Here is a 57,671-nt window from a genome sequence, read left to right on the forward strand (position 1 = left end):
TTGCCCCTTCTGCTTCCATTCACGGAGTTCGTCGCCATAGAAAAAATCGCTATTCGTCTGGCGCATTCCAAAGAACAGATGGATCAGGCGATGCCGCGTATTGGCACGGATGAAACCCGCCAAAGGTGCGATTCCGGTTCCCGCGCCGATCAAAATCAGGGGCATGTGTGTCCGATTGTCCGCATGGAAACCGGGATTGCGGCGCGGGAAAGCGCTGATCGTGTCTCCGGGCTCCAGTTCCAGGAGCTGGCAGGAGCATAGCCCACCCGGATGTTTTCTCACGACGATCTCGACAAAGCCATCCTTGCGTCCAGAAGCCAGTGAGTAGAACCGGGGAACAGTTGATCCCGGAGGAACGATGGCGAGGAGATCGCCGGCCACAAAGCGCCCCAGTCCGCGGCCACGCACTTGCTGCCAGAAGGAAAGCATCGGCAAGGCAAAGCGCAGTATTGCTGCGGGCGCTTGCACTTCGGCACCATAATCACGGCGCGACACAAGCGTAAGCGTTACGGCGGCGGGTTGAACGGCCTGGTGCGTGAGTTCCAGGTCTATGTCCAACGCAGCACCGAGTGTCCGTCCCCATCGGGCAAAAGCCTGCGGCGACTGACGGTCCACCGTGTCAAAGGGTATGAGCATTCTCCATCCGACGGCATGCGCCGTCTCCGTCACCGCTCGCGCGAATCCACAATAGGCTGGAAAGCTACTATCGCCAAAACCGAGCACAACCAGCGGAATTGCCGAATCCGCTTCCTGAGATAACAGTCCTTCGAGAAACCCCTTGGCCGAAGCGGGTGCATCGCCGTCGCCATAAGTCGCGGCCAGGATGAGGATGCGCCGCGCCTGCCCGTAACGGGCCGGGTCGAAAGCCGACATTGGCGCGGCATGGACGGCCTGACCGGCGTCGGACAGCGCCGCATGCAGCGTAGCGGCAAAGCCCCATGTGCTACCGCCTTCACTGCCGACGAGAATGATCGTCTCCGCCTTTCCTGCGGAAACATTGCCGCGAATACGTGGCCGTCCGCGACGCCCGTCGAACCAGAGAACAACGCCCGTGCCCGCCATGACTGGTACACCAAGAGCCGCCAGGCCAAGGATCAGCGCCAGAACAGAAGCCCCCCGTCCCGTATGGAGCATATAAATGGTTTCCGACAGACGTTGCCATCCGGTCAGGCCGCTCCAGCCGAGAAGCGCGCCCGTGCCCTGATCGATATAGCCGGTGCCCCGGTCGGTCTTAAGGGTGAGAATGTCCATCGGGTTGGATGGATCGGCGAATGACAGGCTGCGCATTTCCGCAACCGGTATCTGCCGCAGCGGTTCCATCGTCGCCGGAAGCGCTCCAGTCTGGCCGCTTGCCTCAGTCTGCATGACCGGCGAAACCGCACTATCAGGCAACAGATCGAAGGTGGAGGCCGTCATCCACAAAGCCGTGGCCGAGGAAAGCAGCAGGCCTGCGACGGCCAGTCGGGCGACCTCGACATGCAGACGCCCGGAGAGCGGGCCACGCAGGCGCGAGAACCAGTGCTGCCAACCCCCGGCCCGACGTGCGACAAGCGCCACCCCGGACAGGCTCAGCACCATCATGGCGGCAGCGCCCGCAGCCATGACCATGCGACCGCTATCATCAAGAAAGAGCGAACGATGCAGACCTGTCAGCCAGCGTTCGACTGGATTCGGATCGGCAGAAGCGATAGCCTGACCGGTGGCGGGATCGATGACCGCCGCCTGAGGCGCACCATTATCGAACCAATAGGCCGTCATCCGGCCAGACGGCGCCCGCCGGATTTGCTCCACCTGCGGATAGACCGCTTGAACACGCCCCGCCAGATCGGCGATCGTACGTGTCACATCTGCCTGTGGAGACGAAATACTTTCGACAGCGGGAAAAATCGACAGTGCTGCACCGCTGATACTGAGCACAATCAGGAACAACGCGGCAAGAAGTCCCGGCCAACGATGGATAACGCGGAACATAGCAATCACCGTTTATAGTGAATAATCGGCTGTTGCGATGTAACGGCGTCCTTTGACTGGAGCTTTCACACCGCCGGATGTCAGCGGTATAACCACCTCATTGGGGCTGTCGCGCATGTCTTCCACCGCAGCGTCGACGTGCAATGTGTAGCCCGCATCAAAAAACGCATCGGCCAGATCAACTGTGATTTTAAGCGTCTTGCCCGTCCCGACGCTCGCGCCCGTGATACCATTGATTTCGCTCGTGTTGCCACCCGTTGCGCGATACCACCCAGACAGGTGTTCGTAATACTTGGATTTGCTACCAGCCATCCAAAGACTACCAGCATATTTGCCCTGAGCATCGGTGACGTAATAGGCAAGATAAGCGCCGTCCCCGCCATAGCTGTTCAGCGTCGTGGTCAGAGTTACGGGTCGCGCCATGGCGATACCCGGAAGCGTAAGTGCCGTGGTCATTGCCAATACTGCGAGAAGTACTTTCATGTCAGACTACCTCTTTCAAAGAAACGGGCGCACGGACCTGAACCGGATCCGTGTTCATGCCAGCCACTCTCGCAAGATGAGCTGAACGCCGCCTGACACTGATGTAATTTCTGCTTCAGCGCTTTGTCAGGAAAGACATAACGAAAACGCTGGACCTGCCAGCAGGTCCACCGTTTTAAGAACCGACGATGCGGGCTGTTATCAATGCAGCGACATGCGCTTGAGCGTGCCATCGCGCAAAACGAACTGGTGCCATATCGCCATCAGTGCATGAAGACCGGCCAGATAAAGAATGATGGTGCCGGCATTCTCGTGGAAGTCGGCGATCAATCCGGGGGAGCCTTGCACTGGGGCCGTAATGGCTGGAACGGAAAGGCCGAAGAATGATATGGGAACGCCAATCCGCGAGGCGGCATACCAGCCGCTGAACGGCAAGGCGAGCAGAAAAAGATAGAGGATTGCATGACCTGCCTTGGCCGCAAGCGCTAGCATCCCTTGCGTCTGAGATGCTGACGGCGCAGCGCCAGAAAGACGCAAGAGAATGCGTGGGAAAACAAGCACGAGCACGGCAAGCCCTAGAGAAAAATGCAACAAAGGCGGATTTTCCGCCATACGGCGTCCACCCACCGACGTCAACCATGCTCCGAGGATCAACGCTGCGGTGAACCAGTGAATCACAACCATGCTTTTTGAATAACGATCAGGACTGCGAGGCATGACAAGTCTTTCCTTGACTAAACGCGCTCTATTAGCGGAGCGCCGGGTGCTTATTTGGCAGGGAGTTTTGTCGAGCAAGCGGCTGGAAAGCATGCCGACGCAGCGCTTGACACCTATCCCTAGTTATCTCTTGATTTGCGACGGCGATCATCGTCGTGGTCGGATTCGCCGACCTTGTGTTTTATCTTGACTATAGCAAGCGTCGCCGGATCAACTTTGGCCCTGAAAGCAATTCCGGTTTTGTCGGAGCCGCGGACTTCATAACAGCCGTCGTCGATTTTGATCCGCGCTACGGTCCAGCCGCGAGAAGTAGCCATAGCCTGAACCGCGTCCCTGGATTGCCACTTGTCCATCGACACATGGCAGTCATCATCGGCTCGCGCCACGCCGCTTCCTGCTGAAATCAATAAAAGGGAGATTGCAGCAAGGTAATTTACCATCATATCATTGTTCCTGATCAATGCGCTTTGAAGAGAATAATGCCAGCCATTTCTGACGAACAGCTGAAGCTGGCAAGGGTATGACGTCAGAGGAATGACAGGTTACAGCTTCAGTTAGAATATGTTCACATCTGACTGAATCGGGTCGACACGGGGCCGCTTCTTATCGAATAAAGGGTGCTGTTGTATGCGGGTTCTGTTGATCGAAGACGATACAATCCTGGGCAAGGCCGTTCGCGACCATATCGCCGTCAACCATTCCGTGGATTGGGTGACCCGGCTCGACGACGCAACAGAGCATGTCAACTCTGCAGTCTACGACCTAATGCTGTTGGACCTGATGCTTCCCGACGGGCTGGGTGTCAATTTTTTACGCAATCTTCGCGCCAAAGGCAGTGTCACGCCTGTCATTATCCTCACGGCACTGGACCAGATTTCCGACCGGATCGAAGGACTCGATGCCGGGGCAGACGATTACATGATCAAACCGTTCGATCTGGCGGAACTGTCGTCACGACTGAATGCCGTTGCGCGACGTTACAGCGGCAATCCCAACCCATTGATCAAAATAGGCGACCTCCAGATCGATCTGGCCGCCAAGACCGTGAGGCAGGACGGGCGCCCCGTTGAACTGACCGGTCGCGAATGGGCACTGCTAGAAAACTTCCTGCAGCGACCTGGTATTGCATTGACCAAGTCGCAACTCGAGGATCGGCTCTATGCCTTTGGCTCAGAAGTCGAGAGCAATACAATTGAGGTCCATGTCAGCCGTCTCCGCAAAAAGCTTGGACATGCGATCATCGAGACGGTTCGCGGCATCGGATACCGGCTTGGAAACGCAAAATGATCCAACCGAAGAGCCTGCAATGGAGACTTTCGCTCTGGCTCGGGCTCGGCGCGGCCCTGTTGTGGGTTGTTACAACGATTGTGACAGCACAGCTTCTGCGCCAGGAACTGAATAAGGCCTTTGACAGCGCCCTCGAAGAAACGGCGCAACGCATTCTGCCAGTCGCAGCGCTTGAGATATTGGGACGCGATGCCGACGACACCGAACAGCGGGTTGCCACCCTGCGCCAGCACGACGAATATTTCACCTATGTGGTGCGTGACGCGGCCGGAACCGTGCAGATGCGTTCGCATAGTGCGGATGTAACCAATTTTCCGCCCTATTCAAAAATGGGCTTCAGCAGCACACTGACCCATCGGCTCTACTCCGACGCCGCCATGCAGGGCAGCCTCACGATTACTGTCGCTGAACCCCTCTCCCACCGGCGCGAAACGGCGAAGCACATATTATACACGCTTGCCGTACCTCTCGCCCTAGCCGTCCTCCTTGGCCTGACCGGTGTCTGGCTCATCGTGCGGCTCTCCATGGCGCCGGTGCGCAGTTTTCGCGATCAGATTGAGGCGCGTGGCAGCGGAGATCTTGATCCAGTCGCCGTAAATGGGCTTCCCTCCGAAATTGACACTGTTGCCATAGCGGTAAATCGGCTGTTGGACCGTTTGAAACTGACCCTGGAAGCCGAACGCAGTCTTGCAGCCAAATCAGCCCACGAATTGCGCACCCCGGTGGCAGCGGCGCTCGCACAGTCGCAAAGACTGATCGTCGAGGCGCCCGATGCTACCACGCGCGAACGTGCGCAGGACATGGAAACGGCGCTGCGCCGCCTCGCCCGCTTGACAGAAAAACTGATGCAGTTGGCAAGAGCCGAGGGCGGACGGCTCCTTGCCGAAAAGCCAGTAAATATTGCTGCAATCCTTCGATTAGTTGTAGGCGAGTTCAACGGATCTACCGATGCTGTCGGTCGCATTGAGTTGACTCTCCCTGATTGCCCCGTGCTTAAGAGCATTGATGCGGATGCGTTTGCCATACTAGCGCGCAACTTGATCGAAAACGCACTCAAACACGGTGCACAGGACATGCCTGTTCTCGTAAGTCTTAAATGCGACGGGGAACTGCGTGTTGTTAATGGCGGCCCAGTCGTGCCGCCCGAAACGCTTGCTCGGCTGAGTGAGCCGTTCGAGCGCGGTCAGGCTCTTGTGCGCGGTGCAGGACTTGGTCTTGCCATTGCCAAAACAATTGCTACTGGAGCAGGCGGTCGGTTAGAGTTTTTCTCTCCGGCATCAACCAAGAAAGACGGCTTCGAAGCGAGGTTTTCTTCCATTGCATGCACGCCGAACCGGTGCACCACTGACCATTGAGAAGCGCCTCACTGCTTTGATTGCCAGTCAGAATCTTGCTCGCTAGTGCACGTCGCAAAGCATGTCCGACATTACTTACGACAAAGCCTTGTTCACTTGATTATATCGACCCTGGCACGGTTCGTACAATGAGGCTTGCAATCAGGCCATGCCCGTCCTCGCGCCCGTCAAGCGTAAGTCTCGCTCCCTGTCTTTCGGCTGCAGCCTTTGCGATTGCTAGCCCCAGGCCACTTCCCTCGCTGTCCTGAGGTTTTGCCCTGAAGAACCTTTCAAAGACGTGTGTCAATTCTTCTTCCGTTAAGCCGGGACCAGTGTCACGGACCTCTACGCACGCTTCTTGCCCAATGACTGCCACCGCGACGTCTACGGTTCCGCCCGATGGGGTATACCGTATGGCATTATCTACCAGATTTCCGAAGATGATCTCGAAATCGATCAGCGAGCCGACCACGGTAGCGCTATCTTTACGCGTGATGCCTAAGTCAATCTGGCGGCTCTCCGCGAGTGGTGATAGACGGGCGACCGTATCGAATGCGAGCTGGACAAGATCAATCGGCTGCGGTGATGGTGCAGGCTCTTCGGCGTCGTATCTCGTCAGGCGCAATAGCTTGGTTACAAGGCCGGTACCCCTGCTGATTCCGGCTTCAAGTTCAGTCAAACGCTGAGTAAATCGGTTATCCCGGTCATCGTGGCGAAGGTTGTCGATTTGAATCTGCAGCGCCGACAGCGGTGTGCGCAATTCGTGAGCTGCATCTGAGATAAACCGTCGCTGGCGCTCCAATAGTGCGCGAAGCTGCGCGAGCAACAGGTTGATCGAGGTTACAAAAGGAGCAACTTCGCGAGGCACGTCGTCTATTGGAACTGGGTCGTCCGCCCCGACGTCTCGGGAAGCAACCGCCATGGCCAGGCGATTAAGCCGCGCCATAATCCGATCGATGATCCAGCTCAGTGTCAGCAATGATAATGGTATCAGCACAACGATCGGCAACGCCGCCTGGAGCGCTGCATTGGTCGCCAGTTCCTGTCGGACCCTCGTATCCTGGGAAATCTGAACTGTTCGGCCCGGCGCTGCCAGTGTATAGACGCGCCAACTGTCATCGCCGATTGAAATGTCGGCAAACCCGCTCCCTGATTGGCGGGGAATATCAATGGCTGGATGTGAAAGTCGCAACGGCTTGCCGGCAATATTCCAGACCTGGATGACGAAGTCATCCTCGGGGTCATGCGGCACATCGCCAATCCGCCCGGTTGGTACAGCGGGCGCGTCCCCGATATAGAGTGCGATCTGCCGCAGCTGATTGTCGAGGAGGTCGTCTGCCTCACTCCTGACGAGGAAGAATGATGTTATGGCCGCGCAGACGCCGATGGCCGCCATTAATCCGGCGAGCCATATGAAAGCCGTGCGTCGGATCGAAATCGCGCCTTTCACTTGGGAACCATCCAGCCGGCTCCCCGGATGTTGCGTATGATGTCCTTGTCGAACTTTCTCCGGACATAGTGGATGAGGACGTCGATTGCGTTGCTTTCTACCTCTTCGCCCCATCCATAGAGTTTTTCCTCAAGCTGGTTACGGGATAGAATTGTGCCGGGACGCTCCAGCAGTGCCTGAAGCAGCGCGAATTCTCTTGCGGGCAACACTTCGCTACACCCACGATGGTGCTAATTAGCATCGTCGGTACGTTGATTACAGATAACCTGGTCGACAATTTCCATGTGCCGCTGCTGGACACGACGATCGCGTTCTCTGGCGCCCTGGCCCTGACATTCTTCCTGTGGTTCCGAGCCGAAGGGACACTTTCGATCCACTCCATCTACACCGGGCGGCGCGAAGCATTTTATTGGCTGGCCATATTGTTCACCTTTGCGCTCGGCACGGCGGCGGGCGACCTTGTGGCCGAACAATTCGCGCTTGGCTATCTGGCGACCGGTGTCCTGTTCGGAATGATCATCTTCTCGCTCAGCGTCGGCTATTTCTTCCTTAGCCTGGACCCGATACTCGGCTTCTGGCTGGTCTACATTCTAACCAGACCTCTTGGCGCCTCATTAGGCGACTTCATGTCTCAGCCTATTCAATATGGCGGGCTGGGTCTCGGCGTCATCATTACCAGCGTGATCTTTCTCGCAGCAATCGTCATAATAGTCGTATTCATGAGCCTGCGAGACCAGGTTGAAGAACTGGTTGAAATCGATGATGATAACGAGCTGACAAAGACCAACTCCAGCCAGAGATTAACAGCTGTCAAAGACGAATTCTAATATCACTGCTCAAACGAACTAAGCCATAGAATCGAACCGATTTTAAATTTTCTCCAAACAGCTTGCCATGCATGCCCGCAAACGCTGCAGATATCGTCATACGGCTTGAAGAGACCACCAAATCTAAAGCGTTTTCCGAATATGATGTGGGTAACGATAAAAGTTAGAGCAACTACAATGTTTCAATTGTCACGGAAGTCGCTCTAGTCCTCGTAATTAATTTGCAGCAGCTGAAGCAGGTAAAGGGATGAACAGCAGATATTTCCGGTCTTCGGCTATCGGTTTCATCGTATTACCAAAATGGCTGGCAAAGGCGTCATACTCGTTTTTGGCTACCAGAACCCCATCACCAGGCTTGAGCCAGGCTGCCAGCCCTGTCGGTGTTTCCAATCGTGTTATTTTGCCGTGAGTATAAAACTCAGCTGAAAAGCTTCGTGCATCTAAAATAGCCAGACGGCCCGGACCCGGGTAGTCTGCTATCAGGCGCGCTTCCGTCGGCAAGTACGAACGGTCCAGACCAATAAACGAGGCGACAGTTATGCAGGTGAAGATCACCAGGACTTCGGCTACTCCGAGTTTGAGCCAGCCAGCTCCGTTGGGGCCTGTTTGGGTCCACAAAATAACGGAGAGCAGAGCTGCTGCCGGCACGCCCGGCAACACATAGGCTAGCAGGATATTGGCAGCAAGCGTAAAGAAGACCAACGGCGTTAGTGCAAAAAGGACTAGGTAGAGTTGGAGGCCGCGGTCATTCGGTAAGCCGTTCTTTCTCAGTCGCCATATCAAAATGGGTAACAAAGGGCTCCATGGTAGTGTAGCCACGATCCAGAACAACCAGATGGATCCTCTGGCATGTTCGCGGCCTGCACCATAGAGATCGCCCCTCCAACCAGGTTGCAGGAAGCGCTGAATGTGTTCGCCGATCAAGAAGTAGCGGAGAAATCCGGGCGTCGCTATTTCTGCTGCAATGTACCAGGGAATGACCAGTACGGCACATAATACAATACCTCCGACCCACGGTAGACGAGCAAGATCCTTCCAATTGCCGCGCCATAGCATCCAGACGGCAATCGGGGTGATAGACAGAACCACAGCAACGGGCCCTTTGGCGAGGAGACCGATGGCGAGCCCCAGAAAGAACAGCCAGGCCCAGCGGCGGCTTCCTGCCAATCCGTTATAAAAGCCAGCCATGCTGGCGGTCACACCAAGCGTCAGCACCATATCGGTCTGGACAAATGCAGCAGAGACAAAAAACAAGCCTGAACTTGCGGCAACCAAGACAGCAACAGCCGCAGTGCGGCGGTCAGTAATTGTGCAGGCCCACCGCCATAAAATGATCAATGTTGCAAAGGTTGCGAGCAAAATCCCGAGCCTTGCAGCAAAGGGAGTGACGCCAAACACGGCAATCCCTGCAGCCGACAACCATGTATGCAATGGCGGCTTGGCCCAGAAAGGCACGCCGTAATCGAATTGCGGTGTGATCCAATTGCCCGTTTCAACCATCTTACGAGCGATTTCAGCGTAACGCGCTTCGGTTGGATCTGTCAGAGGAAACCAATCCATCGCGAGAAGCCGCACAAAAAGCAGCAAAACCAGGCCCCAAAGGATAGAACGGCTCTTTGTCATTTTGTTAGACTTTCACTGAGAATTTGGGCTTCGATCGCGCGGCTGGCAGGTCCATGTCCGGCGCACTGCATCGGGTCAGCGTCGTCACCGGGATGGAGCATCATCAGGCACTCTGGTGCCATCTCGGACAAGAGGCGCGGCAGCCACCGCCGAACACTGGAAGGCTCGTCGAGACGAAGAAAACCCGAGAAATCGCGGTTTATTTGCAGCTCTGCCTTGACGAATATGGTGCGTGCTCTCGCTGCTAGCGCCATAATGATCAGGACCTTGGCTCCGCCTGCACGAAAATTAAGCCATCGACCCGCCCAGGTGGCAGGTAAGGGCACGCGTACCCATGCATTGTCCCTATAGGGCAGACGTGTCACCAACGGTGTGATCGCCGGAAAACAATGACAGTGCTGATGACCGTCGTAATAATCGGGCAGGCTTCCGAAGAGCGTGACAAATACATCTATTTGCCAGATTAGTGACGCTTTGATCTGATCTAAGAATTGTGTACCCGATATCGGCTTTAGTAATTGCGACAATCGCCAGACTGGTCCACCACCCGGGACAGTTTCAGTAAGGTTCAGATGTAATCCGACTTTTACCCCACCGACGCGCAACTCCCGTAAGCGATAGATATCTTCAGGCTCCATGGCATCACCGATTATGACTGACGTACCGTCAAGCCGTCCAGATTCGAGCAGTGACAGGATTATCCGGTCATGTCCTCGCCCCAGCCCAAAATCATCGGCGATCCGCATCGTTCAGTTCCTCGTGGCGGATGTCTTCAGCCAAAATGTAAATTGGACGTCTCTTGGCTTCCAAAACGGATTTACCGATATACTCCCCAATGAGTCCCAGAAACATCAACTGAACGCCCCCAAAAAAAGCAACCAATATCAGGACTGAGGTGACGCCAACTGAAACGGCTGGGAACAAAAAGTGCTGAACGACGATATAGATGCCGTATACGAGACTGATCATGGCGGTGACCGTACCAGCCAATGCCATAAGACGCAGTGGGGTGGTCGAAAAACTCGTTATAGCGCCAAGCGACATTAGCAGCAGCCGGAGCGAGGTATATTTGCTCGTGCCCTGGAGGCGAGGCGGCGGATCAAGTGGTATCCCGATCTGGCGAAAGCCAACCCAGCCATAAAGCCCTTTCATGAAACGGTCGTTTTCGGGCAAACTGCGTAGTGCATTCATAAATGGCTTGGTGATCAGCCGAAAATCTCCGGCACCGGGCTGTATCTGATATCGTTGGTCGCGATTAATAACCCAGAAGAATATCTGCGACAGCACAGCCTTCATTGGTCCTTCCGAATTACGGCGATCGACCTTATAGCCATAGACGCTGTCGACGTGCTCGGTTTGCCAGATACGGACAAATTCAAAGATCATTTCGGGAGGATGCTGCAGGTCTGCATCCATCAAAACGGCAGCATCAACATTGTGAGCAACATCAATCCCAGCGGACAGTGCCGCTTCCTTGCCAAAATTGCGCGAGAAACGCAGCAGGCGGATCGGACGTAGCCCAAAATCGTGCTTTTTCAACAGGGCAAAACTGTCGTCGCTGCTACCATCATCGATAAAGATAAATTCAATGGTGAGCGCAAACTCGGCAGCGATGCTTTCGGCGATCGAATCCAACCGGTCAAGCAGAGCCGGCAAACCTGCTGCTTCATTGTAAACAGGAATTATAATGCAGAGGCTTTTTGCGCTCATGACGGGGTCTTTGCAAAAATGACAACAGACGAGATGGTAAAGTTTACGATTGACACAAGTCCAATCGCTATGACGAGAGCAATGGCCAGTCGCAAGCCAAGATGCAGACATGCCTGAAGAAGCAGGGCCCGCAACAAAAAGATCAGGCAGGTCCAGCTCATAAACAGAATGTAGCGACGAAGGAATTTTTCCGTCGAGTACTTAAATGTGACTCGGACGTGGAAAAAAAATACAACAGATCCGCTGATGATCATCGCAAGAGCCAACGCTATAGCCGGTTGTAGATGCAAGAAATCACTTGCAGTCAGCGTCACGACATAATCGATGACGGCACCCATTGCAGAACCACTAACAAATAGCGGAAAGCGTTTCAAAATCACACTGACCACCTTGTCCCAGGGCTAAGTCAAAAGCCAAAATAAACGATTTCGGCTCGTTAGAATACAGACAGAAGGTCATCAGATCGAACGCGATCTCTACCTCTTTTGAAAGCTGTATAATCTCGCTCATTCGTTGTGATCATGGTTGGAGAAGTAGAAACGGAAGTATCTTCCATTTTCTATCTGTTCATTTCGAGTACCGGCTAAGCTCGTGACTAATGATTGAAATTGCCAGATCATAAATTTCTCCGAATTCTTTGTTGCTCTGCCGGTCCCTGTCGAGATCACGAATAGAATTAATGTATAGTGACCGCTCTTCATCCGCAGTCAGGATAGCCTTCTGCTGCAGGATATCAATGAGTTGCACAAAACACGCGCTGTGTGCGAGCAGTGAAGCTGCCAAATCTTCAGTGTCCCGAGCATTGGTGCACGAATTCATTACCCGCTCTCCATTGGTATGCAGTTATTTACATCACAAGCAGCTTTTCTCCATCTGGATGAGATAACCAGTTGTCTTGTGTGCCTTAGTCCCTTGCAGTTACAGGAACAAACCTGACAGCAACCTGAACTGAATCAATAATCCACATAAGCTCCGGGGTTAGGAACGGACTAACCGTTCAGTTCCCTGTCAGGAACGCAGTCCATAAGCGCGAGAATTATAGCTGAGAGCTTTGAACGCGTCGAAGGGTCTGTATTTATGAAAGCTTTGAAACTGCAATTGTGGCGTCCGCGAATGGATAGCGTGACATTAAGTTTCATCGCCGCTGGATATTTGACAGCAGCAAATAATGAGACATTCTGGTCCCGCTCCCTCGAACTTCTTTCAACATCAGCACTGTTCACCCTGGTAGCGGGTGTATTCTGTCTGCTCCTCGCTTTGTGCATCACAGTTTCAGCGAAATACATCGTAAAGCCAATATTTATCGCGCTTATCCTGATTTCAGCTTCCGCATCTTGGTTTGTCGATCAATTTGGCACCATAATTGATGTGGAAATGCTTCAAAGCGTCGTAGACACCACGAATGCTGAGGCGGGACATCTCATCAATTTCCCCTTTTTGATTCATATTGCTATATTTGGCATCATTCCTGTCTGTCTGATCGCGTGGATAAAGTTAGATCATCGGCCAATCCTTTCAAAAATCAGACAGAATTCTGCGTTCATCTTTCCAGCACTATTAATTGCCATCGCCCTATTCATCTCTCAGGCAAGCACCTTTACCTCGCTTGGGCGTGAACATCGTGAGTGGATTTCGACACTCAACCCCTTAATGCCGATCGGCAACGCAGTGAAACTGGCGCTTCGGTCAAGTCGATCAAAAAACGTTGTCGTTCGACCGATTGGGCTGGATGCGACGGTCTATGACGGCTACGAAAGCGGGCGTAAACCCCGCGTGCTGATCATTGTTGCAGGCGAAACTGCTCGTGCAGAATCGTTTTCACTGGGCGGCTATCAAAAAGAGACGAACCCTGAGCTTAAGCGTGAAGATATTACATATTTCTCGAACACGACGAGTTGCGGCACGATTACAGCTGTTTCACTCCCGTGCATGTTCTCGAAGTATACTCAGTCTGAATATTCGCATCAGAAGGGAATTGAAACCGAGAACCTTCTCGACGTTCTTAAACACGCAGGGGTAAATGTCGAATGGTGGGATAACAACACCGGACATAAGGGAATAGCTGAACGTGTCGATAACCAACAATTCTCAAGCTCCGGAGATCCGGAATATTGTCGGAATGGCGAATGCCGTGATGAAATATTTCTGGAAAAAACAGATAAATGGTTAGAAGGCGTGAAACAGGACAGCGTTCTGGTTTTGCATCAGCTAGGAAGTCACGGGCCTGCTTACTATCTACGCTATCCGGATGAATTCCGGCGTTTTACCCCCGACTGTCAGACCTCTGACTTCTCCAAGTGCACCAAGGAGGAGATCACCAACTCCTACGACAACACGATCGCCTATACAGATCATGTTCTCGCGGCGCTTATTCGAAAGTTGCGCCAACATGAGGATACCCTGGACACTTCATTTATTTACGTGTCTGATCACGGCGAATCCATCGGTGAGTTTGGTCTCTATCTGCACGGAGCACCCTACTTTATTGCACCTTCTCAACAGACCCATGTTCCTTATTTGATATGGTTGGGACCGGAAGCAAAAAGCGCAGTTGACGATTCCTGCCTTGCCCGTGAAGCATCCTCTAAGCAGACACACGATAACTTATTTCACACGGTCCTGGGACTAATGAATGTAAACACATCTGTCTATTCCCGGGATCTGGACACTCTTTCTGCTTGCCGGGGAACTCCGCTCTCGTGAAAACTTACATTCCTTCAAAAAAGAGAGGCGTTTCGCATCTTTTCGATGCTGCCTCCTATTCTATAGGCGGCGCCAGACGTCTGCTCGGAGAAACTGCGGCCCGGCAAAAACTTCTGGCCTGACTTGTCATAACTGGCCTCTTTATATTTTGGGGTGCCAGTCTGCAGCAGCACACCATTTTTGGAATGCTCTGCCTCATTTTACTCAGCTTCTATGCATTCAATACAGCGACCGAAGAAATCGTGGACGTAGTCTCACCAGAATATTCATTAGCTGCCCGTCATGCGAAAGACCTGGGTTCGTTCGGTGTTCTCTGCGTGATTATCGTCAATTTTGTTTTGGTTTCGAATGTTTTTATCAATCTCCGTTGTTAATTAAGCCTAATACGAAGCTTCTACCTTTCGTTCCTGTAGTATCGGCGGGCAGCAGCTCAGGCCCTGCAATAAAAGAAACCTTGAAAGTATTTGTCGGTTCGTGAAATTAAAACGGTTTGATAACCGGGAGAGCTCAGATCTTGCGTGTACTGCTCATCGAAGACGACGAAACACTCGGAGCTGCTGTCCGTGACCATATGTCAGCGCAGAGAAATGCGGTCGACTGGGCGAATAATGTAGGAGATGCAGGTCTCTCGCTTATAACCGTCGAGTATGGGCTCATTCTGCTGGATCTAAGGCTTCCAGACGGTAGCGGGCTTACGCTTCTTAAAAACCTCCGTTCCTCCGGCAATCATACCCCTGTGATTATATTAACTGCGCATGATCAGATATCAGACAGGATCGAGGGTCTGAATTCAGGTGCTGACGATTACATCGTTAAACCTTTTGATCTTAACGAACTGACTGCACGTATGCTCGCTGTTACTCGCAGGCACGCCGGCAGTAGCGGATCTTTCATGAATCTGGGCAAGCTTCGGATCAATGTGGCTGACCGCCGCATCGTTTCAGAGAGTGGCGAGATCGTGCTTACAGGACGTGAGTGGGCGGTTTTTGACCGGCTTTTACTCAGAATTGGTGCGGTGGTTTCGAAATCACAGATTGAAGAAGCACTCTACGCGTTCGGCTCAGAAATCGAAAGCAACACAGTCGAAGTTTATGTCAGTCGGCTTCGCAAGAAGCTCGGTCGAAGTGTTGTATCTACCGTGCGCGGCGTTGGATACAGGATTGAGGAACTGTCATGAGATCCCCAAGCATGATTGGTCGACTGATGTTCTCGGTCACTGCCGTCGTGGTAATATTCTGGATCGCGGCTGCGGCCGGTGGAATTCTTGTGATGCGTAGTGAGCTTGCCGAGATATTTGACAGTTCACTTCAGGAAACGACAGAACGTTTAACCCCGTTGATTCTTGATGATCTTGCCCGCAGAGATCAGTCACAGTCATCCATGTCGCTCGAAGTGCGCAGCCCTTCCTCACGACAGTATCTGACCTATCAGGCCAGGGACGGATCGGGACAAACACTCCTTCACTCATCAGAAATCAACAGCGAGCCATTTCCTGCTCCACTCAACGCAGGTTTCTGGGAAGATGACGAGGCGCGGTACTTCACAGTCGCAACAAAAGAGAATTCGCTCTTCGTTCAGGTGGCGGATCAACTTAAGAACAGACGCGAAGCAATCAATGAGGCTGCACTGGCATTACTTCTTCCAGTTCTGGTTCTTATTCCATTAAGTCTTTACATTATTCGCATGGTTTCCCGTCGCGCGGTTAATCCGGTTGGTGATTTAAGACAGGCAATCGGTCAAAAAGATTCCGGAGATCTCACGCCTGTCGAGATCTCAAATCTCGCCGTAGAGCTTCAGCCCATTGTTCATTCGGTGAATTTGCTTATGAAAAGGGTCCGCTCTTCGTTGGAAGCGGAAAGGACTTTCACATCTAACAGCGCACATGAGCTCCGGACCCCTATCGCTGGCGCCCTTGCGCATGCGCAATTGCTCAAAAACGAAGTCAAAAATGCGACCGCCAGATCACGAGTAGATCAAATTGAAGGCTCTCTTCATAAGCTAATGCGTCTCGTCGAGAAGCTGATGCAGTTAGCGCGCGCCGAAGCCAATATCACCATCGCAGCGACAGCCACCGATCTTTTGCCCGTACTTGACATTATTGTTCAGGACTTCCAGCGTGCTGATCCTTTAAATCCGCGCCTGCAATATGAACGGCATCCGGACTCTACCCTGATCAGGATGATTAATGAGGATGCATTTGCCATTATGATGCGAAATCTGATCGAAAATGCACTGATACACGGTGATCATAACCAGCCAGTCATAGTCAGGGTTAGGGACAACTCAACCATTCAGGTGACCAATCACGGTGTCATTCTCAGCGACACAGAACTGAATGCTGTAAAACAAAGATTTAGTCGTGGGAGTACAAAATCCGCAGGTTCAGGTTTAGGATTACCAATCGTCATTGAACTGGCAGATCAGATGAAGGCGGCACTAAGACTGGCATCGCCCGCCGACGGTGAACGCGATGGCTTTTTAGCAGAAGTCAGGTTTGAGTGAACATGTCGTTCGATTTGACGGATCGCGCCAATTCACAGGACTAAAAATTTCAGGCAGTTTTGTCATACTCGGCATCAACAACGATTTGAAGCTGGCTTTGTTAGTATTGGTTTATATCTCTTGTCAGGCCATACGGGAACAGTCGGGTTGTATGCTGAATCGGAGAAACACTTTCTGTAGTCCCACAGTTAGGTAAACGGGGCTGATCCGATGACTGATTGATCACCAAGCCAGAAGCTGCAGCAGAGCTGCCACGCGACGAAGTCCTGCTGGCTGAAATCCGCGATCTTCTCGCAAAGCAGAGCAGAGCCTGAGTGCTTTCAAAAGAGTCGTTAAAGAGCGGAGCCGTCAGGCTCCGTTTCTCATTTGATCCATCAATAAGGGTTGATCAGATTCGATTTCATCGGAATGGAAAAAGGTTCTCATCAGGATCATCTTTGCCACCAATTTGAGCGGAGATTATTTCGGCTGCGATCTTGCTGAACGTAATACCATTCCCCCCGTATCCCATTGCTGCATAAACATTCGTATGCCCGGGCACTGGGCCGATCATAGGCGTTCCAAGACGCGTCGTTCCGAAAGCTGCGGCCCATTGATACTCTGGTGAACCGATATCTTCGCCAATCAGTTGCCCAACCTTCCTGGCGATTGTCAGGCTTTTGCGCGCAAGCTTCTGCTCATCCAGAAAAGCGTTGTCCGATTTTTCATCTTCGCCGCCAGCAATAATCCTGCTGTCCTGCGTGGTCCTGAAATAAAGATAGGGATCAGATGCTTCCCATACGAGATAATTACGAAGCCAGGCCGGCTTAGAGATCCTTTTCTCCGGCTCGCTATTGCCCATGTCGAAATAATCTGGTGATCTTTACGCGCCAAGGCCTTCAGAAACTCATAACCTGTACAAAAAATCACATGGGTAGTGCTAATGATCGATCCTGAAGATGTGGCCAACACCACCTTATCGTTCAGGCTCATAAAATCAGAAATTTCTGTGTCATGAATTATTTCCACGCCTTGTCTTCTACAGTTGCGAAGAATTCCTGCTGCTAATTGTGCGGGGTTGGCGGACGCAGAGATATCGCTGACGATGGCGCCAGAGCGGTTGATTTGGAATTTCCGGCGTAGATCTGAAGCATCCAGATACTGCGCATCAAGTCCAATGTCGTTGCGTGCTTCAACTTCGGATCGCAGAGCCCTGGCACCAAATTCATCGCCAGAAAGATAGAGTGCCTTTTTACGTTGCATCTGACATGAAATCTGATGTTGCGCCGAAAGAAAAGCCAGCGATTTTACGGCTAGGGCTGAGCGCAACCATATTCGCTCAGCATCTCCTGGTTTTAAAAGCTTTTGCAATTTGAATAGCGGCACATCAATTTCGTACTGTATCATCGCAGTGCTTGCCATGCTACTGCCATGCACGGGTTCCCGGCGATCTACGATAGCAATACGTCTTTTGTTATCAACCAGTGCTTCGGCTACGAGTGCTCCGCTAATTCCAGCACCGACGATGACCACGTCATAATGACGATGTGAAAAAAAGCTTTTTGTCCGCACACTGATGAGTGGTGTCTTCTGCCAGTAAGGCAAAGCCATCCTTAATGTCTTTTTTTGTGTTGCTGACTGACGCATCAAGCAAATTTCCCTGCATTGCTTTCATTGTCAGATAACGGGCAGATTTGGAATTTGTTCAATTTAGATTTTTCGGCTGACTTGCTAATATTGGAGACCCCAGAAGACAGGTGATGGCGTTGATGAGAGAAAACTCCATCACGCACCGCCGCAATTATTTGCAAATTCCGTCTGTGTCCGGCAGACGCTTTGGCCCTTGATGCAGTTTCAGCAGCGGACACAGGAATGTGTGGCTGCCAAATGCTGTCAGCATTCAATTAAATAGTTGACGACCAATAAGATTTAAAACTGGTTTTGACTGCCGTGGCCGGTCCGCCTCACCGATCCACCAGTGACCAGAAGCCGTGTTTGCGTCCGTGGATCTTTCGAAGGCCTGCGATGTAGCCCTCGTGAGAAACAACTGCACCATAATCCGTTATAGTACGAGCAAGCGCTCCACATTCCAGCAAATGGCGCGCTGCATGCTTGTATCGGCTGGAACGCGCACCATCGAGTGTGAAGTTGATCATCGCACGCAGCAGGATTGTGGCGGCCAGAGGAGACTTTTCAGCGAGTTGTTCTGCCGCCACAGACATCAGCTCATAATGGTCTCCATCCATCTCCGCCGCTCGACTGAGCACAAGTTTTGACGCTTCACTGAGCGACGGATACTGAATGAGAAAATAAAGAGCCCGGTTCGCGTCAGGAAAGTTCTGAACAAAAGCGAATGCCTTTTCTTCGGCTTCAATATCATCAAAATCCGGAAGCTGCTTCAGATATGCGCGCAACAAGTCGCCATTGAGCGTCTGCTCAAAACCGTGCCAGCGAAACTGTTGCGCCTCTTGTGAACGTCCGAGGGCTTCCAGCGCTTCAGCGCGCACTGCCTGCCAGCGCGAAGAAACGTCCCGACGGCCCTCGCCTTCTGTTTTATCAAGTGCCTCGATGGCTTCTTCAGCGCGGTCCGCCGACAATAGCCGCCTGGCTATTTCGGTCGCCACGGTTGCAAACGTTTTTGATTTCTCCGACTGTTGCGCGATATAAAGATCGACGTCTCCAAGCGCATCGGCAATTTTCTGAAGCGCAACTTTCGCCGTGATCGACCGGCCAGATGCATCAGACTCCCCTCTATAAACCGGCCCATTCATGCTCCGGCCAACGACCAGCTTGTCTGCCGTGGCGATCTTCGGCTCTGGTTTCTTAGCCCGGTTCTCAAAGGCCTTCTGAAGCTTTCGAAGGCCTGTCGCCCCGAGAACTGGAGCCATTGCATCAATCAGGCTGTCATACTGACCGTAGCCATTATCCTGAAGCACTGCAAAAACCTTCTCAACCAGACGATCCGTCGGAATCTTTGCCATCGTCGCAATACGCCCGGCATCTTCACATGCTGCATGAAAACTTTCAGCCAGTGCACCACTGCCATCATGCGATCGTTCGAAGATTGAATCTGCCAACGAGAGAAATTGCCAGATCAGCTCAAAGGCTTCATCCGGATCATTCGGCGCTATTTTTTCTGCGATCGTTTTACGCTGCGCTTCCAGATCCGCTTTGACTGATTTTACCTTTTGCCAGTCGATCCAGCTTTTTGCACGCGCAATACTGCCCTGACGCTTGCGGACTTCCCGCGCCAGTTCCACTCCGCTCGCATTGCCAACAAGCTCCATGCGAAGACGGCGCTTGTGATTGGCATTGCCGGTGCTGATTTCAATCAGCAGTTCAGCCAGACGTTCCGCGCCAAGTGCCTCGAGGTTTTTTGCATTCAATGTCGTCTTCGATGCCATCGCTCGTCTCTTCTATAGGTGTTCACGTCGTCCAGGCGGCACGTCGTGACTATAATCAGATTTCAATGCTGGTTCTCAAAAGTCAAAGTATACCCCATGCGCGAAACCGCCCCCTGCCGGTCAGCTCGCGCAAGCTGAGTTCTTCGACAAGGCGAAGGGCGGCGCGCGGCGTGATGTCGAGTTCGCTAGCGATCATGCCGGCCGAAACCAGAGGCCGGGCCAACACCAACTCGATGAGACCGGGCAGTTTTGACGAGGCGCGGCGGCCGGCAAGGCGCCGCTCCAGCATCTGCCGCGCCAGCAGCAGCCGGTCGTGTTCTTTAAACCCGAGCTCGACACCGGCGATCAACCCGTCGAGAGAGGCCATGAGCCGGGTTTCAAAATTGCGATGCCGCCGCCGTTCGACTCGGATGGTTTTCAGGCCCGTATTGAAGGCCAGCAGATGCGCCTTCGTGGTCAGCCCGTCACGCCGGAGCAACGAGGCCGCCAGCAAACGACCCAGCCACGGGGCCCGCTGCAAAACGCCAAGCTCGTTCCAGGCATCGAGCGCCACGATTGCCTGCAATACCGGCGGCAGATCGCCGACTTTTCGCAACACGGTTTGCCATTCGTCGAGCCGCTCGTCCTCATCCCAGTCGGGATCGCGGATCAGCGGGTCTGTTTCCGGCTTTGACACCCGTTGTGGCTGCTTCACCCTTGCCAGCACGTCGTCGGAGCGTGCTAGCACCGCGTCAATGGCGTCGAGATCGATGTCAGGCAGGTCGAGCTTGTCAACCAAACGATTTTGTCTCCCCGCCCCGCTCCAATCCGGCCGGCCGCCCGCCGCATCTTGCACCGCCGCACTTTCATTGTCTGCGACGATGCCATCATCAGCAAAAGATGGTGCAGGCCACGCCTGCCGCAGACTGCGCAAACCGTTCGGGCTCAACGCCCATCCAGGTTCCTGCGCTGCAATGCGCCTTCGGGTCTGCAGCACGTCGCGGGCAATGGTCAGAGCATGACTGGGGGAACGGATATCGCGCGCCGCTTCATGCAGGACCAGATCTTCCATCTCGACCAGTTCGCCGTCGAGCCACAGCGACGCGCAGGCATCGACAAAATGCAAACGTTCAATGAGCCCTTTGCCAACAGGTGAATGAACAATCCGCTCATCGAGACGCGCCACAGCCGCACTGGCGCGCGCCAGTGGCTGCAACAAAGCCTGGAGAGGCAATTGGTCGGGATCATAACGCATTGAATTTATAGTAAATGAACTGTTAAACGGACGCCAGCGCTTATTTAATGTCCAGCACTAGAGATGCTCGTGGGATGGGTATATAACATTCGATAAGTAGCGTTTATCGGAGGTGAATTGACCAATATATTGACCAACCTGAAAAAGGCCGCTACAACAGGCCAGAACAACCGATGAGTAATGCCATCTGACCAACAGCCGGAGGATCTGGCCATGACTGTATCCGTAAAAGTGGGCGAAGCCAAAACCCATTTGTCTGACTTGCTGGCGCGGGTCGAGGCTGGCGAAGAGGTAATCATTTCGCGTGGCAACACCCCCATCGCGCGCCTCGTCGCGCTTGATGAACGACGTCAGCGTCTGGCTGCGATTGAAGCTGTACGCGCCTTCCGGGCCCAGGCGCAACCCGTGACCCAGGAAGAAATCCGTTCGTGGATTGAAGAAGGACGCCGGTACTGATGGCTTTTATCGTCGACGCTTCGATTGCCGGCGCCTGGCTGCTGCCTGATGAAGACCATCCATTCGCCACAGAGATGATGAACCAACTTGCAGACGAAGACGCAGTTGCCCCGGAACTTCTGCAACATGAGATTCGCAGTATCTTGTTGAGTGCCGAAAAACGCGGGCGAATTGGGGAGGACATGGTCTACACGGCTCTGACACGTTTTCGCGCTTTGCCACTGCGTCTTGTCGCCCGCAGTGAGGATTCAGAAGTTATTCGGGTTGCGCGGCGCCACCAGCTCAGCGCTTACGATGCCGCGTATCTGGCGCTAGCCCTGACTGAAAATATGCCGCTGGCGACACTTGACCGTAAGCTTGCCGGCGCGGCACGGACGGAACGAGCGGTCGTTCTGGGTCCCCTCACCCATGATCATTAACCAAAGCCGCCGCCATTCCAAGTCTTTGCGGAACTTGCAGCATACCTGCGTCCAACAATAAGGCCGCATTCAACCTAAGATAAATTTACGGCAGACCCTTTAACAGTGTTTAGGTTATTCAGAATGATAATGTTCCAGTGACATTAATATCATAATATCTTGACAGAACGAAAAAATTCTAGCTAATTAAGAAGGTGCATAGTGGCACCTGAAAAATTAAGCGAAGTTGCTGAACACTTGTTCTGGACTTATCGCTATTTTTTATTTTGGCGTATGGCGCCAATTCGAGATGTTCAGCCCTTTCTAATGATAACGGGGACATCTCCAATGAAAACACATTCCACAATTATCGGCTTTGCCGCATTCGCCTCGCTTTTTGCCTATCCGGCACTAGCGCAAACAAAAATCGCCTCGATTTTTGACCTGACCGGTGGGTTAAATATTTATGGTATTCAACAAAACCAAGCACTACAGCTGGCGGTTGAGGACATCAACAGCAAGGGCGGTTTGCTTGGACAGCCGGTTTCTGTCGTTTCCTATGACGCGCAGTCCGAGCAAAGCAAGTTTACCCAATATGCCAATACTGCGGTTATGCGTGACCGCGTCAATGCAATGTTTGGCGGGTTGACCAGTTCCGCCCGTGAAGCAATCCGTCCGGTGGTGCGTAAGGCCAATATCCCATATTTCTATCCATCCCTGTATGAAGGTGGAGCCTGCGATAAGCAGACTTTCGTTACCGGATCTTCTGCATCGCAGCAGCTTTCCGTTCTGATTGACTGGGCAGTGAAAAAATATGGCAAGAAAATTTATATTATGGCACCAGATTATAATTTTGGTACCATTTCTGCTCATTGGATTCATGAATACGCCAAAGAGCTGGGAGCGGAAGTTGTCGGCGAAGATTTCCTAGCGCTGACGATAACCGATTACTCGCCAACTATTCAGAAAATTCAGTCCACAAATCCTGACTTCGTTGTAGCGCTTCCAGTTGGAGCCAATCAGACCGGATTTTTGGAGCAGTTTGCTGCAGCAGGTCTAAAAGATAAGATAGGGGTTGTATCAACAAATTATGGCTCCGGTAATCAGCAGGTCGTGGTCTCTCCCGAAGCTGGCAAGGGACTGATAGCCAGTCAGGGTTATTTCATGGCTGTCGACAATCCTATCAATGCTGAATTTGTTAAATCATGGACCGCAAAATACGGCAATGATACGCCGATTATTTCTGAAGCTGTTGATGCGTGGAATGCGGTTCAGCTTTGGGCTGCAGCCGTCAGAAAAGCTGAAACGGCAGAGTCCGATGCAGTAATTGCAGCACTTGAGAGTGGACTGTCGCTAGAGGCTCCAAATGGCACGGTGAGACTTGAGCCGGGCTCACATCATCTGCGTCAAAACATCTATATCGCTGAGGGCGATGATAAACACGGTTTCAATATTATTGAGACATTTACAGATGTTGCGCCAAGTTATGAGAATGAGAAGTGCGACCTGATCACCAATCCAACACTCGCTGAACATTTCAGCCCTGAAGGTAAATAACCAGTCATAGTGCGCGCCCTGCAAGGGCGCGCACCTGAGGAGTTTTGAATGGAAGCTGACTATTTCGCGACAGTGCTACTGTCCTCACTATCAAGTGCATCCATACTACTAATTGCGACAATTGGGCTGGCTGTCGTCTTCGGACTAATGGGCGTGATCAATCTGGCGCATGGTGAGTTTTTGATGATCGGTGGCTATTCAGCGCTTACCGCAACACAATTGGGCGTGCCGTATCTTCTGGCTATACCTCTTGCTGTAGCCGTGACAATGCTGATTGGTGCGATTGTCGAGGTTTTGATTATCCGCCGCCTATATGGCCGTATCTTCGATACCATGCTGGCAACATGGGGGCTTAGCATGGTGTTATATCAGGTGGCGGTGCTGATTTTTGGCACAGTGACACCCGGTATCGGGATGCCGCAGTTCAGTCTGAAAATCGGCCAATACAGCCTTGCTGGCTATCCGCTTCTGATGATCGGGGTGGCGCTCTGCATGGGGCTGTTTGTCTACTTCCTGATGACCCGAACGGTCTATGGAATGAAGGCAAGAGCCGCTATTCAGGAGCCTGAAATGGCGCAAGCGATCGGCATTGAATCCGGTCGGGTCAATACGCTGACATTTGCTATTGGTTGCGGGCTTGCTGGATTTGCCGGTGCTGTTTTGCTGCCGATCGTTCCGGCTACCCCATCCATGGGTTTTGCCTTTGTAATCAAAGCGTTTCTGACTGTGGTTGTTGCGGGACCAGTCACACTGGCCGGCAGTGCGCTGACTGCTCTGGGGCTTGGCGGCGGGGCATCCGTGGCAGCCAGTTTCATGACCTCTGTTGCTGGTGATATTTTCTTCTTTTTAACCACCGCTTTGTTGCTCTGGCTTTATCCGCTTGGAATTTCAGCCAAGTGGCGACGAAAAATGTGAGTGAAACCAATGAATTTTTCAGAAAATCTTTATCGCTCTGCGGGGCTTTTATTTCCTGCCATTGGGGTCATCGCCACACTCAGTGTTGCTGGATTGGTTGATCCTTATCTGGCCTATGTCGCAACCTCATGGATCATCTTCGGCCTGCTTGGTCTGAGCCTTGATATCGTATGGGGGAGAGGTGGTTTACTCAGCCTCGGGCAAACAGCTTTTTACGGCTTGGGGGGTTATTTTGGCAGTGTTGTTGCCCTCAATCTCGCTCCGGTGACAGGAAATAGCCTAATATGGAGCTTGCCGTTTGGCGCTCTATTCGGCGCACTAGCAGCCGCATTGCTCGGCTCTATTATATTCTTTGCCAGAATGGGGCCGTTACAAAGCACGATCCTGTCTTACACACTTACATTATTGCTCTGGTCAGTCAGCCAGTCATTCAAACTCAAGCTGGGTAATGCCTCTATCGGTGGTGATAATGGCTTGTCGAATATTCCGGGCTTTGTACTTGGCTTTGGTGAACAGGCAGAGACCCTTGATCCTACCGCCGTCTTTGTAACGGTGGTGATTATATCGGCGATCGTATATTATCTGACACGCTTTTTGATGCGCAGCACTTTTGGTCGAATTATTGACTGCATCCGTATCGATGCCCTCAAGACCGAGCTTTTAGGCTATGATATTCGTAAGTATCAGGTAGCGTTGTTTGCTTTTGCTGGTGCTATTGCGGGACTGGCCGGTGCAATGTTCGGCGCTTGGGCAAACTATCTGAGCCCATCAATTTTTTCTGTGCAGGAAGCGCTGCTTGTACCAATTTATGTACTGGTTGGCGGCTTGGGAACATTAGCTGGCCCGTTTGTTGGTGCGCTGACTATTGGCGGTTTATCATTTTGGCTTGGCAGCGGATCAGTTGGTGGACAAACCACACTCATTCTAGGTGTTGTGTTAATCCTTCTGGTGCTGTTCTTGAAAAACGGCATTCTAGGAGCCTTCTCGAATCTGTGGAAAAAAACACTGCCTGATGCCAATGCGGCAGCACGGAATGCCGGTATGGTTTCAATCGATCCGAACGTTCTTGAGAATATTCTGATCGATGCTGCCAAGCAAAGCGGCGCTGCAAAAAATCTGATCACTACAGATTTGTTTAAACGATTTGGCGGGGTTATCCCGGTCAACAAAGTGTCACAGCAGTACGAACCTGGTCGCCCTTATGCTGTGATCGGGCCCAATGGTGCCGGCAAAAGTTCGTTTCTCAAAACCTGCGTTGGTATGTATCGCCCTGAGAGCGGTGTGATCGCGCTTGGCGGCGATGATATTACACAACTTCAAATTTATGAACGTGTTCGCAAAGGCATGGGGGTTAAAAACCAGAAGCCACAGGTTTTCGGCGAGATGACCGTTTTAGATAATTTGTGGATTGCCGCTTTTGCCCGCCGCAGAGATGCCGAGCAGGCAGTGCAGGTCAGCGGCGCAATTCTGGCCATGCTTGGATTGGATCATCAGGCTAATGTGCAGGCTTCGGCTTTATCGCATGGCCAGCAACAATGGCTGGATATCGGCATGGTGCTGTGTCTGGCACCACGTGTTGTACTGTTGGATGAACCTGCGGCCGGTATGACCAATGAAGAAACGCGGGAATTGTCCGCACTGGTCAGAATCTTAGCCAAACACACCACGGTAATTGTCGTGGAGCATGACATGGAATTTATCCGAACGCTGGAGGGTCATGTAACCGTCTTGCATCAGGGTAAGGTCTTTGCGGAAGGCGACATTGACACGCTACGTGCGGATGATCGGGTGCTGGATATCTATCTCGGGAGGCGCGCACATGTTTAAAATTGTCAATGCTTCAGGCGGATACGGCAAAACCGTGATCATCCGTGACGTCTCGCTAGAAGTAAAAAGTGGTGAAATCGTTGCTCTGCTTGGGCGAAACGGGGTTGGTAAATCAACATTAATGCGGTTTGCAACTGCGCTCATTCCTGCCATGGGCGGGCATGTTGAAATCGATGGAAAGGCTGCAGGAGCCACACCGGCTAAAAGAGCGAAAATGGGGCTCGGCTATGTACCACAAGGGCGGTTTGTTTTTGCTCGGATGACAGTGGCAGAAAACATCGCTGTTGCCGCGGAAACCAACGGTCACAGCGGAAAACAAGCCATTGAGGAATCTCTGGAAGACTTCCCTATTCTCAAGCAGAAACTGGATGATCTTGCCGGCGGGCTTTCGGGAGGACAGCAACAGATTCTGGCTCTTTCACGGGCCTTGGCTATTAAACCACGCATTCTGTTACTGGATGAGCCTACGGAAGGTGTGCAGCCTTCCATCATCGATGAAATGGCTGGCGTGTTGAAGCGGATCAATCGCGAGAGAGGGATCGCTATTCTGGTTGCAGAACAAGATCTCGATTTTTGTCTGTCGATCGCCAAACGTGCGTATGTGATGGAAAAAGGTGCAATCCGGCTTGAAACGGATCGCGATAGTTTGCGTGCAGATAAACAGCTGCAGCAAGAACTGTTGGGTGTCTAAAATGAACACGGGCATACAGTTTACTGAAGAACAGAACAGGCATATCGCAAAGACATTAAAGCGTATTCGCGATGGATTGAATAAATTTCCTGTGAAGCTGGTCTATGAGCCTGCGCATGTGTACATACCGGAGGCTTTCGATGAAAAACAATAACCTAGGTCTCACGACTCAGATCGGGTTACTGGCTGATGGTACTGAAACGGCATGCTCGCTGGCGGAAAAGGCACTTGATCGCGCTGAACAGCACCAGCAACTCAATGCGTTTGTAACGCTTGATCGTGCAGTGATTTTAGCACAGGCGACAGCCGCGGATAAAAGGCGGCAGACAGGTCAAACGCTCAGTGTTTTGGACGGAATACCGATTGCGGTGAAAGATAATTACTTGACCCGTGATTTCCCGACGACTGCCTGCTCGCATGCTTTGCCCAGCGAGCCGGAAAATACCGACGCGACAATCATTGCCAATCTGCGCAAAGCGGGAGTCGTGATCTTTGGTAAAACCAACATGCATGAATGGGCCTATGGGGCGACAAACACCGTTTCCAGTTTTGGTATGACACGCAATCCACATAACATCAGTCATATCACCGGCGGCAGTAGCGGTGGCTCGGCTGTGGCTGTGGCTTGCGGGATTGTCGCCGCAGCTTTAGGCAGTGACACTGGCGGATCTGTGCGTATTCCGGCTGCAGCTTGCGGAATCTATGGCTATAAACCAAGTTATGGCAGAGCTTCACGTCACGGCATTTTACCATTAAGCTGGTCACTAGACACACCCGGACCGCTGGCTACATCACTTGATGATATTGAACTTCTGTTGCCATATTTTTTTGGCATGGATTCTCATGATCTCACAACCCGACAATCATTAAATTTTCAAGGCGTGATAAAGAGTGATCAGCCGCGCCTCCTTAATCTCTCAGGCGCGTTTCTTGAACGTTCTGCATTGGTCGATGTTGCCATCAATGGTGCTTTATCTCGTTCCAATTCTGTGGTGATGGAGAGAGAGCTGGACAATATAGACAGCTATTTTTCAGCATGGGAAGCAATTCTACACTCTGAGGCATCATCCTACCATCAGCAAACCATGCAAGAAAGCCCGCAAAAATATAGCCCGATGACACTGGCGCATCTTGAAGCAGGAAACCTGTTGCAAAGCGTTGATTTGTTGAGAGCGCAACGTCTGCGGGCACATTTTCAACATTACCTATTAGAAAATTCTGCCCAATGGGATGCGCTAGTGCTGCCGACACTGCCGGTTGTTGCTCCTAAAATTGGCGATGAGTGGCAAGAGTTTAGCGGACGAAAAGTGACAACACAGGATAGCATGACATGGTTTTGCTGGATCGGAAATCTGTCCGGACTACCTTGTATTACATTGCCAGTCGCAACTGATGCAGCCTCGGGTCTGCCAATCGGGCTCATGCTAATGGGCAAGCCCGGGAAGGACGAAGAACTATTATCTACTGCCCGTTGGGTCGACAATCATCTGAGACGGGTTCAATAGAGGTTATGGGGCAGGAAACGATCAAAATTGGCGTGCTGTTTTCTCAGACCGGGCCGATGTCGGTTACAGAAAATGCGCATATCAAAGGGATTGTCATCGCTTGTGAGGCCATCAATGCCAATGGTGGCATTGATGGAAAACTGGTGGAGCCGATCATTCTTAATCCCGAAGGGGATGACCAGCATTATGCAGCACTGGCAACCGACTTGATGTTAAAACATCAGGTCAACGCAATTTTTGGATGCTGCCTGTCGGCAAGCCGTAAGGCCGTATTGCCGATCATTGAGCGTTTTAACGGGATTTTATTTTATCCGTCGGTTTATGAGGGCTTCGAATACTCACCTAATGTAATTTATGGTGGCGCTGTACCCAACCAAGTGGTTGTTCCGCTATTGGAATATATCTTTGCTCATTATGGCACGCAGATTGCCTTGGTTGGTTCTGATACGCTCTATGCCCGCGAAGTTAACCGGATCGTTAGCGAGTTTGTTGCTGAAAGCGGTGGCACAGTGGTGGAGGAGCTGTATTTCCCGTTTGGCACAAACCCTGCACGTTTTGATGCGGCTCTGAAACGTCTGGCTGAAAAGGGGGCTGATACTATCGTTTCCACTGTCGTCGGTGAAGATAGTATTACCTTATATAATGCCGGGGTTCATCTGACTGATGGGCAAAAACACTTGGCAATCGCCTCCTTGACGACAACAGAAACAGAACTGGCACGGATGAAGCCGGAAGCCCGTTCGGGGCATATATCGGCATTGCCCTATTTTGGGTCTTTGGAGACACCGCAAAATGCTCAATTTGTTGCGACTTTCCAAAAACGTTATGGGCAGGACTGTGTTCCCAGTGTCTACAGCGAAGCCTGTTATGCACTTGTGCATTTATTCGCAGATGCGGTACGCCAAAGTGGTAGTCTCGAAACAGATGCTATATTAGCGGCTTTGTCAGGGGCGGTATTCAAGGGGCCAGGTGGGGATATGTTTGTTGATATGGATACGAACCATTTTGCATTGCGGCCGCATGTCGGAAAATCGAACAGTGACGGGCACTTTGAGGTGGTCTGGCGTAGTGCAGCTGTGGTGCGGCCTGATCCTTATCTGATTTCTTATGACCGCTCCTTGAATAATCGTGTTACTCGATGAGCGAACGTCTGCCGCTCGAGAATGGCAGCTTGTTGCGCCAGCTACGGCGCATACGAATTCTTGTCATTCATCCCGATGATCAGGAACGTGAAATGTTCCTGGCCCATCTGAAACGGGTGGGCTGTCAGGTGGAGAGTGTGTGGCCAGCGCCGGAAAGCTTGCCAGACTATGTTGACGTAGTGTTCTTTGTGATCAACCGGATCCATAATGAAAAATCGCTGACATGGATGGCAACGAGTGAATCTATTGCAAGAATTGCCATTATTTCTTTCGAAACTCCGGAAATTCTGGCGGAACTGCAACGGATGAATGTGCATGGGGTGATCTCAAAGCCAATCCGCATCTTCGGCATTTTGGCGGCACTCACCACAGCCATTGGACTGGCAAATCATGAAAACCGCCTAAAACAGCGGATAAAATCGCTGGATGAGACTTTGAAAGCGCGACGCAAGATTGAAAAGGCAGTCGCTGTTCTGTCGCAAACACGCAATATCTCGGAGGAAGAGGCCTATAAGAGACTTCGGGATAAAGCGATGCAAACCAATGTGAGTATTGCAACGATTGCAGATGCAATTATTGCGACAGACGGGATCTAGATGTTGCCCAATGCGAGGCGCTGTAAAACCGGCAGCGCCTAGGCAAAGTTCAGCCTGTTGCTGAGGCGCGACAGTTGGATCAGGCCTCGGGCAAAATAATCAAACGACGGGGGATAAAATTTGGTCTATCCGCATACTGGAAAATCGATCGGGCAGCTTTCAGTCCTGCTGCAAAGTGGTGCATTGGATCCGCAGGCACTGACAGAAGAAGTGTTGGATGCGATCCACAATCACCCTGATCAAGCTATTTTTGTGCATACGACTTCCGAGCGCGCTATGTGTGAAGCGGCGGCTTCTTCCAAGCGTTTGCGCGAGGGACGCTCCCTTGGCGTTCTCGACGGAATTCCGGTTGCGTGGAAAGACCTGTTTGATTTTGAAGGTCGGGTGACTACGGCGGGCTCAATTGTTTTAGCCAGTGAAGCACCTGCTTCAAGCGATGCGCAAGTTGTGCAAGCACTGACTCTTGCTGGAATGGTCAGTGTCGGTTGTGTAAATATGAGTGAATTTGCCTTCTCGGGCCTTGGCATCAATCCGCATTACGGCACGCCTCTTAATCCCGTATCTCAAGATGGCGGTCGATTGCCTGGTGGTTCTTCATCCGGCTCCGCGGTAGCTGTGGCTAGCGGTTTAGTGCCGGTCTCAATCGGCACTGATACCGGCGGATCGGTGCGTATTCCCGCAGCGTTTAACGGAATTGTCGGTTATAAAGCCACGCGCGGACGCTATGCGATGCAAGGTGTCTTTCCGCTGGCGAAAAGCCTCGATTCTCTTGGGCCTTTATGCCGGACCGTGCAAGATGCGATCTGGATTGATGCGGCGATGCGTGGCGTAAACGGCGCCAGCCTGCCACATAGCAACGTCAAACAACTGCGTTTGGTGGTGCCGGAAACGATCTTCTTTGACGATGCAGAGCCGGAGGTGATTACCGCCTTTGAGGCCGCGCTCGAGCGTTTGCAAAAAGCCGGTGTTACAATTCGACGTCAGAAATTCCCTGTTTTTGATACAATCTTTGCCTTAATGTTGAAATACGGGCCACTGGTTACAGCAGAAGCTTTTGCGCTGCATCGCCATCGTCTGGCAGGCAAACAAGCCGACCAGATGGATCCACGAGTGGTCGCCCGTACCCGACTTGGTGAGAACACGTCGCTTGGCGATTACCTGGATATTTTAAGTGCGCGTGAGGCACTAATTGCAGAATTTAATGCGATGATTTTGCCGGGAGAATTGCTCGTCTCGCCGACTTTACCGCATGTTGCAGCAAAAATAGAACCACTGCTCGGTGATGACGATTTGTTCGTGCAAACCAATGCCAAAACCTTGCGCAACACTTTGATCGGTAATTTTCTGGATTGGTGCGGCATCTCGATCCCTTGCGGTCTCGGTGCGGCGGGGATGCCAGTCGGGCTGCTGTTATCAGCGCTGCCAGGTCAGGATTTGCATTTGCTATCCGCAGCTCAGACTGTAGAACATCAAATAAGAGATTATCTCTGACTTGAAGATTAAATATCTACAGTATTGTTTTGTTCAAGTGCACAAACGAACCACGCGAACCTTTGAACTTAGACCATGGCAAAATAGGACTTTGTCATAAGATTAAGTTCTTAGGCCTGCTGCCGGTTTTTTCGGACACCCAATTAGGCTGATCCCACCTTGTTTTCAAATTCCATCGAGCTGAGATAGCCCAGTGCCGAATGCCGACGCTTCGGATTCTAGAAGCGGCCGTTTGGCTTTTCGGACTGAATGTCCAACTCGGGATAGAAAGCGGACTACCCGTTCGGAGAACGTAGAAAGTGATACCTGTAATTAATAATTGTCGCTCCTGAGGACACAGGCTTGTGATTCCCATCTAAACGAGTAATGACTTTTGGAGGGATCAACTTGTGACTACACCCTTTAACGCCTGACCTCTCATTCGAAAAAGGTTGAAATCCTCCGTTCTAAGAGGCTTGAATAACATACGAGCAGTTTTCCCTTGGCGTGAGTTTGAAGGATGGCGTGCACATTATTTGTCGTGGCTCGTCAATTTGTTCATTAGCTAGAGCGGGGACGGTCACCATAGACTTGGTAAGTAAACAGAATTGTACGAGGGCACCGGATCTTTGTTAACGAGGATGATCTTACCCTGCTTGCGATTTAATCTGGAAACCGGACTGTCGATTGATGAGCACCCTAAAACCTGCCTCTTCTGATATCAAGAAACGCACAGAACAACTCGACACTCTGGCCGCGATCCTGCCCATGGACCGCCGTGATCGATTGGCAGAGCTGCTAACCGATCAAGACGTTGAAACGCTACGCCATCTCGCCAAGCACGGCATGGGCGACAACAGCCTGCGCGCTCTGACTTCAGATCTGGCTTATTTGGAAGCGTGGGCCGGCGCTGCAACGGGACAAGCCCTCCCCTGGCCAGCACCAGAAACATTATTGCTTAAATTTGTCGCCCATCATTTGGGGCATCCCGAACACCGTGAGATCGATCCCGACCATGGCATGCCTGCACATGTCGAAATGGAATTGCGACAGCAGGGAGTTTTGCGTGTCGCAGGCCCGCATGCGCCATCAACCGTGCGTCGTCGACTGGCCAACTGGTCCACCCTCACCCGCTGGCGTGGCCTTGCGGGTTCATTTGCTACCGCTTCCCTGAAATCTGCAATCCGACTTGCGGTACGAGCGATCAATCAGCCACGAGTACGCAAGAGTGCCAATGCCATCACCGCTGACATTTTAACGAAAATGCTAGCGACCTGTCGCGGTAACGATCTGCGTGCCCTGCGTGATCGGGCCATATTGATGGTAGCCTTTGCCTCTGGTGGTCGCCGCCGGAGCGAAATTGCCGGATTGCGCGTTAGCCAACTCATTGAACAAGAACCAATCGCAACGAATGATGGCCCTCCCCTTCCCTCACTGGCTATTCATCTTGGCCGCACCAAAATCAGCTCCGCGGATCAGGACGCTCTGGTTTATCTGACTGGCGCTCCGGTTGAAGCGCTCAGAGCCTGGCTTAAAGCAGCAAACATTGCCAAGGGCAGCGTGTTTCGCAAGATTGATCGCTGGGGCAATGTCTCGGTGCGCGCCCTGGAACCAAGCGCGATTAATGCCATTGTCAAACAACGCGCCAAACTGGCTGGACTTGATCCGCAAGCATTCTCAGCACATGGTCTGCGTGCCGGCTATCTGACGGAAGCGGCCAATCGCGGCATTCCGCTGCCCGAGGCCATGGAGCAATCCCGCCATCGCTCCGTGCAGCAAGCATCCGAATATTACAACAATGCCCAACGGCGCAGCGGACGGGCATCACGGTTGTTGTGAGAAGTGAACAACAGACATTTGTCATTAATCCCACGCTACGGCTATTCAACTCATCTCTATCCGGACGTTGAACAGGCTAACTCATTAATTGAACATGATGAAAGGTACGAATCTGGTACCGCGCAGGATTTAGCCGAGACCTCAACTCGTGATCATTAGGTCCAAGACCAGCAAGACAATATAAAAGCTTACCCCTGAACGCCGCCCCCCACTGTTCCGAGGGTATTGGAGCAAGAAACTGAACATCCTACCCGAATCAAATTCTCTAGAAGATAACCCTGCCGATCAAATTTAAACCTCAATTTATATTTCACCAGAAGAATTAATTCTGAAATATCAACCTAAGAGATTGAAGTTAAATATCATTTAGTCAACCAATGAGTGAGTTAACTCTTGATTAACTAAAAATTTCTTGCGGAAATCGCTTATCTCGCTATCATCACACTATATAAGCAATTCAATGCAAAATGTCGTGATGGAAGTATTCGCTGTGAGCGCATTAAATTCCCAGTATCTTACCGATGTATATGGATCCATTGGGCAACAAGCTGAGATTCTTTCGTCATCGTTGCAGGCTATGAGCGAGGCCCTCTTTCCTCCTACTGCCTCGAAAGAACTTCGAAAATTTACATCCACGGAAGCTGCGAAGCTGATAGGCGTTTCTGATTCTCATCTTCGCAAGCTGAGCATCGCGGGTGATGGACCGCAGCCCGAAACTTCCTCAAACGGTCGTCGTCTCTACACCCTGAGAGACATTAACGCCCTCCGAAAATTACTCGCTGATAACATCCGAGGTCGTGATCCTATAGAAATATTACCGCATCGCAGGAAGCATGAACACTTACAGGTACTGGCAGTTACTAACTTCAAAGGCGGATCCGGAAAGACAACTACGTCTGCGCACTTAGCTCAATATTTTGCTCTTCAGGGATACAGGGTTCTCGCTATCGATCTCGACCCACAGGCATCTTTATCTGCACTTCTTGGTGTTATGCCTGAAGTGGATGTGGGCTCCAACCAAACTTTGTATGCAGCCATTCGTTACGATGAAGAAAAACAGCCGTTTACCGAAGTAATCCGCAAAACATATTTTGATGGACTTCACCTAGTACCCGGAAACTTAGAGCTCATGGAGTTCGAACACACGACACCAAAAGCTTTGTCCTCTGGTGATCGCAATGAGCCATTGTTCTTTATGCGAGTATCAGAGGCTATCGATCAAGTTGCGGATGAATACGATATAGTTGTAATCGACTGCCCCCCTCAGTTGGGCTTTCTTACCCTATCAGGTCTATGTGCAGCGACATCAATGATTGTTACCGTGCATCCTCAGATGCTTGATGTTTCTAGTATGTCACAGTTTCTGCTAATGACGCGGGACCTGCTATCAGTCGTCAAAGATGCTGGTGGAAATCTTCAGTATGACTTCATTCGGTATTTGCTGACACGATACGAGCCGCAGGATGCGCCACAAACAAAAGTAGCCGCCCTACTCCGTAATCTTTTCGATGACAGTGTATTGGTAAATCCAATGCTTAAGTCAGCAGCTGTATCGGATGCAGGCCTGTCTAAGCAAACACTCTATGAAATTGGAAGAGAGAGCTTAACGCGTTCAACATATGACCGCGCAAAGGAAGCCCTCGATTCTGTAAATGCTGAGATAGAAGCTTTAGTGAAAAAAGCTTGGGGACGTTAGCTATATAGTTGTTGGTACGTCCCAACAGCACATTCAAAACTGTTGGGACGTACCAACGCCGAGGACAAGATGAGCAGAAAAGAAACTATCAGCAATCTCTTTTTGCAAAAGCGTGATGCTCCCATCTCGCCGTCGGCCACAAAGCCTTCAGCGGAAAGAGTTCGTTCCGGTGCTATTAGCGCTATGGGTGCCTCTCTTAAAGAAATGGCTGAGACAGCTAAGCAAGCAGCCGATCTTCAAAAACAACTCGAAGAGGCTAATACAATCCTCGAAATCGAACCCACCGATGTAGAACCGTCTAAAATTAAAGATCGGATTACAATCGAAGTCGATCGGGAATTCGATACCCTAGTTGAAAGTATTCATAAAACCGGTCAACAGGTCCCCGTCCTCGTGCGTCCAAGTCCAGGAAAACCTGGATTTTACCAGATAGCATATGGACGACGTCGGTTGCGCGCAGCCCAGAAGCTCGGAATAAAAGTTAAGGCAATCGTAAAGACGCTTACGGACGACGAACTGATCCTAGCTCAAAGTCGTGAAAATCTGGATAGACAAGACCTCTCATTCATTGAGAAAGCTTTCTTCGCAAAGAATATGGAAGATAGCGGAATTGATAGATCAGTTATTATATCAGCTTTAGATATGGACAAGGCAGACGTTAGCCGTCTGATATCGGTTGCAAATAAAGTTCCGAACGAGGTTATACAGATAATTGGTTCAGCCCCTAAAGCAGGTCGCAAACGCTGGCTTGAGCTTCTCAAGCAAATTGAGGATCCCAAAATGCTTCAGGCCACACAAAGTTATCTGTCGCAGAACGGCCTGACAAAATACGATAGCGATCAACGTTTCTCTAGGTTGATGTCACATCTCAGATTGCTTGCGCAAACTAGACATAAATCGTCAGAAAATATAGCTGAAAGAACCTGGGAGTTCACTGACGGTACATTTAGTATCGCAATGGATCAGAAGCCAAAACAGCTGGATGTGTCGTTCAGATACGAAAAAGCTGACGGATTAAAAGCTTGGTTTGAAAATAATATCGAGCGAATTCTTGAGGAATTCAAACTATCAGAACATAAAACTGGAGACTAAATAGCAAAAGAAAAGCCCCCACAAACGAAGTCTGTGAGAGCCGATCTGTAATACTAAGCACATTACGAATCGCATTTTCACGAATCTCTGTCAAGAGTATTGGCGTCATTTTGGCGGGTGGATTTCTTTTGCCTCGTGAAAGGGTGAGAGGAAATGCAGAACTTTCAGAAACTAACGTCTGCACTTAGCGGGCGAACGATCCCACTTGTCCGAAATTCACCTCCCACGTCCTCTGCTGCAGGGCAGGGGAGGGGGATCAATCGCTGGGCGCTCTATAAGCAGCTGTGTTTGGCGAAAGCAGAATTCAGTCTCAATGATCGCTGCCTTGCCGTTTTAAGCGCACTTCTGTCTTTTCTTCCGGAAGATGAGATGAATGAGAAACACGGCTTGGTGGTGTTTCCATCCAATCGGCAATTGTCTCTGCGGGCCCATGGCATGCCGGAGTCAACCTTGCGACGGCATCTTGGCTCTCTTGTGAGTGCAGGTATCATTCTGCGTAAAGACAGTCCTACACGTAAGCGCTACGCTCATAAGAGCGCTGACGGAGCAGTTGAACTGGCTTTTGGCTTTTGCTTCGCACCTTTGCTGGAAAAAGCCCGCGACATTGCACAGGCAGCAGAGCGTATTCAGGCAGAACAACGTGCCTTAAGAAAGCTGCGCGATGAAGTCTCGATCATCAGGCGTGAGATAGCTGCTTTGTTCAATGGTGATAACAACAGCCAGCGGAACCCTGAGCTTGAAGCCCTGTTCTTATATTTTCGCAGGATCGTGGATGCCATCCCGCGTCGGCCTTCTTTGACTGAACTCAATGCAATCAAGGCAGAATTGGAAGCTTTAGCGCTAGAACTCGATAAAGCATTGAATAATAATGTAAATACCAATGAAATGAGCGTCAACGACGCTCAGATTGAACGGCGTTATATTGAATCCCTTCCAGAATCCCATATTGAATCTAATAATAATGAATTTGAAATTTTGAAGGGATCTTCTCCAGAAGCCATAGCGTCTGTGACATCCGAAGCAAAAGAGCCTGTTCTGCATCCTTCAACGCTTTCTCTCGAACACGTGCTTCGAACATGTCCTGATATTTGTGAATATGGAACCAATGGGATTAGCTCATGGCGAGAGTTTCACGATGCAACGAGAATAGTTTCTAGGTTTCTGGGGATCAGCCAGTCAGCCTATCAGGAAGCAATCACATGCATGGGCGCTGAAACCACTTCCACCACCATTGCCTGGATTCTCCAGAAACTCTCCACCATTAAATCGCCGGGAGGCTATTTGCGATCACTGACCCAGAAGGCGAGGGCAGGGGGCTTTGCCATCGCTGAGCTTTTATATTCAGGATTAAAGCGCAATCATAGGTTAAGCGCGGCATGGAGTTGAGATTATTGCCAATTGAGACAGGAAGAACGCGATGACTGTCAAACATATTGTCGCTTATCCAGACGCTCGCTTGAAAGCACTTGCTGCGCCCGTCACCATATTTGATGAAGAACTGAATATTCTCGCAGGTGATTTGCTTGATACGTTGCGTGCGGCGCCGGGGATTGGCATCGCAGCTCCTCATATTGGGGTAATGACGCGGGTCGTGGTGCTACAGCTTGATGGCAACGGTAGCGAGAAGGTTTATATCAATCCTGAAATCCTATGGGCTTCCGAAGAAAAACTTCGCCATCCGGAGGGGAGTGTATCCATGCCAGGTATTGTTGAAGACATAGAGAGGCATGCCCGTATCCGAATTCGTTATCAGGATATGGATGGGAAACAGGACATAGAAGAATCCGAGGGTTTACTCGCCGTTTGCCACCAACACGAAATCGATCAGCTGAATGGGATATTCTGGCTCCAGCGGCTATCAAAACTCAAACGAGATCGGCTTATAAAGCGCTACCTTAAAACGCTAAAATAGCTCATGTTTATTCTTCGAGCGTCGCCAATTAGTTAGGTCGTGAGGAAACAATTGCATCCCGACCTTTCGCTTTCGCTATTGTTCCGATCCGTGCTTTGAATTGTGGACAAATATGCCTGATTAGCTCATGCGCCTAAAGGCACGTAGGTGGAGCTTTCGGCCGAAGATAAACAATGCACCGCCTACTCCAGCCATGATGCATGCAAGGAAGAAATTAAGGTTGTCTCCGACGGTACCCATTGAAGGCACAGCTGAAGGAGTAATTCCGAGCTATTGATGATCAAAAAAGAACCATACAATCAAGGATGTAACGAATATTAGCACATCGGAAATATGCAATAGTTTCCCAAGCGTTCGTTGCATGCTCACACTCTATTCAATATTTATTTATTCCTGCATAGGCCTCTTAGCTGTCAGATATCAAATTTACTCTGCAAGAATATAGTGAATTGAAAGCCACTATCATATATATATATAAATAAGTGATAGATTTGAATTGCTACCTCCTCTTTCGCCTCCTGTATAGTTGAGGCCGTAGCCCCGGCTGATTAATTCAGTGGGACTTTTTATTCTTGTTATGAACATAATTTGGCTCGTCACATCAAATTACGTTAATAATGATCTGGAGCTAGTGCAGCTGCCAGAACGTCGCATTTGCTTGCAAATGCCTATCCCTACTTCTATTTAGAAAGCTCAATTGCCAAAGCAAGTCTTTATAAGACCAGCAAGGGTTATGCACTGAGCCCAAAGATTGGACCGCCGGGAATAGGAATTTTTCAGCTCTCATCCCCATGACTAGCGGATAACGCCACCGGGATTATGCAAGGCAATCGGCACATTATATCCGATTGCCGAATGAAGACGATCCTCATTGTAGTGTCTAAGACAATTCTCTAACTTTTCGCGCGCATCTTCAAGTGTTAAGAACCAGTGTGCGTTCAAACATTCTGCACGAAGCTTGCTGCAGCAGTTCGAATATAATTAAACAAATGAGACAGTGATCTGTCGCCTTAATGCGGCAAATCTGCCGATGGTGATAGTTGGAGATGTTCGATCAGGGTGCGAACAGCTGGGTTGGTATGGGGCTTGTTCCAGGCGCAGATAGTCTGTACTTTTTTGTAATCCATCACGAAAGGACGCAGAGCGAGCCGGTCAGTCAGGTAGCGACTGGGGCCGCGGGGATATATAGTTATCCCCATTCCCGCACCAACAAGGGCGAAGACCGCCGACTGTGTCGGAGCCTCCTGCGCGATGAGAGGGGAAACTCCGAGCCGATCGAATTCTGTGAAGATAATCCGTCTATAGACCGACCACATAGCTTCCGATCCCATGACGAGATTTTCCCCTTGTAGGTCCTGCGGAGTGATCGAACTGTATGAAGTTAGGCGATGGTCGTCAGGCATAACTACAACCAGTTCTTCATCGCGTACTTTACATGTGGCTATACCGGCGATTGTAAACGGACCGAGCATGAAACCTATGTCAATAGTCCGATCAACAAGACTTGCACGCTGCTGCTCCGTACCCATGTTGAACAATTCAATCCGAATATCGGGCTTATCAAGGCTAAATCGCTTCAACAACGGTGCGAGAAAGTCATGCGCGATAAAGGTTATATAACCAATCTTGATCTGTCCTAACTGACCACGCGCCATCTCGTGCCCGATCCTCTCTGTACGTGCAAGCTGATCCAAAGCCATTCGCGCTTGCTCTAAAAAAGCGCGCCCAATTTCAGTCAAGCGGACATTGCGGGTGTCGCGGATGAACAGTCGCGCGTTGAAATGGATCTCGAGCTGCATAATGGAGCGGGTTAGCGCAGGCTGTGCCATATTGAGGCGGGCTGCCGCGGCGGTGAAGCTTAGCTCATCCGCTACCGCCACAAAACAGCGCAAAAGTCTCACGTTCAGCATTTATACCTCCAAGGTATCAATTATGCTCATAATGCTATTGGCGTTCAAAGACCGTCAAGGTTAAGTTTAATTATTAGTTGTCTTGGAACGTTCATGAGGCTGATTTTGAAGGCGTGCGATCGCATGTCCGGCGAACGAGGTCTTGTCTCATCGTTTCTTTGAACCGAGAGGAGAAATCGCATGAATAGTTTATGCCGTACAGTTATCGCTCTCAACACGTCTGTGCTGATCGCACTGTCAACGAATATCGCCACAGCAAGTGAACCAAAGCCCGAAAAGATTGTCGTCACAGCTTATGGCGGCCTATGGGCGGAATCTGTCAAGAAAAACTATGCTCCGTGTTTTGAGGAAAAAACGGGGGTCAAAGTTGAAATCATGACTGGAGAATCGCACGATTGGTTGAACAAGGTTAAAGCGAACCCTGGAAATTCTCCGATCGACGTAATCGCTCTAAGCGAACTGGATAGCTTGCGCGCTGCTCGGGACGGTCTCCTCGAACAAATGACCATAGAAAATGTCCCAAATCTTGCCATGATCCCCGATGAGTTCCACAAGCCTTGGGGCGATTTTGCCGTGTCCGGCAATTATGGCGCTATGGGCGTCATGTATAATAGTGAAACCGTTACGGCCGCACCGAGTTCGTGGAAGCAGTTAATTGAAGACATTGCTGCCGGCAAATATGGCAAGAAAATTTCTTGGCCATCTGGGACATACACTTGGGGGCCGTCGCAGATTTGGTGGATTGCACAGCAATACGATGGCGACATCGACGTAGCCTTTCAGAAAATGAAAGACATTAGCCCGTATGTAGTGAAATTTTGGACGACACCAGTCGAGGCACTCAATCTTTTTGCCACCGGGGAAGTTGACGTTCTCGTCTATTGGGATGGGCGTGCTTTCTCGTTCATTAACAAAGACAACGACTGGGCAAAATTCACGGTCCCCGAACCGGGTGGTGTCGTTAGCCTCGTCATGCAGTCGGTAGTTAAAGGCGCGCATCCTATCGCCTGGGAATACATCAATTGCGTTCTATCCGTTGAGGGACAACTCGGTAATTCCGATACAATGCGCTATCCCGGCACGAACAAGACGGTGAATTATCCAGCAGATCTAGCGGCCGAATTTACTTCACTCGACAAGATCAAGGTGCCTCCATACCAGGAACTCATTGACCTTATCCCGGAAATGATCGAGCGATGGAACAAGGAGATGCAGTAGTCTTACTACAGAACCCTTTGGGAAGGAAGCCAGTGGTTATGGACCTTCCCAAAAGCAGCATACGCAATCGCCAGGGCATGTCGCTTATTGGCCATTGGTGAAGTGAGCGACGATGACACAAATTCACGATAGCGAAATCAATAACCGTTTTGGCAGCGCTCCTAGCGTTGGATTATTACGTGCGCGACCGATTTATGGGCCAGCGCCTCTGCTTGTCTTCCTACTCATTTTCTTTGTAGGGCCGCTACTTCTGGTGCTCGGTCAGAGTCTTTATCTGGCAGAGACCAAGATTGATTTCTCAGCATATGTAAAGATATTCACGGATGCCTACTACCTACGAGTGATTGTTAACACGATCGCACTGGGTATGCTGGTTACAGTCATTTGTGCAATTGTGGGCTATCCACTCGCCTATGCCATTTCACGATCTTCCGGTGCGCGAAAAAGTCTATTAATCTTCGCCATCGTCATACCTCTACTGGTAAATGTAGTGGTGCGCTCATTTGGCTGGATGGTGCTCCTGAGCGGGAAGGGTGCGCTGAATTGGGTACTTACCTCGCTTGGTATTCCTCCGGTCAGTTTGATGTATCAATGGAGCGGGGTGGTGATCGCGCTTGTCCACGTATTGCTGCCATTCATGGTTCTGTCTCTTGCCAGCACTCTGGAGAACTTGGATACGAGACTTGAGGAAGCCGCCGCCGTGTTGGGTGCAACGCGAGTGACAATCTTCCGACGCATTATTTTGCCGTTGAGCTACGAGGGACTCGTCACTGGGTCGATTTTAGTCTTCACGCTTTGTGTGGGCAGTTTCGTTACAGTGATGCTGTTGGGAAGCACTTCGACCATGGTGCTGCCTCTTCTTATCTATCAGCAACTTAACATCGTATCGGATTGGCCATTCGCGGCGGCTATGGGCATAACCTTGTTGACAATTATCATGATCACGTTGTGGCTGCAGTCTCGCGCTAGCCGACGACGCTGGAGGTAGTAATGAACACCCTTAGCTTAGAGCTGAGAATAGCGGTTGCGTTAACGATAGCATTTCTTGCGGCACCTGTCCTTGTCATCGTATGCGTGTCCTTTACTTCAGCCGAATTCGTCAGCTTTCCACCACGTGGGTTCTCGCTGCAATGGTTCGAGAAGGTGTTGACCGATCCGCAGTTCATTTATCCGCTGAGAAACTCGTTCGTGCTCGCTACTGCCGCGACTATTGTGAGCTTAACCCTCGCGGTTCCTGCCGGTATCGCTCTCGTGCGCAGCAATCTGCCATTTAAAGATGTGATGCTGGCGTTCATGTTGTCGCCGCTCAGCCTGCCGACAATTATTCTGGCTGCAGCGCTGCTATTTTTCCTGGCCCGTTTCGGGCTTGGCACTTCACCCGTCGGTCTACTTATCGGCCATGTTGTGATCACGGTACCGTATGTACTCCGAACGGTGCTGGGCGTCTATGCCGGAATAGGCACAGAGGTTGAGGAGGCCGCACGCACCCTGGGAGCTCGCCGGTGGCAGGTTTTCCGCTATGTAACCCTACCAATGATCCGGCCCGGACTTTTTGCTGGCGGCATTCTCGCCTTCCTGCTGTCGTTTGACGAAGTCGCGGTCGCACTTCTCTTATCGTCCGCCGATACGACTACTCTGCCGGTCGCTGTGCTGAGTTACCTTGTCTATAACTACGATCCTGCAGTGGCCGCTATATCGACCATACAGATTGTAATCGTCATCGTCATGCTTTTGGTTCTTGAGCGCTTTCTGGGCGTTAAGCATCTGATCGCCGTATCAAAATAGGTCGGAATACATGCAACATATCACCAGTATTCAATCGATGCCTCCCTATCTGTCCTTCCGTAATGTTCGCAAGCAATACGGATCATTCATTGCCGTAGATGATATCAGTCTCGATATAGCGTCAGGAGAGTTCGTGGCTTTGCTGGGTCCGTCAGGCTGCGGTAAGACCACATTATTGCGATCAATCGCAGGACTAGTCACGCTCACATCCGGAGATATTCACCTCGGCGGCAAAAGCCTACTTCGGGTACCGATCGAACGCCGCGACATTGGAATGGTCTTTCAAAGCTATGCGCTCTTTCCGCATATGACCGTGGCGGAGAATGTTGCTTTCGGGCTGCAGATGCGGCGCACGCAAAAGGCAAGCATTGTAGGGCAGGTTGAGGACGCATTGGCTCTCGTGCGCATGAATGGCCTGAAAGATCGCTATCCGGGGCAATTATCCGGCGGGCAGCAACAGAGGATTGCTCTTGCTAGAGCTCTGGTCACAAAACCGCGGGTGCTTCTGCTTGATGAGCCGCTGGCCGCGCTGGATGCAAAGTTACGCGAAGCTATGCAGTTCGAGCTTAGACAGTTGCAGCAGCAACTTGCAATTACAACTATTTTCGTCACTCATGACCAGCAGGAAGCACTCGCAATGGCAGATCGCGTGGCGGTCATGAATTCGGGGCGGGTAGAGCAGTTTGATACGCCGCGCATCATGTACGACAGGCCCAAGACGCCATTCGTTGCTGATTTCATTGGTCAGATGAACCAATGGTTGGCAAGGGTTGTGGACCAACGTGACGGGGGTGCACAGGTCGTAACAGAGGCCGGCGCCATGGATGTCGCAACTATTGACGGTAACATTCAGGACGGTGCTAGCGTCCTGCTGATGGTTCGTCCTGAAAAAATGAAGATCCGCACAAAACTTATGGCGAACGGAGCGGGTAATACCCTGCATGGCCGCCTCAAAGGAGTGATGTTCAGCGGTGAAAAGACGTTCTGTTACGTCGAGACCCCTTTGGGGCTGATGACCGCGAGCCTGCAGAACCAGACAACCGGTGCGGATGTTGGCCTCGTTGCGGGGGAGGAGGTTGTACTCACCTGGCGGCCAGAAGACACCATCGCGTTTCCGTCTACGTGAGGTCAACATCAAGAAGATCTGACCAACCAGTATTCTGAAAAATCTTCCGAAGGATTGCGCCCAGTATTCTGAGGTGGCGGATACGTGCTCCTTTATTTGGGACAATTGAGTTTAGCAAGCATGTCACGCCGCAGTTCGAGGAATAAGCGGATGCCCGGTTTCCTCAAGTTGCAGCAGCTAGGATAGGGCCTGTTCTTAGCGCTCACGCTACACATCCATGACTATGCCAACCCAGCACAATGGTAACTATGACCAATAAAATTTCAGATTTGCGCATCGATTCCAACCGTCTCTGGGCGGATTTGGCGGCAATGGCCGAAATAGGCCCCGGTACTTGTGGAGGGAATAACCGGCAAACTCTGACAGATGCCGACCGCGACGGGAGACTTTTGTTTCAATCGTGGTGCGAGGCGGCAGGATGCATCATGAGCATCGATTCCATGGGCAATATGTTTGCCCGGCGCGCCGGCACTGACCCGGACGCCATGGCGGTGATGCTTGGAAGTCATCTTGATACGCAACCGACGGGCGGTCGCTATGATGGCGTGCTCGGCGTTCTGGCCGGACTGGAGGTAGTACGAACCTTAAACGATCGTGGGATCCAGACGAAGCGCCCCATCGAAGTTGTCAATTGGACCAACGAGGAGGGGGCTCGTTTCGCACCTCCCATGCTCGCGTCTGGTGTCTTTGCCGGGGTCTACGACCAGGAATGGGCTTATGCTCGAACGGATGCGGAAGGGCTTTGTCTGGGCGACGAATTGGAACGAATTGGCTTCAAGGGCCCCGGTCCCCGCGTCGCCAGCATACCTTATGCCTATTTAGAGCTTCATATCGAGCAGGGACCCATCCTCGAGGATGAGGGCATTGACATTGGCGTGGTTACTCACGGTCAGGGGCTGAAGTGGCTTCGCGTGACGTTGATCGGTCAAGAGGCACATGCCGGTTCGACGCCGATGACCAGACGCGTTAATGCTGCTCTCGGCGTAGCACGAATAACAGAGCTGGTAGAACGGATCGCTCTGGATCACGCTCCAAATGGCGTGGGGACTGTCGGGCAGATGAATGTTCATCCTAACTCGCCCAATATCGTGCCAGGCAAGGCCACCCTAACAGTGGATTTTCGGCATCCACAGAAGGAAATGCTCATCAACATGGAGGCACGCTTCCAGGCTGGTGTGGCAATCATAGCGGAAGATATTGGACTTGAGGTCGCAATTGAGGACGTCGGCGGGTTCGATCCAGTCGCTTTCGATACCAATCTCCTGACGCAAGTTCGCGAAGCGGCGGAAGCGCTTGGCCTGTCTCATCGCGATATCGTCTCCGGTGCAGGTCACGATGCCTGCTGGATAAACCGCGTAGCGCCGACCGCGATGATTTTCTGCCCCTGTATCGACGGTCTCAGTCACAACGAGAAAGAAGAGATATCCCCCGAATGGGCCGCTGCTGGCACTAACGTCCTCCTTCACACGGCCCTCGAAGCTGCGGGTATCGAAACCTAACCCCAATTACTGACCACGCCAATAGACACAAGGGAGAAAACGATGTCGACAGTGATCAAAGGCGGAACCATTATCGCCGCTGACCGCAGCTACAAGGCTGATATCCTCATTGAGGGAGAGACCATTGCGGCCCTCGGCCCCAACCTTTCCGGCGACAAGGTAGTTGACGCGACGGATGCCTACATCATTCCCGGGGGAATTGACCCGCATACCCATTTCGAAATGCCATTCATGGGCACCACTGCGGCGGAGACGTGGGAAAGTGGCACTTTCGCGGCGCTGTCAGGCGGTACGACACTTGCCGTGGATTTCGTGATCCCTGACGAAGAGGGCCTTCTCAAGGCGGTTGATCGTTGGGAGGCACGCGCGGCCCAGCAGGCATGCACCGACTATTCTTATCACATGTGCATCACGGGCTGGTCCGAGGAAATCTTCCACGACATGGCCAAAGTGGTCGATCGCGGTATAAATACTTTTAAACATTTCATGGCCTATAAGGGCGCATTGATGGTCAATGATGATGAAATGTTCGCTTCTTTCCAGCGATGTGCCGCGCTTGGAGCGTTGCCTTTGGTACATGCCGAAAACGGCGACATCATCGCCTCTCTGCAACAGAAATATTTGGAGGAGGGGATCTATGGCCCTGAGGGACACGCGTTTTCGCGCCCTCCCGAGGTCGAGGGCGAGGCTACCAACCGCGCGATCATGATCGCCGATGCCGCCGGGGTTCCGATTTACATTGTTCATGTTTCCAGCGAGCAGGCTCATGAGGCGATTCGACGGGCGCGCCAGAATGGAATGCGGGTCTATGGCGAACCCCTCATCCAACACCTTACGCTCGACGAGACGGAATACTCCAACAGGGATTGGGACTATGCGGCACAGCGCGTTATGTCGCCTCCTTTCCGTGCAAAGTCGCATCAGGACAGTCTTTGGGCGGGGCTGATGTCAGGGTCGCTTCAGGTGGTGGCGACTGATCACTGTGCTTTCACAACGAAGCAGAAGCGCGTTGGGCTCGCCAATTTCGCTAAGATTCCCAACGGGACGGGTGGTATCGAGGATCGTCTATCAGTGTTGTGGACGCACGGAGTTGAAACCGGCAGGCTGACGCCGAACGAGTTCGTGGCGGTGACGTCGACGAATATTGCGCGGATACTCAACATCTATCCACGCAAAGGAGCAATCCTGCCTGGTTCTGACGCCGACCTCGTCGTCTGGGATCCGAAACTTTCAAAGACAATTTCTGCAACCACGCAGAAATCGATCATAGACTACAATGTCTTTGAAGGGTTCGAAGTGCGAGGGCGACCACGTTATACGCTTTCTCGAGGCGAGGTCGTATGGGCTGAGGGCCGTAACACCCCCGCCATTCCCGGCCGCGGCAAGCTTATCCGGCGCGCGCCTTTTCCAGCTGTCAATCGTGCATTGTCGACATGGAAAGAGCTCACTGCTCCCCGAGCTGTAACACGAACGACCGAGCATATGCCTAACGGCGTTTAAGCATCGCGTCCTTCATACTTAGTAGAATCCGTCGGCTAAGGCCAACCCATTAACTGATAATCTGTTTTTCTGGAGGAACTCCCCATGGCAGGCGACCATATGCATAACAATGACTGTGTCATTGAGGCTGGTTGGGCTCTCGTGACGCGAGGTGACACACAGCAACTCGAACGCGATGTTTCGATCATTATTCGCGGTAACGAAATTGTCGACATCAAACCAGGGCGTGTGCGTGGGTGGGAGGTTCGTGTAGACGCGAGTGATTGCGTTGTGCTGCCGGGATTTATTTCAGGTCACACTCATACAGCAGTTAGCAGTCCTGCCCGAGGGCTCATTGAGGGCGGCCGTTTCATGGATCGTCCCGTCGAAATGGCTATGAAACTTGACGATGAAGATCTTGACGCACTGACTGCTTACAACATGGCTGAAATTCTCAAGTCCGGCTGTACCACATTCGTCGAGATGAGTGCATCGGTACGGCACGCTGAGTCGTTTGAAAGGGTGGCTCGCGCCTGGGGGGTGAGAGCTTATATTAGTGTCATAGCTCCCAATATGGAGCGTCTTTATAAGCTCTGGTACAGAGACGATGATCAAATGCTATTTGATTCAGTTCCTGAAACGCTGCGCGAAATTGAGGCTGCCAAACAGTTTGGATTAGCGCTTAACAAGGCCGACGGCGATTTGTTGCGTGGGCAAATGGCTATTCATGCAGCTGACACGCATACCCCGGAGACGTTGAAGGCAGCGCAGATTGCTGCCAACGAACTTGGCAACGGAATCCACATTCATCTTGCCCAGCGCATTAGGGAAGTGGAAATTTGCGAGCGTTTGTGGGGGATGCGACCGGTAGCTTGGCTTGAAAGTTTAGGGTTCTTTTCACAACAGCCAGTCATCGCGGCGCATCTCTATCAAATGGATATGGTCAAAGACCCCGAAATTTTGAAGCGGCACGGCGTGAATTTTGTGCATTGTGCATGCATGGCGAGCCTCCTGCATCAAGGTACGCAACCTTTTCCTGAAGCACTGGCGAGCGGGCTCAATATCTCACTAGGTATAGATCAGCTTTCGAATGACTACATGGAAAATATTAAGTTGGCGACTCTCAATGGTCAGTTGCGTACAAATTTGTTGGAAAAATATTCGAAGGCAAAGATGCAGCGGCCCCAGATTATGGACGCCGTAAACGCCGCCACCGTTGGGGGTGCCAAGATGCTTCAGCGCGACGATCTTGGTAGGCTGGCCCCTGGAGCGAAGGCAGACCTCTGCGCAATCGATGTTACCAAGCCACTGGGAGGAGTGGGGGCACTTCCTCCCGAGCCATTGCACCACTTGCTCTATTCTAGTGGCCGTAATGTTCGGCATGTGATGACCAATGGCCGTTTCCAAGTTCTTCGGGGAAACCTGATCGTTGCCGATGAAGAACGCGTCATTGCCGAAGGCGGGCGGGTCAGCCAACAAATATGGAAGCTTCTGGAAAACCAGAACTGGTTTACGGCTGCGCCGCCGTCTAACTCCCGAGGGTAGCTTATACCGCCCATCGCCAGGGGCCTGGCGGTGGGCGTTCCAGTCGCTTGCGCGTGAGCGCTTAAGAATGATTGTATTTTGAGCAGGAATTATAGCTTTAGAGCTAGTTTGCCTGCAGTGGTATTCTTTGCCTTCTGCATTCTGAAAAGAAGACTAAGCAATCATCCCCCCGTTCTTTCACTTCCTCCTGATGAAAGCATCCTCTGTCTTGAAAGTGAAGGTGCTCGATTCACTGGCGGAGCTGCACTGCTCTAACCCGTTATTAAGGGGAAGGGGAGGGTAATTTTATGTCTTTTGAAAAATTTAAATTCGGAAAAAATGTAAACAAATGTAAACAGCACTTTTAGATGCTGTTATAATAAAAACAATCAGTTAGCTTTATTTTAAGCCCATTTTACACTTTTTTTGAAAATTGAGAGTTTTAGTCCAATTAAGTCGCCATTTATTGCAGCTCAATCCCTTGAGATGACCTTGTTCTTACTCAGAAATGGTTGTTGAAGCTGGGCGGATTGAACGTGTGTACACTCGTTTCGTGCGAAGCTGGAACAGCCTGCTTAGTGGCTTCCATCATAAATTTGAATCAAACCGGCTGATCAGATTCATAAAACTCGTTGGACGCTCATGGTGCAAAAGATGACAATGGGTCCATGGAGCAGAGTAGACCCACAATAGTGCATCTTCGCCGTATCGACCCCAGCCAGAACATGTCTCGCTTTTATAGCCTGGAGATGCAGCCAACCTTGTTTGGTGAAGTGTCTGTCATCCGCCACTGGGGAAGGATTGGTAGTTCTGGTCAAACCATGCATGAGCCGTTTGATAGCCAAGAAGACGCAGCGAGGAAGTTCAGCCATCTCAGGCAAGTTAAAATCCGGAAGGGCTATTGTCGGGCTGAAAAAAAGGGTAGTGATTACACAGCCTGACTAGGGGTAGGTTCAGGATACGTGTAAAAACCGGTCACAAGGCGTTTTTCTGGCCTAATCGGACGCGCTTTGTGATCTCCCCGACGCGGCCGCGGCTTACCCTTTGGCCGATTTTCTCATAAATTTTGCGAATGCTGAGATCGCTAGAGGCGGCAAGGGTTTCGATTTCGTGGATCAGCCAAGGTGCAAGCGGAGGGCGTCCGAGATGCTTGCCGCGCGCAGCTGCCGCTTTCATGCCGGCGGTGACGCGCTCGCTGATCAAAGAGGATTCCAGCTCGGCCATCGCGCCAATGATCGTGAACATTGCGCGCCCCATGGGACTTGCGGTATCGATCTGATCCTGAACGCTGATGAAGCGCACTCCGAGATGATCGAATTCCTCGAGTGCAGTCAGAAGGTGGCGGGTGGAACGGGCGAAACGATCAAATTTCCAAACCAGAACGCAATCGACCTCCCGGTTGCGAACGCTCGCCATCAGCGCGTTGAGCCTGGGACGTCCCTCGCGACGGCCTGAGACGGCGATGTCGCAGTAATCTCCGACGATTTGCAATCCTGCACGATCAGCATAACCGAGAAGGCCGTCATATTGCAGATCCGGCTTCTGATCGGGTGTCGAGACACGCAGATAGAGTGCCGCGCGGTTTTTGGGTTGCATGCGACGGCGGCTCCGTCCGGAAATGTCTTCCTTTTCGGACAACGAATCGCTATCTCCTAACGCCTTCATTTTACGCATGTTTCGCCACCCCTTCGGCGCACCCTTTTCTGGACACCTTATGACAGCTATTGACCGTACCGCCTACCCGCGCTCTGGAGAATGTCTCAGTCGGGAGGAACTGCAGCGCCGGTACTGTCTGAGTGAATCCGATCTTGTCTTCATTGACGGCAAGGCCCGTGGAACTTCTGGTCGCCTGACATTGGCAGTGCTGCTGAAGGCGCGCCAGGATGTGGGGTTCTTTCCCTCGCCGGGTGATCTGCACGCGCAGACCATCGCGTATCTGGCTTTGCAGCTTGGGTTGGAGGGGCCGTCGTCGCTGATCACTGAGACGACCGGTGCCAAGACGCTCTATCGTTATCGCGCGGCAGTACGCGCGTTCCTCAATGTCTCGCCTTAGTGCCCGACTCAAAATTGCAACCTTGCGATACGGCGTGTCATACGCCTGATTGACGAGATGAACATCCATGCCTCTGACGAGGCGATAGAGGCTTCCCAATCTTTAGCCAACCGACGGCAACGATTAAGCCAGGCGAAGGTTCGCTCAACGATCCACCGCCTGGGCAGAATTACAAAGCCTTTGGCCTGATCGGAGCGCTTGACGATTTCTATCGCCAGTGTCTCGATATGTGCCACAGCCGTTGTCAGCTTTTCGCCAGCATATCCGCCATCGGCAAAGAGTTTCCTCACCGTGGGGTGGTTTTGGCAGGCGCGCTCGATCAGATCTGGCGCACCGTCGCGGTCCTGAACGTCAGCACCATGCACGATGCCTTCCAACATGTTGCCTACCATATCGGTTACGATATGGCGCTTGCGCCCTTTGATCTTTTTGCCTGCATCATAGCCGCGCGGACCACCAGCTTCTGTCGTCTTCACCGACTGGCTATCGATAATGGCTGCCGTCGGCTCCGCCTTGCGGCCTTCGGACAGCCGTGTCATCGCAACCAGAATTTCATTGATAAGATCAAGCAAGCCGCTGTCGCGCATCCGGTAGAAATGGTACTGCACTGTCGTGAACGGCGGGAATTCCTTCGGCAACTGCGCCCATTGGCAGCCCGTTGTCGCCATATACTGGATCGCATTCCACAACGTACGTGGATCATGCTCGCGTGGACGTCCGACCTTGCTCATCGGCTGCAAAAGCGGCGCGACAACAGCCCATTCATCATCAGTACAGTCGCTTGTATAGCGTAAGCCTCGTCTGGCATAGTCGCGACGGGCGGTTTCAGTCCAGGCCATGTGATCCTCCGTAGTCTTGGTAAACCACAGAGAATCATAAACTCCTGAAATCGCTCAACTTAATTTTCGGTTCGGCTCTAAGCCAACTCGACAGTTTATCCGCAAAAGGATCCAGCTTGCTTGGTCGCTCTGCAACCGTAAATGTCGGCTCAATCGTTCCCGCGTTCAGATATTTGGTGATCGTGTTGCGTGAAAGACCGGTACGCCGGCTGATCTCCCGTATCGATTTCCTCTCGCGCAGTGCCATACGGCGGATGATGTTTAAAAGTCCCATGTGGATCACTCCGTTGCTCCCATCGCTCATAGCGGGGGAGTAGGTTCACATGGCTCAATTCTCGATGGAAACTAGTCGCCCAACCGGCTCAGTTCCGCGTGAAAACCAACAACCTCCGATTGAAATCGAAGGTCAGGTTACCCTTTAAATAAGGGGTCCCGTTTGGATGCCGATAACCCCTCAAATGGGGTCCTTATTCCATGCTTAATGACATCCGCTCCATAGGCCACCGTTCTGATAGGAGAGGAACGCACGAAGTGCAGCTTCTGCCTGTTCCGGTAAAAACGGGAAACTCGACAAAGCAGCCGTGGGCGAAAGAACGCCGTGGTCATTGACGGGGCAGCTCGCCAGATAGCCGTCAGGGCCATCAGACGAGGTCAAACCCCATCCACATTGGCCGTATCCCGCATATCCATTTGGGTTCCGGTTGCAATGCTCATAGTTGATCGTTGCATGGGCGACAGCCTGTTGCCAATAGTCTAAATCGTTATCAAGAAGCTGTCTTGGATCTAGCGCGCAAAACGAATATTGCGACAGAAAAAGTGGGCCGCCGAATGGCGTTCCTGCGGGAAGCTGATGTCCATAATAGGACTGCCCGTTGAGGTACTTTCCATCATTTTTCCAGCCCCGTTGATACACCCCAGGGTCGATGGGATGGGTTGAAGATCCCGCGGCAAGGATATACGCGACGAGGGCTTCGTTCCAACCGGTGATGGGTGTATTTTTGTACCATGAATATTGGGGGCTCCAGTGCCAATAAAGCGAAGGCCGGGCGCCGGGACGCACATAATTGGCCCATTCAACAGCATCGCAGATGATGTTGATGCGCTGTCGCAGATCGGTTTCCTCAACCGAAAGCCCGGAGAAAAATTCCCGCGCGCAAATCAATCCTTGAATAAGCAGACTGGTTTCGACCAGATCACCGCCATCATCCCTCGGCTTCCAACGCACTATCTTCAAATGGCTTGGCCGCACAAAATGCGGAAACGCACCGCGAAATCGATCGATCTGCTCAAGGCTCTGCATTATCGCCAAAAGGCGCAGACATGCCTCCTTACGGGATATCAATTTCCTATGGACGAGAACCACCAGAACCATAATTCCAAATCCGGTCCCACCTATCGAAACCAGATCAATAGTCGTAGCATTTCCTTTGTGTCTGCGATCAAAGGGGAGCCCGGTTTGATCATGCGCCCCGTCCCAGAAGTACGACCCATGCGCTTTTTGAACAGCATCCAACAAGATCGAAAGAGGCGAGTGGCGAAGCTCTTCGGCATCGTCTATCTGGCAGCTTGGCTTGGTCATATCGCGCAATTCAATTCGGAGAAAATCGCAAAAACATCAAGAACTACGTTAACGTAAAGTTATGAAAAGGATATCACCCACCATATCAGGAAATGGTGTTGAGGGTTTTTCTTTTCAGCGCGGCTTGTATATTTTAAGCACTTGCGCCGCGCCTCACGTTGTGCTGCGTAAATGGCTTCGGCGGCGCGATACGATGCTGGATGATTTAAACTCAATTGGGCATGGGATACTGAGATTGTTAGACAGAGAAAAGACGCAGCCGACCGATAATCTGATGGTCCGTTCGGTGGAAAAGGCTTTCAAAGTCATGGAAGCGTTTGACGGCGCCAATCCAGAACTGAGCCTATCACAGGTGGCGTCGCTCGTGGGGCTGGATAAAAGCGCTGCGCAACGGTTTACGCATACGCTTGTCCAATTGGGATACCTATCGAAAGACCCGACCACAAAGCGCTTTCAGCTGGGTGTCCGCGTGCTTGAACGTGCCGGTGTCTATATATCCAATGACAAGATTATCAGCAAGGCCATGCCTGTTCTGCTGCATTTGAGCAAGGAAACCGAAGAAACGGTCAATATGACCTTTCTTGACGGGCACGAAATCGTTTTCGTCGTTCGCTTTATGAGCCGATATGTGCTGGGCACCAATGTTGTGGTTGGCACAAGGCTTCCCGCCTATTGCACGGCCCCCGGAAGGGCCATGCTTTCGATGTTGCCGCCTGCACAGTTGGAACAGGTGCTTCAAGCCTCCGATCTCAGGCCATATACGAATGAAACCATATATGAATATGAGCCGCTCAAGGCATCCATTGCGGCTGCGAAAACCAACGGCTATGCGGTTGCGTGGAGCGAATATTACGCAGGCGATCTTTCTATCGCAGCCCCTCTCATCGATGCCAATGGCGCGCCGCGTGCCGCAATCAATATCGGCGTTTCCAGCGCACGATACTCCCGCGAACAGGTGGTTGAGAAATTTGGCGAGCTGATCAAGGCTGCCGCCCAGTCTATTGCGCTGTAAAGCCCTCCGTTCGTAAATCATTGAATCTCTGAAAATTCACCGAATAAATTCATCGCTTTGAATTTTTTTGGCACTTCCTATTGACAATTTTGCACGAAAGAATTGAAATTCAATAAATAGTATTACAATACAATACGGGAACAAAAATGACAGAGAATTGCATCCTTCGAGAGAATCGCGGTCGCGTATGTGTAATCACGCTGAACCGTCCGGAAATTCTCAACGCGTGGAACAAGGCAATGCGCGACGAACTGGTTCGCGCATTGGATCACGCCGATGAAGATGCCAGCGTACGCGCCATCATTTTGACAGGTGCCGGAGACCGGGCCTTCGGTGCGGGACAAGACCTCAACGAAACCAAGACATTTGATCCCGATCGGGCAGAAGAATGGATCGGCGAATGGAAGCGGCTCTATGATCGGTTGCGTTCGCTCAGCAAACCATTGATCATGGCGCTCAACGGTGTGGCCGCAGGTTCTGCGTTTCAGGTCGCACTTTTGGGCGATTTTCGCATTGCCCACGCCGGTGTGACCATGGGACAGCCGGAGATCAATTCCGGCATTACCTCGACCACTGGCCCATGGATCATGAAGGAAATGATCGGCATTGCACGCACCATCGACCTGACCTTGAGCGGCCGTATGCTGGACGCTCAGGAGTGCCATCATATTGGACTGATCAACAAGATCGTAGCACCGGAAGATGTTCTGCCCGAAGCTCTCAAGCTCGGCGAAATGCTGGCTGACAAGCCGCCTTTGGCGATGAAGCTGAATAAAGCCCGCTTCCGTGAGGTGACAGAAGCCACATTCCAGGATGCGCTTGCAGCAGGCATTAGAAATCAGCGCGTTTCCTATGCAGATGGCGAGCCGAACCGTATGATGGAAGCGTTCCTTGAAGAACGCCGGCGCCGCAAGGCTGCCAAGTAAACGGCACACATTCCAACGCATTTCTCAAGGTCTTCAAGTGAATAATAACGGCTTCGTATCATTGCTGCCCGAAGTGGCAGCCCGGTTGGGTGACGCTGTCTATGCGACCTTTAACGGTGTGCCTATTCATTTCGATGAATTGCACAGACAGTCGGACAGTGTTGCCGTCGAGCTACGCACCATGGGTGTTCATGCGGGGGACCGCGTGGCGCTGATGTTGCGCAACAGTCCGGAAAGTCTTTCGGCATTGTTTGGCATAGCCAAAAGCGGTGCGGTCTGGGTCCCGGTCAATATCCAGGCCAAGGGTGACAGCCTCAAATACCTCATCGAGCATTCAAGCCCGAAAGTTATCATTGCCAATGAAGATATCCTCCCCAATCTGCAAGAGTGCGGGGCGGACCTTTCGCAGACCATCATCGTTACGGATATTGGTGAGCGCAGCATCAGGAAGCTTGCTGAAGGTGGCCATGTCTTCAGCGAAGCTTTGCCGGAACCCGACGCCCTTTTCGCCTTAAACTATACGTCCGGCACCACAGGACGTCCCAAGGGTGTGCAGGTTACGCACCGGATGCTGCGCTATGCCTGTGAAGCGGTAATCCTCTGCGCCGATGCCTATGATGATGACATATTTTTTGTATGGGAGCCGCTTTATCATATTGGCGGCGCACAGTTGATTGCGCTTCCGCTGCTGCGTCGCATAAAGCTGGCAATGGTCGACAGATTTAGTGCCAGCCGTTTCTGGGAACAGGTCAACGAAGCTAGGGCAACGCATATTCATTATTTGGGTGGCGTGCTTCAGATACTTCTAAAACAGCCGGTGACCGAAGCTGAATTGCAACATAAGGTACGTGTGGCGTGGGGCGGTGGCTGTCCAAAGGAAATCTGGAGGGCGTTTGAAGAACGTTTCCGTCTGCCTTTGCGTGAGTGTTACGGAATGACGGAATCCTCAAGCATAACCACCTATAATGGTGATGGTGTTCTGGGTTCAGTCGGACGTCCGGTGCCGTGGCTTGCGGTCAAGATTTGCGATGACAATGGTGTCGAACAGCCTGTGGGTACGCCTGGCGAGATCATCATCACTGAGCGTGAGCAAGGTGCCGTTTTCAAAGGCTATTTCAACAATGTCGAAGCAACGCAAAAAGCCTTGCAACCCTACGGTTTCCGGACCGGGGATCTTGGTGCGCTGGATGCTGACGGCTATCTGAACTTTCTGGGCAGGTTGACGGATAGTGTGCGCGTGCGCGGTGAGAATGTTTCGGCGTTCGAAGTCGAGCATGTCGCGTCCAGTCATCCCGACGTTGAAGATTGCGCGATGGTGGGTGTGAAAGCCGATATTGGCGAGCAGGAAATCAAGCTGTTCATTCAGCCGCGCATCGACAGTGCACCACAACCGGCAGACATATCCTCATGGCTGGCCAGTCGTCTGGCCAATTTCCAGAACCCGCGATACATCGCGTTTGTCGACAGTTTTGAGCGGACACCCAGCCAACGCATCATGAAACATAGGCTTTCGCCTTCGCTTGAGGGTGTCTGGGACCGTACGAAGAATTAATGATCATCATAGGCGCGAAAAACGCGCAATTATGGGGAATGCAGAATGAAAGCCGCAGTCTTATACGAGTATGGTCAGGATCTGGTTATCGAGGATGTGCCCATCTCTGATCCAGCCGACCGTGAAGTCATGGTGAAGATCATGGCCACAGGTGTTTGCCATAGCGATCTTAGCGCGGCACGGGGCAAATCGCTGCCAAAACTACCCATGATTCTTGGACATGAAGCGTCCGGTATCGTCGAGAAGGTTGGCGCTTCCGTTACCAAAGTCAAAAAAGGCGACCGCGTTATTATTTCGTGGGCACCAAACTGTGGTGATTGTTTCTATTGCCAAAAGCGCCTGCCAACAATGTGCGGCGTTTATGGCGATGCGGCTGTGGGCGGAACGTTGTGGTATGGCAAGCGCCATCTGGGCAGCGCCGAAAAGCCGATCAATCATTTCACCTGTGTCGCAAGCTATGCGGAATATGCTGTTATTCCGGAAGCTGGTTGCTCCATCATTTCAGATGATGTGCCTTTTGAAGTTGCTGCCCTTGTTGGCTGTGCGGTAACAACGGGCTTCGGGGCAGTCGTTAACGACGCCCGTGTGCAGCCCGGTGAAGTGATTGGCGTCATCGGAGTGGGCGGCGTTGGGATCAATGCCATTCATACCGCAGCACTTGCGGGTGCAAAGGCCGTTGTCGCGATTGACATCAACCCTGATAAGGAAGCCGTGGCGCGTGAATTTGGAGCAACGCATTTCCTGAATTCTGCAACGCAGGACGTAGTTGCTGAATTGAAGGCGCTTAGTGACGGTCGTGGTGCCGATAGTATCATTGATTGCACGGGACGTCCGCAGGCAATTTGCCTT

At 51.7% G+C, this 57,671-nt stretch carries 48 protein-coding genes and 7 pseudogenes (1 of these 55 running past the window's edge); 35 read left to right on the forward strand and 20 right to left on the reverse strand.

Annotated features, from left to right (window positions below; translation table 11 throughout):
- The 4 genes from OPR82_RS18150 to OPR82_RS18165 all read right to left on the reverse strand — a co-directional run.
- Positions 1–1,971: PepSY domain-containing protein (locus tag OPR82_RS18150; RefSeq protein ID WP_265986318.1), on the reverse strand; the 1,971-nt coding region annotated here is incomplete at its 3' end.
- A 12-nt stretch (positions 1,972–1,983) separates the two neighbouring features.
- Positions 1,984–2,454 carry a DUF2271 domain-containing protein gene (locus OPR82_RS18155; protein WP_112591142.1) on the reverse strand — a complete coding sequence of 157 codons (471 nt, stop codon included), beginning with the start codon at positions 2,452–2,454 and terminating at the stop codon, positions 1,984–1,986.
- 201 nt (positions 2,455–2,655) lie between these two features.
- Positions 2,656–3,171: a cytochrome b gene (locus OPR82_RS18160; RefSeq protein ID WP_112591144.1), complete on the reverse strand. Its 516-nt coding sequence runs from the start codon at positions 3,169–3,171 to the stop codon at positions 2,656–2,658.
- A 119-nt stretch (positions 3,172–3,290) separates the two neighbouring features.
- Positions 3,291–3,614, reverse strand: coding sequence for a PepSY domain-containing protein (locus tag OPR82_RS18165; protein ID WP_374788925.1), 324 nt, complete (start codon positions 3,612–3,614; stop codon positions 3,291–3,293).
- Between the two features lie 184 nt (positions 3,615–3,798).
- On the opposite strand from OPR82_RS18165, the gene OPR82_RS18170 reads away from it, so the two are divergent.
- On the forward strand, positions 3,799–4,458 hold the full coding sequence (locus OPR82_RS18170) for a response regulator (RefSeq protein ID WP_094573455.1): 660 nt from the start codon (positions 3,799–3,801) through the stop codon (positions 4,456–4,458).
- On the forward strand, positions 4,455–5,813 hold the full coding sequence (locus OPR82_RS18175) for a sensor histidine kinase (protein WP_265986321.1): 1,359 nt from the start codon (positions 4,455–4,457) through the stop codon (positions 5,811–5,813). Before OPR82_RS18170 ends, OPR82_RS18175 begins: the two co-directional genes overlap by 4 nt.
- Before the next feature lie 100 nt (positions 5,814–5,913).
- On the opposite strand, the gene OPR82_RS18180 is transcribed toward OPR82_RS18175, so the two are convergent.
- Positions 5,914–7,242, reverse strand: coding sequence for an ATP-binding protein (locus tag OPR82_RS18180; RefSeq protein WP_265986322.1), 1,329 nt, complete (start codon positions 7,240–7,242; stop codon positions 5,914–5,916).
- A pseudogene (locus OPR82_RS18185) lies at positions 7,239–7,469 on the reverse strand (winged helix-turn-helix domain-containing protein); the annotation flags it as partial. The gene OPR82_RS18180 and the pseudogene OPR82_RS18185, both read right to left, overlap by 4 nt.
- Between OPR82_RS18185 and OPR82_RS18190 the strand changes: the two are divergent.
- Positions 7,467–8,069: pseudogene (locus OPR82_RS18190) on the forward strand (COG4705 family protein); the annotation flags it as partial. The pseudogenes OPR82_RS18185 and OPR82_RS18190 overlap by 3 nt on opposite strands.
- 216 nt (positions 8,070–8,285) lie before the next feature.
- Here the strand turns inward: OPR82_RS18190 and OPR82_RS18195 are convergent.
- From OPR82_RS18195 to OPR82_RS18210, 4 genes are read right to left on the reverse strand one after another with little or no spacing between them, the layout of a single operon-like run.
- Entirely contained in the window at positions 8,286–9,692 is a 1,407-nt protein-coding gene (locus OPR82_RS18195; protein WP_265986323.1) for an ArnT family glycosyltransferase, read from the reverse strand.
- Positions 9,689–10,438 (reverse strand): ChbG/HpnK family deacetylase, encoded by a 750-nt coding sequence (locus tag OPR82_RS18200; RefSeq protein ID WP_265986325.1) that lies wholly within the window; start codon positions 10,436–10,438, stop codon positions 9,689–9,691. The genes OPR82_RS18195 and OPR82_RS18200 overlap by 4 nt, the downstream gene beginning before the upstream one ends.
- Positions 10,422–11,402 carry a glycosyltransferase family 2 protein gene (locus tag OPR82_RS18205; protein ID WP_265986326.1) on the reverse strand — a complete coding sequence of 327 codons (981 nt, stop codon included), beginning with the start codon at positions 11,400–11,402 and terminating at the stop codon, positions 10,422–10,424. The genes OPR82_RS18200 and OPR82_RS18205 overlap by 17 nt, the downstream gene beginning before the upstream one ends.
- Complete coding sequence (locus OPR82_RS18210) at positions 11,399–11,779, reverse strand: GtrA family protein (RefSeq protein WP_323054569.1); 381 nt, start codon at positions 11,777–11,779, stop codon at positions 11,399–11,401. Before OPR82_RS18210 ends, OPR82_RS18205 begins: the two co-directional genes overlap by 4 nt.
- Before the next feature lie 700 nt (positions 11,780–12,479).
- Here OPR82_RS18210 and OPR82_RS18215 point away from each other — a divergent pair.
- From OPR82_RS18215 to OPR82_RS18230, 4 genes and pseudogenes are all read left to right on the forward strand, one after another.
- A complete protein-coding gene (locus OPR82_RS18215) occupies positions 12,480–14,105 on the forward strand; it encodes a phosphoethanolamine transferase (protein WP_265986327.1) in 1,626 nt (541 codons plus the stop codon).
- Positions 14,102–14,479 (forward strand): annotated as a pseudogene (locus OPR82_RS18220) (diacylglycerol kinase). Before OPR82_RS18215 ends, OPR82_RS18220 begins: the two are co-directional and overlap by 4 nt.
- 140 nt (positions 14,480–14,619) lie before the next feature.
- The gene (locus tag OPR82_RS18225; RefSeq protein ID WP_265986328.1) at positions 14,620–15,282 is read left to right on the forward strand and encodes a response regulator; all 663 of its coding nucleotides are present in this window, start codon (positions 14,620–14,622) and stop codon (positions 15,280–15,282) included.
- Between the two features lie 11 nt (positions 15,283–15,293).
- Positions 15,294–16,607: a sensor histidine kinase gene (locus OPR82_RS18230; RefSeq protein ID WP_265986329.1), complete on the forward strand. Its 1,314-nt coding sequence runs from the start codon at positions 15,294–15,296 to the stop codon at positions 16,605–16,607.
- 400 nt (positions 16,608–17,007) lie between these two features.
- On the opposite strand, the gene OPR82_RS22740 is transcribed toward OPR82_RS18230, so the two are convergent.
- The 4 genes and pseudogenes from OPR82_RS22740 to OPR82_RS18245 all read right to left on the reverse strand — a co-directional run bounded on the left by OPR82_RS22740 (position 17,008) and on the right by OPR82_RS18245 (position 21,233).
- Entirely contained in the window at positions 17,008–17,448 is a 441-nt protein-coding gene (locus tag OPR82_RS22740) for an NAD(P)/FAD-dependent oxidoreductase (RefSeq protein WP_323054567.1), read from the reverse strand.
- Positions 17,449–17,525: 77 nt separating this feature from the next.
- A pseudogene (locus tag OPR82_RS22745) lies at positions 17,526–18,233 on the reverse strand (NAD(P)/FAD-dependent oxidoreductase); the annotation flags it as partial.
- Between the two features lie 317 nt (positions 18,234–18,550).
- Positions 18,551–19,990, reverse strand: coding sequence for a DUF6880 family protein (locus OPR82_RS18240; RefSeq protein ID WP_265986330.1), 1,440 nt, complete (start codon positions 19,988–19,990; stop codon positions 18,551–18,553).
- 82 nt (positions 19,991–20,072) lie between these two features.
- A complete protein-coding gene (locus OPR82_RS18245) occupies positions 20,073–21,233 on the reverse strand; it encodes an RHE_PE00001 family protein (RefSeq protein ID WP_265986391.1) in 1,161 nt (386 codons plus the stop codon).
- Positions 21,234–21,437: 204 nt separating this feature from the next.
- Here OPR82_RS18245 and OPR82_RS18250 point away from each other — a divergent pair, with 204 nt between their 5' ends.
- The 15 genes from OPR82_RS18250 to OPR82_RS18320 all read left to right on the forward strand — a co-directional run bounded on the left by OPR82_RS18250 (position 21,438) and on the right by OPR82_RS18320 (position 38,320).
- Positions 21,438–21,680, forward strand: coding sequence for a type II toxin-antitoxin system Phd/YefM family antitoxin (locus tag OPR82_RS18250; protein ID WP_265986331.1), 243 nt, complete (start codon positions 21,438–21,440; stop codon positions 21,678–21,680).
- A complete protein-coding gene (locus OPR82_RS18255; RefSeq protein WP_265986334.1) occupies positions 21,680–22,099 on the forward strand; it encodes a type II toxin-antitoxin system VapC family toxin in 420 nt (139 codons plus the stop codon). Before OPR82_RS18250 ends, OPR82_RS18255 begins: the two co-directional genes overlap by 1 nt.
- 201 nt (positions 22,100–22,300) lie before the next feature.
- On the forward strand, positions 22,301–23,635 hold the full coding sequence (locus OPR82_RS18260; protein ID WP_265986336.1) for an urea ABC transporter substrate-binding protein: 1,335 nt from the start codon (positions 22,301–22,303) through the stop codon (positions 23,633–23,635).
- Between the two features lie 48 nt (positions 23,636–23,683).
- Positions 23,684–24,550, forward strand: coding sequence for an ABC transporter permease subunit (locus tag OPR82_RS18265; RefSeq protein WP_265986337.1), 867 nt, complete (start codon positions 23,684–23,686; stop codon positions 24,548–24,550).
- A gap of 9 nt (positions 24,551–24,559) precedes the next feature.
- Entirely contained in the window at positions 24,560–26,377 is a 1,818-nt protein-coding gene (locus tag OPR82_RS18270) for an ABC transporter permease subunit (RefSeq protein ID WP_265986338.1), read from the forward strand.
- Positions 26,370–27,068: an ABC transporter ATP-binding protein gene (locus OPR82_RS18275; protein WP_265986340.1), complete on the forward strand. Its 699-nt coding sequence runs from the start codon at positions 26,370–26,372 to the stop codon at positions 27,066–27,068. The genes OPR82_RS18270 and OPR82_RS18275 overlap by 8 nt, the downstream gene beginning before the upstream one ends.
- Before the next feature lie 140 nt (positions 27,069–27,208).
- A complete protein-coding gene (locus OPR82_RS18280; RefSeq protein ID WP_265986341.1) occupies positions 27,209–28,573 on the forward strand; it encodes an amidase in 1,365 nt (454 codons plus the stop codon).
- 5 nt (positions 28,574–28,578) lie between these two features.
- The gene (locus tag OPR82_RS18285) at positions 28,579–29,715 is read left to right on the forward strand and encodes a transporter substrate-binding domain-containing protein (protein WP_265986343.1); all 1,137 of its coding nucleotides are present in this window, start codon (positions 28,579–28,581) and stop codon (positions 29,713–29,715) included.
- Positions 29,712–30,311 (forward strand): ANTAR domain-containing response regulator, encoded by a 600-nt coding sequence (locus OPR82_RS18290; protein ID WP_265986345.1) that lies wholly within the window; start codon positions 29,712–29,714, stop codon positions 30,309–30,311. Before OPR82_RS18285 ends, OPR82_RS18290 begins: the two co-directional genes overlap by 4 nt.
- 120 nt (positions 30,312–30,431) lie before the next feature.
- Entirely contained in the window at positions 30,432–31,802 is a 1,371-nt protein-coding gene (locus OPR82_RS18295) for an amidase (RefSeq protein ID WP_265986346.1), read from the forward strand.
- Positions 31,803–32,471: 669 nt separating this feature from the next.
- Positions 32,472–33,620, forward strand: a complete 1,149-nt coding sequence (locus OPR82_RS18300) for a site-specific integrase (RefSeq protein WP_265986348.1) — start codon at positions 32,472–32,474, stop codon at positions 33,618–33,620.
- 475 nt (positions 33,621–34,095) lie between these two features.
- Positions 34,096–35,316: a plasmid partitioning protein RepA gene (gene repA / locus OPR82_RS18305; RefSeq protein WP_265986392.1), complete on the forward strand. Its 1,221-nt coding sequence runs from the start codon at positions 34,096–34,098 to the stop codon at positions 35,314–35,316.
- A gap of 69 nt (positions 35,317–35,385) precedes the next feature.
- Positions 35,386–36,408 carry a plasmid partitioning protein RepB gene (gene repB, locus OPR82_RS18310; RefSeq protein WP_265986349.1) on the forward strand — a complete coding sequence of 341 codons (1,023 nt, stop codon included), beginning with the start codon at positions 35,386–35,388 and terminating at the stop codon, positions 36,406–36,408.
- A 153-nt stretch (positions 36,409–36,561) separates the two neighbouring features.
- On the forward strand, positions 36,562–37,794 hold the full coding sequence (gene repC / locus OPR82_RS18315; protein ID WP_265986350.1) for a plasmid replication protein RepC: 1,233 nt from the start codon (positions 36,562–36,564) through the stop codon (positions 37,792–37,794).
- Positions 37,795–37,825: 31 nt separating this feature from the next.
- Positions 37,826–38,320, forward strand: coding sequence for a peptide deformylase (locus OPR82_RS18320; protein ID WP_265986351.1), 495 nt, complete (start codon positions 37,826–37,828; stop codon positions 38,318–38,320).
- A gap of 795 nt (positions 38,321–39,115) precedes the next feature.
- On the opposite strand, the pseudogene OPR82_RS18325 reads toward OPR82_RS18320, so the two are convergent.
- A pseudogene (locus OPR82_RS18325) lies at positions 39,116–39,280 on the reverse strand (integrase core domain-containing protein); the annotation flags it as partial.
- Between the two features lie 50 nt (positions 39,281–39,330).
- On the reverse strand, positions 39,331–40,230 hold the full coding sequence (locus OPR82_RS18330; RefSeq protein WP_265986352.1) for a LysR family transcriptional regulator: 900 nt from the start codon (positions 40,228–40,230) through the stop codon (positions 39,331–39,333).
- Positions 40,231–40,410: 180 nt separating this feature from the next.
- On the opposite strand from OPR82_RS18330, the gene OPR82_RS18335 reads away from it, so the two are divergent.
- From OPR82_RS18335 to OPR82_RS18370, 8 genes are all read left to right on the forward strand, one after another.
- On the forward strand, positions 40,411–41,448 hold the full coding sequence (locus OPR82_RS18335; RefSeq protein WP_265986353.1) for an extracellular solute-binding protein: 1,038 nt from the start codon (positions 40,411–40,413) through the stop codon (positions 41,446–41,448).
- A gap of 112 nt (positions 41,449–41,560) precedes the next feature.
- Positions 41,561–42,436, forward strand: a complete 876-nt coding sequence (locus OPR82_RS18340) for an ABC transporter permease (protein ID WP_265986354.1) — start codon at positions 41,561–41,563, stop codon at positions 42,434–42,436.
- Positions 42,437–42,438: 2 nt separating this feature from the next.
- Positions 42,439–43,233 (forward strand): ABC transporter permease, encoded by a 795-nt coding sequence (locus OPR82_RS18345; protein ID WP_265986355.1) that lies wholly within the window; start codon positions 42,439–42,441, stop codon positions 43,231–43,233.
- Positions 43,234–43,243: 10 nt separating this feature from the next.
- Positions 43,244–44,359, forward strand: coding sequence for an ABC transporter ATP-binding protein (locus tag OPR82_RS18350; protein WP_265986356.1), 1,116 nt, complete (start codon positions 43,244–43,246; stop codon positions 44,357–44,359).
- A 248-nt stretch (positions 44,360–44,607) separates the two neighbouring features.
- A complete protein-coding gene (locus OPR82_RS18355; protein WP_265986357.1) occupies positions 44,608–45,858 on the forward strand; it encodes a Zn-dependent hydrolase in 1,251 nt (416 codons plus the stop codon).
- Between the two features lie 42 nt (positions 45,859–45,900).
- Positions 45,901–47,358, forward strand: coding sequence for a dihydropyrimidinase (gene hydA / locus OPR82_RS18360; RefSeq protein WP_265986358.1), 1,458 nt, complete (start codon positions 45,901–45,903; stop codon positions 47,356–47,358).
- Between the two features lie 84 nt (positions 47,359–47,442).
- Positions 47,443–48,882: an amidohydrolase family protein gene (locus OPR82_RS18365; RefSeq protein WP_265986359.1), complete on the forward strand. Its 1,440-nt coding sequence runs from the start codon at positions 47,443–47,445 to the stop codon at positions 48,880–48,882.
- 647 nt (positions 48,883–49,529) lie between these two features.
- The gene (locus tag OPR82_RS18370) at positions 49,530–49,802 is read left to right on the forward strand and encodes a WGR domain-containing protein (RefSeq protein WP_265986360.1); all 273 of its coding nucleotides are present in this window, start codon (positions 49,530–49,532) and stop codon (positions 49,800–49,802) included.
- Positions 49,803–49,836: 34 nt separating this feature from the next.
- On the opposite strand, the gene OPR82_RS18375 is transcribed toward OPR82_RS18370, so the two are convergent.
- Complete coding sequence (locus tag OPR82_RS18375; RefSeq protein WP_235942979.1) at positions 49,837–50,457, reverse strand: recombinase family protein; 621 nt, start codon at positions 50,455–50,457, stop codon at positions 49,837–49,839.
- Positions 50,458–50,575: 118 nt separating this feature from the next.
- On the opposite strand from OPR82_RS18375, the pseudogene OPR82_RS18380 reads away from it, so the two are divergent.
- Positions 50,576–50,905: pseudogene (locus tag OPR82_RS18380) on the forward strand (DUF4158 domain-containing protein); the annotation flags it as partial.
- 17 nt (positions 50,906–50,922) lie between these two features.
- Here the strand turns inward: OPR82_RS18380 and OPR82_RS18385 are convergent.
- The 3 genes and pseudogenes from OPR82_RS18385 to OPR82_RS18395 all read right to left on the reverse strand — a co-directional run bounded on the left by OPR82_RS18385 (position 50,923) and on the right by OPR82_RS18395 (position 53,332).
- Complete coding sequence (locus tag OPR82_RS18385; RefSeq protein ID WP_265986363.1) at positions 50,923–51,753, reverse strand: IS5 family transposase; 831 nt, start codon at positions 51,751–51,753, stop codon at positions 50,923–50,925.
- A 70-nt stretch (positions 51,754–51,823) separates the two neighbouring features.
- Positions 51,824–52,027, reverse strand: a pseudogene (locus OPR82_RS18390) (helix-turn-helix domain-containing protein); the annotation flags it as partial.
- 204 nt (positions 52,028–52,231) lie between these two features.
- A complete protein-coding gene (locus OPR82_RS18395; RefSeq protein ID WP_265986364.1) occupies positions 52,232–53,332 on the reverse strand; it encodes a glucoamylase family protein in 1,101 nt (366 codons plus the stop codon).
- A gap of 235 nt (positions 53,333–53,567) precedes the next feature.
- Here OPR82_RS18395 and OPR82_RS18400 point away from each other — a divergent pair, with 235 nt between their 5' ends.
- The 4 genes from OPR82_RS18400 to OPR82_RS18415 all read left to right on the forward strand — a co-directional run.
- Positions 53,568–54,344, forward strand: coding sequence for an IclR family transcriptional regulator (locus OPR82_RS18400; RefSeq protein WP_265986365.1), 777 nt, complete (start codon positions 53,568–53,570; stop codon positions 54,342–54,344).
- A 146-nt stretch (positions 54,345–54,490) separates the two neighbouring features.
- Positions 54,491–55,270: an enoyl-CoA hydratase/isomerase family protein gene (locus tag OPR82_RS18405; protein ID WP_265986366.1), complete on the forward strand. Its 780-nt coding sequence runs from the start codon at positions 54,491–54,493 to the stop codon at positions 55,268–55,270.
- A gap of 37 nt (positions 55,271–55,307) precedes the next feature.
- Positions 55,308–56,822, forward strand: coding sequence for a class I adenylate-forming enzyme family protein (locus tag OPR82_RS18410; RefSeq protein WP_265986367.1), 1,515 nt, complete (start codon positions 55,308–55,310; stop codon positions 56,820–56,822).
- 45 nt (positions 56,823–56,867) lie between these two features.
- Positions 56,868–57,671: the 5' portion of a zinc-binding dehydrogenase gene (locus OPR82_RS18415; protein WP_265986368.1), read on the forward strand. Its footprint extends 300 nt past the window's final position; the window shows 804 of its 1,104 coding nt (coding positions 1–804); its start codon is at positions 56,868–56,870; its stop codon lies off the right edge, out of view.

This window comes from Ochrobactrum chromiisoli (assembly GCF_026241335.1).
Taxonomy (GTDB): domain Bacteria; phylum Pseudomonadota; class Alphaproteobacteria; order Rhizobiales; family Rhizobiaceae; genus Brucella; species Brucella chromiisoli.

What these genes read in the sequence shown, in the direction of transcription:
- OPR82_RS18155 (WP_112591142.1), bottom strand. Translation starts at nt 2,454, where the DNA reads ATGAAAGTACTTCTCGCAGTATTGGCAATGACCACGGCACTTACGCTT.
- OPR82_RS18160 (WP_112591144.1), bottom strand. Translation starts at nt 3,171, where the DNA reads ATGCCTCGCAGTCCTGATCGTTATTCAAAAAGCATGGTTGTGATTCAC.
- OPR82_RS18165 (WP_374788925.1), bottom strand. Translation starts at nt 3,614, where the DNA reads ATGATGGTAAATTACCTTGCTGCAATCTCCCTTTTATTGATTTCAGCA.
- OPR82_RS18170 (WP_094573455.1), top strand. Translation starts at nt 3,799, where the DNA reads ATGCGGGTTCTGTTGATCGAAGACGATACAATCCTGGGCAAGGCCGTT.
- OPR82_RS18175 (WP_265986321.1), top strand. Translation starts at nt 4,455, where the DNA reads ATGATCCAACCGAAGAGCCTGCAATGGAGACTTTCGCTCTGGCTCGGG.
- OPR82_RS18195 (WP_265986323.1), bottom strand. Translation starts at nt 9,692, where the DNA reads ATGACAAAGAGCCGTTCTATCCTTTGGGGCCTGGTTTTGCTGCTTTTT.
- OPR82_RS18200 (WP_265986325.1), bottom strand. Translation starts at nt 10,438, where the DNA reads ATGCGGATCGCCGATGATTTTGGGCTGGGGCGAGGACATGACCGGATA.
- OPR82_RS18205 (WP_265986326.1), bottom strand. Translation starts at nt 11,402, where the DNA reads ATGAGCGCAAAAAGCCTCTGCATTATAATTCCTGTTTACAATGAAGCA.
- OPR82_RS18215 (WP_265986327.1), top strand. Translation starts at nt 12,480, where the DNA reads ATGAAAGCTTTGAAACTGCAATTGTGGCGTCCGCGAATGGATAGCGTG.
- OPR82_RS18230 (WP_265986329.1), top strand. Translation starts at nt 15,294, where the DNA reads ATGATTGGTCGACTGATGTTCTCGGTCACTGCCGTCGTGGTAATATTC.
- OPR82_RS22740 (WP_323054567.1), bottom strand. Translation starts at nt 17,448, where the DNA reads ATGGGCAATAGCGAGCCGGAGAAAAGGATCTCTAAGCCGGCCTGGCTT.
- OPR82_RS18240 (WP_265986330.1), bottom strand. Translation starts at nt 19,990, where the DNA reads ATGGCATCGAAGACGACATTGAATGCAAAAAACCTCGAGGCACTTGGC.
- OPR82_RS18250 (WP_265986331.1), top strand. Translation starts at nt 21,438, where the DNA reads ATGACTGTATCCGTAAAAGTGGGCGAAGCCAAAACCCATTTGTCTGAC.
- OPR82_RS18255 (WP_265986334.1), top strand. Translation starts at nt 21,680, where the DNA reads ATGGCTTTTATCGTCGACGCTTCGATTGCCGGCGCCTGGCTGCTGCCT.
- OPR82_RS18265 (WP_265986337.1), top strand. Translation starts at nt 23,684, where the DNA reads ATGGAAGCTGACTATTTCGCGACAGTGCTACTGTCCTCACTATCAAGT.
- OPR82_RS18270 (WP_265986338.1), top strand. Translation starts at nt 24,560, where the DNA reads ATGAATTTTTCAGAAAATCTTTATCGCTCTGCGGGGCTTTTATTTCCT.
- OPR82_RS18275 (WP_265986340.1), top strand. Translation starts at nt 26,370, where the DNA reads ATGTTTAAAATTGTCAATGCTTCAGGCGGATACGGCAAAACCGTGATC.
- OPR82_RS18280 (WP_265986341.1), top strand. Translation starts at nt 27,209, where the DNA reads ATGAAAAACAATAACCTAGGTCTCACGACTCAGATCGGGTTACTGGCT.
- OPR82_RS18285 (WP_265986343.1), top strand. Translation starts at nt 28,579, where the DNA reads ATGGGGCAGGAAACGATCAAAATTGGCGTGCTGTTTTCTCAGACCGGG.
- OPR82_RS18290 (WP_265986345.1), top strand. Translation starts at nt 29,712, where the DNA reads ATGAGCGAACGTCTGCCGCTCGAGAATGGCAGCTTGTTGCGCCAGCTA.
- OPR82_RS18300 (WP_265986348.1), top strand. Translation starts at nt 32,472, where the DNA reads ATGAGCACCCTAAAACCTGCCTCTTCTGATATCAAGAAACGCACAGAA.
- repA (WP_265986392.1), top strand. Translation starts at nt 34,096, where the DNA reads ATGGAAGTATTCGCTGTGAGCGCATTAAATTCCCAGTATCTTACCGAT.
- repB (WP_265986349.1), top strand. Translation starts at nt 35,386, where the DNA reads ATGAGCAGAAAAGAAACTATCAGCAATCTCTTTTTGCAAAAGCGTGAT.
- repC (WP_265986350.1), top strand. Translation starts at nt 36,562, where the DNA reads ATGCAGAACTTTCAGAAACTAACGTCTGCACTTAGCGGGCGAACGATC.
- OPR82_RS18320 (WP_265986351.1), top strand. Translation starts at nt 37,826, where the DNA reads ATGACTGTCAAACATATTGTCGCTTATCCAGACGCTCGCTTGAAAGCA.
- OPR82_RS18330 (WP_265986352.1), bottom strand. Translation starts at nt 40,230, where the DNA reads ATGCTGAACGTGAGACTTTTGCGCTGTTTTGTGGCGGTAGCGGATGAG.
- OPR82_RS18335 (WP_265986353.1), top strand. Translation starts at nt 40,411, where the DNA reads ATGAATAGTTTATGCCGTACAGTTATCGCTCTCAACACGTCTGTGCTG.
- OPR82_RS18340 (WP_265986354.1), top strand. Translation starts at nt 41,561, where the DNA reads ATGACACAAATTCACGATAGCGAAATCAATAACCGTTTTGGCAGCGCT.
- OPR82_RS18345 (WP_265986355.1), top strand. Translation starts at nt 42,439, where the DNA reads ATGAACACCCTTAGCTTAGAGCTGAGAATAGCGGTTGCGTTAACGATA.
- OPR82_RS18350 (WP_265986356.1), top strand. Translation starts at nt 43,244, where the DNA reads ATGCAACATATCACCAGTATTCAATCGATGCCTCCCTATCTGTCCTTC.
- OPR82_RS18355 (WP_265986357.1), top strand. Translation starts at nt 44,608, where the DNA reads ATGACCAATAAAATTTCAGATTTGCGCATCGATTCCAACCGTCTCTGG.
- hydA (WP_265986358.1), top strand. Translation starts at nt 45,901, where the DNA reads ATGTCGACAGTGATCAAAGGCGGAACCATTATCGCCGCTGACCGCAGC.
- OPR82_RS18365 (WP_265986359.1), top strand. Translation starts at nt 47,443, where the DNA reads ATGGCAGGCGACCATATGCATAACAATGACTGTGTCATTGAGGCTGGT.
- OPR82_RS18370 (WP_265986360.1), top strand. Translation starts at nt 49,530, where the DNA reads ATGGAGCAGAGTAGACCCACAATAGTGCATCTTCGCCGTATCGACCCC.
- OPR82_RS18375 (WP_235942979.1), bottom strand. Translation starts at nt 50,457, where the DNA reads ATGCAACCCAAAAACCGCGCGGCACTCTATCTGCGTGTCTCGACACCC.
- OPR82_RS18385 (WP_265986363.1), bottom strand. Translation starts at nt 51,753, where the DNA reads ATGGCCTGGACTGAAACCGCCCGTCGCGACTATGCCAGACGAGGCTTA.
- OPR82_RS18395 (WP_265986364.1), bottom strand. Translation starts at nt 53,332, where the DNA reads ATGACCAAGCCAAGCTGCCAGATAGACGATGCCGAAGAGCTTCGCCAC.
- OPR82_RS18405 (WP_265986366.1), top strand. Translation starts at nt 54,491, where the DNA reads ATGACAGAGAATTGCATCCTTCGAGAGAATCGCGGTCGCGTATGTGTA.